The sequence below is a fragment of the Asanoa hainanensis genome (assembly GCF_900188485.1).
Lineage (GTDB): Bacteria > Actinomycetota > Actinomycetes > Mycobacteriales > Micromonosporaceae > Asanoa > Asanoa hainanensis.
The window spans coordinates 284843-337587 of the sequence record NZ_FZPH01000008.1 but is presented as its reverse complement, the minus strand read 5'-3'; the positions used below and the strand labels follow the sequence as shown (position 1 = coordinate 337587).

At 72.7% G+C, this 52745-nt stretch carries 40 protein-coding genes (1 of these 40 cut by a window edge); 19 read left to right on the top strand and 21 right to left on the bottom strand.

Annotated features, from left to right (window positions below; translation table 11 throughout):
* The first annotated feature begins 313 nt into the window (after window positions 1–313).
* A complete protein-coding gene (locus CHC05_RS21595) occupies window positions 314–718 on the top strand; it encodes a hypothetical protein (protein WP_089251626.1) in 405 nt (134 codons plus the stop codon).
* A 9-nt stretch (window positions 719–727) separates the two neighbouring features.
* Here CHC05_RS21595 and CHC05_RS21590 read toward each other — a convergent pair whose 3' ends face one another.
* Window positions 728–1501: an AfsR/SARP family transcriptional regulator gene (locus tag CHC05_RS21590; protein ID WP_179266307.1), complete on the bottom strand. Its 774-nt coding sequence runs from the start codon at window positions 1499–1501 to the stop codon at window positions 728–730.
* A gap of 178 nt (window positions 1502–1679) precedes the next feature.
* Here CHC05_RS21590 and CHC05_RS21585 point away from each other — a divergent pair, with 178 nt between their 5' ends.
* Genes CHC05_RS21585 through CHC05_RS21570 form a run of 4 tightly spaced genes read left to right on the top strand, consistent with a single transcriptional unit; the run spans window position 1680 to window position 7063 of the window.
* Window positions 1680–3359, top strand: a complete 1680-nt coding sequence (locus CHC05_RS21585) for a S8 family peptidase (RefSeq protein WP_179266306.1) — start codon at window positions 1680–1682, stop codon at window positions 3357–3359.
* On the top strand, window positions 3356–3970 hold the full coding sequence (locus tag CHC05_RS21580) for an RNA polymerase sigma factor (protein WP_089251620.1): 615 nt from the start codon (window positions 3356–3358) through the stop codon (window positions 3968–3970). The genes CHC05_RS21585 and CHC05_RS21580 overlap by 4 nt, the downstream gene beginning before the upstream one ends.
* Window positions 3967–4452 (top strand): hypothetical protein, encoded by a 486-nt coding sequence (locus CHC05_RS21575; RefSeq protein ID WP_089251618.1) that lies wholly within the window; start codon window positions 3967–3969, stop codon window positions 4450–4452. The genes CHC05_RS21580 and CHC05_RS21575 overlap by 4 nt, the downstream gene beginning before the upstream one ends.
* A 10-nt stretch (window positions 4453–4462) precedes the next feature.
* Window positions 4463–7063, top strand: a complete 2601-nt coding sequence (locus CHC05_RS21570; protein WP_089251616.1) for a CHAT domain-containing protein — start codon at window positions 4463–4465, stop codon at window positions 7061–7063.
* Here the strand turns inward: CHC05_RS21570 and CHC05_RS21565 are convergent.
* Window positions 7018–7452: a hypothetical protein gene (locus CHC05_RS21565; RefSeq protein ID WP_089251614.1), complete on the bottom strand. Its 435-nt coding sequence runs from the start codon at window positions 7450–7452 to the stop codon at window positions 7018–7020. The two genes, CHC05_RS21570 and CHC05_RS21565, sit on opposite strands and share 46 nt — an antisense overlap.
* Window positions 7453–7675: 223 nt before the next feature.
* Here CHC05_RS21565 and CHC05_RS21560 point away from each other — a divergent pair, with 223 nt between their 5' ends.
* The 3 genes from CHC05_RS21560 to CHC05_RS21550 all read left to right on the top strand — a co-directional run bounded on the left by CHC05_RS21560 (window position 7676) and on the right by CHC05_RS21550 (window position 11411).
* Complete coding sequence (locus tag CHC05_RS21560; protein ID WP_144022703.1) at window positions 7676–8476, top strand: hypothetical protein; 801 nt, start codon at window positions 7676–7678, stop codon at window positions 8474–8476.
* 46 nt (window positions 8477–8522) lie between these two features.
* Entirely contained in the window at window positions 8523–9317 is a 795-nt protein-coding gene (locus CHC05_RS21555; RefSeq protein ID WP_089251610.1) for an MBL fold metallo-hydrolase, read from the top strand.
* A gap of 159 nt (window positions 9318–9476) precedes the next feature.
* Complete coding sequence (locus tag CHC05_RS21550) at window positions 9477–11411, top strand: S8 family peptidase (protein ID WP_089251608.1); 1935 nt, start codon at window positions 9477–9479, stop codon at window positions 11409–11411.
* Between the two features lie 22 nt (window positions 11412–11433).
* Here CHC05_RS21550 and CHC05_RS21545 read toward each other — a convergent pair whose 3' ends face one another.
* The gene (locus tag CHC05_RS21545) at window positions 11434–12372 is read right to left on the bottom strand and encodes a hypothetical protein (RefSeq protein ID WP_089251606.1); all 939 of its coding nucleotides are present in this window, start codon (window positions 12370–12372) and stop codon (window positions 11434–11436) included.
* Window positions 12373–12422: 50 nt separating this feature from the next.
* On the opposite strand from CHC05_RS21545, the gene CHC05_RS21540 reads away from it, so the two are divergent.
* The gene (locus CHC05_RS21540) at window positions 12423–13088 is read left to right on the top strand and encodes a ribonuclease FAU-1 family protein (RefSeq protein ID WP_089251604.1); all 666 of its coding nucleotides are present in this window, start codon (window positions 12423–12425) and stop codon (window positions 13086–13088) included.
* 4 nt (window positions 13089–13092) lie between these two features.
* Here CHC05_RS21540 and CHC05_RS21535 read toward each other — a convergent pair whose 3' ends face one another.
* The 3 genes from CHC05_RS21535 to CHC05_RS21525 all read right to left on the bottom strand — a co-directional run bounded on the left by CHC05_RS21535 (window position 13093) and on the right by CHC05_RS21525 (window position 20336).
* Window positions 13093–13611 carry a hypothetical protein gene (locus CHC05_RS21535; protein WP_089251602.1) on the bottom strand — a complete coding sequence of 173 codons (519 nt, stop codon included), beginning with the start codon at window positions 13609–13611 and terminating at the stop codon, window positions 13093–13095.
* A 17-nt stretch (window positions 13612–13628) separates the two neighbouring features.
* Window positions 13629–19451: a ThuA domain-containing protein gene (locus CHC05_RS21530; RefSeq protein ID WP_089251600.1), complete on the bottom strand. Its 5823-nt coding sequence runs from the start codon at window positions 19449–19451 to the stop codon at window positions 13629–13631.
* A gap of 153 nt (window positions 19452–19604) precedes the next feature.
* Window positions 19605–20336: an SDR family oxidoreductase gene (locus CHC05_RS21525; RefSeq protein WP_218824616.1), complete on the bottom strand. Its 732-nt coding sequence runs from the start codon at window positions 20334–20336 to the stop codon at window positions 19605–19607.
* A gap of 41 nt (window positions 20337–20377) precedes the next feature.
* Between CHC05_RS21525 and CHC05_RS21520 the strand changes: the two genes are divergently transcribed.
* Together CHC05_RS21520 and CHC05_RS21515 are read left to right on the top strand one after the other, a co-directional pair.
* Window positions 20378–21544 carry an epoxide hydrolase family protein gene (locus CHC05_RS21520; RefSeq protein WP_089251598.1) on the top strand — a complete coding sequence of 389 codons (1167 nt, stop codon included), beginning with the start codon at window positions 20378–20380 and terminating at the stop codon, window positions 21542–21544.
* Between the two features lie 12 nt (window positions 21545–21556).
* Window positions 21557–22996 carry a pyridoxal-dependent decarboxylase gene (locus CHC05_RS21515; protein ID WP_245871113.1) on the top strand — a complete coding sequence of 480 codons (1440 nt, stop codon included), beginning with the start codon at window positions 21557–21559 and terminating at the stop codon, window positions 22994–22996.
* A 111-nt stretch (window positions 22997–23107) separates the two neighbouring features.
* Here CHC05_RS21515 and CHC05_RS21510 read toward each other — a convergent pair whose 3' ends face one another.
* From CHC05_RS21510 to gltB, 6 genes are all read right to left on the bottom strand, one after another.
* Window positions 23108–23446: a hypothetical protein gene (locus tag CHC05_RS21510; RefSeq protein ID WP_089251594.1), complete on the bottom strand. Its 339-nt coding sequence runs from the start codon at window positions 23444–23446 to the stop codon at window positions 23108–23110.
* Window positions 23447–23851: 405 nt separating this feature from the next.
* Window positions 23852–24319 (bottom strand): RrF2 family transcriptional regulator, encoded by a 468-nt coding sequence (locus CHC05_RS21505; RefSeq protein WP_089251592.1) that lies wholly within the window; start codon window positions 24317–24319, stop codon window positions 23852–23854.
* 36 nt (window positions 24320–24355) lie between these two features.
* Entirely contained in the window at window positions 24356–25228 is an 873-nt protein-coding gene (locus CHC05_RS21500; RefSeq protein WP_089251687.1) for an acyl-CoA thioesterase, read from the bottom strand.
* An 8-nt stretch (window positions 25229–25236) separates the two neighbouring features.
* Window positions 25237–26688 carry a pyruvate kinase gene (gene pyk / locus CHC05_RS21495; protein WP_089251590.1) on the bottom strand — a complete coding sequence of 484 codons (1452 nt, stop codon included), beginning with the start codon at window positions 26686–26688 and terminating at the stop codon, window positions 25237–25239.
* A 209-nt stretch (window positions 26689–26897) separates the two neighbouring features.
* The gene (locus CHC05_RS21490; protein ID WP_089251588.1) at window positions 26898–28373 is read right to left on the bottom strand and encodes a glutamate synthase subunit beta; all 1476 of its coding nucleotides are present in this window, start codon (window positions 28371–28373) and stop codon (window positions 26898–26900) included.
* Window positions 28366–32922 carry a glutamate synthase large subunit gene (gltB, locus tag CHC05_RS21485; RefSeq protein WP_089251586.1) on the bottom strand — a complete coding sequence of 1519 codons (4557 nt, stop codon included), beginning with the start codon at window positions 32920–32922 and terminating at the stop codon, window positions 28366–28368. Before gltB ends, CHC05_RS21490 begins: the two co-directional genes overlap by 8 nt.
* A 149-nt stretch (window positions 32923–33071) precedes the next feature.
* Here gltB and CHC05_RS21480 point away from each other — a divergent pair, with 149 nt between their 5' ends.
* Window positions 33072–33911 (top strand): GNAT family N-acetyltransferase, encoded by an 840-nt coding sequence (locus CHC05_RS21480; RefSeq protein ID WP_089251584.1) that lies wholly within the window; start codon window positions 33072–33074, stop codon window positions 33909–33911.
* 32 nt (window positions 33912–33943) lie between these two features.
* Window positions 33944–36268, top strand: coding sequence for a hypothetical protein (locus tag CHC05_RS21475; RefSeq protein WP_089251582.1), 2325 nt, complete (start codon window positions 33944–33946; stop codon window positions 36266–36268).
* On the opposite strand, the gene CHC05_RS21470 is transcribed toward CHC05_RS21475, so the two are convergent.
* From CHC05_RS21470 to lgt, 3 genes are all read right to left on the bottom strand, one after another.
* Entirely contained in the window at window positions 36249–39389 is a 3141-nt protein-coding gene (locus CHC05_RS21470; RefSeq protein ID WP_179266304.1) for an AfsR/SARP family transcriptional regulator, read from the bottom strand. The genes CHC05_RS21475 and CHC05_RS21470 overlap by 20 nt on opposite strands.
* Window positions 39390–39493: 104 nt before the next feature.
* Entirely contained in the window at window positions 39494–40690 is a 1197-nt protein-coding gene (locus CHC05_RS21465) for an FAD-dependent monooxygenase (RefSeq protein ID WP_089251685.1), read from the bottom strand.
* A gap of 31 nt (window positions 40691–40721) precedes the next feature.
* On the bottom strand, window positions 40722–41858 hold the full coding sequence (lgt, locus tag CHC05_RS21460) for a prolipoprotein diacylglyceryl transferase (protein ID WP_245871111.1): 1137 nt from the start codon (window positions 41856–41858) through the stop codon (window positions 40722–40724).
* Between the two features lie 138 nt (window positions 41859–41996).
* Here lgt and CHC05_RS21455 point away from each other — a divergent pair, with 138 nt between their 5' ends.
* Window positions 41997–42494, top strand: coding sequence for an NUDIX hydrolase (locus CHC05_RS21455; RefSeq protein WP_089251578.1), 498 nt, complete (start codon window positions 41997–41999; stop codon window positions 42492–42494).
* Here CHC05_RS21455 and trpA read toward each other — a convergent pair.
* Genes trpA through trpC form a run of 3 tightly spaced genes read right to left on the bottom strand, consistent with a single transcriptional unit; the run spans window position 42491 to window position 45356 of the window.
* Complete coding sequence (trpA, locus tag CHC05_RS21450; protein ID WP_425426817.1) at window positions 42491–43294, bottom strand: tryptophan synthase subunit alpha; 804 nt, start codon at window positions 43292–43294, stop codon at window positions 42491–42493. The two genes, CHC05_RS21455 and trpA, sit on opposite strands and share 4 nt — an antisense overlap.
* Window positions 43294–44499, bottom strand: coding sequence for a tryptophan synthase subunit beta (trpB, locus tag CHC05_RS21445; protein ID WP_089251576.1), 1206 nt, complete (start codon window positions 44497–44499; stop codon window positions 43294–43296). Before trpB ends, trpA begins: the two co-directional genes overlap by 1 nt.
* On the bottom strand, window positions 44496–45356 hold the full coding sequence (gene trpC, locus CHC05_RS21440; protein ID WP_245871109.1) for an indole-3-glycerol phosphate synthase TrpC: 861 nt from the start codon (window positions 45354–45356) through the stop codon (window positions 44496–44498). The genes trpB and trpC overlap by 4 nt, the downstream gene beginning before the upstream one ends.
* Window positions 45357–45651: 295 nt before the next feature.
* Between trpC and CHC05_RS21435 the strand changes: the two genes are divergently transcribed.
* Window positions 45652–45897 carry a hypothetical protein gene (locus tag CHC05_RS21435; protein WP_179266309.1) on the top strand — a complete coding sequence of 82 codons (246 nt, stop codon included), beginning with the start codon at window positions 45652–45654 and terminating at the stop codon, window positions 45895–45897.
* Here CHC05_RS21435 and CHC05_RS21430 read toward each other — a convergent pair.
* The 3 genes from CHC05_RS21430 to hisI are packed head-to-tail and all read right to left on the bottom strand — an operon-like array spanning window position 45890 to window position 48248.
* Window positions 45890–46381, bottom strand: coding sequence for a Trp biosynthesis-associated membrane protein (locus CHC05_RS21430; protein ID WP_089251570.1), 492 nt, complete (start codon window positions 46379–46381; stop codon window positions 45890–45892). The two genes, CHC05_RS21435 and CHC05_RS21430, sit on opposite strands and share 8 nt — an antisense overlap.
* Window positions 46378–47895 carry an anthranilate synthase component I gene (locus tag CHC05_RS21425; RefSeq protein ID WP_089251568.1) on the bottom strand — a complete coding sequence of 506 codons (1518 nt, stop codon included), beginning with the start codon at window positions 47893–47895 and terminating at the stop codon, window positions 46378–46380. The genes CHC05_RS21430 and CHC05_RS21425 overlap by 4 nt, the downstream gene beginning before the upstream one ends.
* On the bottom strand, window positions 47892–48248 hold the full coding sequence (gene hisI / locus CHC05_RS21420) for a phosphoribosyl-AMP cyclohydrolase (RefSeq protein WP_089251566.1): 357 nt from the start codon (window positions 48246–48248) through the stop codon (window positions 47892–47894). Before hisI ends, CHC05_RS21425 begins: the two co-directional genes overlap by 4 nt.
* A 300-nt stretch (window positions 48249–48548) precedes the next feature.
* Here hisI and CHC05_RS21415 point away from each other — a divergent pair, with 300 nt between their 5' ends.
* The 4 genes from CHC05_RS21415 to CHC05_RS21400 all read left to right on the top strand — a co-directional run.
* Window positions 48549–51005 carry a midas domain-containing protein gene (locus CHC05_RS21415; protein WP_089251564.1) on the top strand — a complete coding sequence of 819 codons (2457 nt, stop codon included), beginning with the start codon at window positions 48549–48551 and terminating at the stop codon, window positions 51003–51005.
* A gap of 124 nt (window positions 51006–51129) precedes the next feature.
* Entirely contained in the window at window positions 51130–51852 is a 723-nt protein-coding gene (locus CHC05_RS21410; protein WP_089251562.1) for an ABC transporter ATP-binding protein, read from the top strand.
* Window positions 51852–52586, top strand: coding sequence for an ABC transporter permease (locus CHC05_RS21405; protein ID WP_089251560.1), 735 nt, complete (start codon window positions 51852–51854; stop codon window positions 52584–52586). The genes CHC05_RS21410 and CHC05_RS21405 overlap by 1 nt, the downstream gene beginning before the upstream one ends.
* A gap of 60 nt (window positions 52587–52646) precedes the next feature.
* On the top strand, window positions 52647–52745 hold the beginning of the coding sequence (locus tag CHC05_RS21400; protein WP_089251558.1) for a TetR/AcrR family transcriptional regulator. The gene runs 534 nt beyond the window's last position; 99 of the gene's 633 nt are visible here — the first part of the coding sequence; its start codon is at window positions 52647–52649; the stop codon falls past the right edge of the window.

The following is a 52745-nucleotide window of genomic DNA, read 5'->3' as shown; positions in this document are numbered from 1 at the left end:
CCGCCGCGCCGACCGCCCGGCCGCGGAGCTCCGCGACCCGAGCCACACGTTGTCCGCCAGCTGACCGGCCTCCGCACACACACCGACCCGCCGCGCCGACCGCCCGGCGGCGGAGCTCCGCCGCCTGAGCCGCACGTTGTCCGCCGGCTGACCGGCCTTTGCGTAAGCGCCGGTCCGTTCCCTTCGCGCAGGTCCGGACGTCTGCCGGCGAGATCGGCGCGTACGCCCGCGCGCTCGCCGGTAAGTGCTGTTTAAGTGCCCGTTGGTCTCCTGGCCCGGTCAACGTTCACGCGGAAACCGAAGGAGTGCCGCAATGGCAAACGCAAAGGCCAACGGCTGGGACGCCAGCATCAAGCTGCTCTACCCGACCGACGAGGGAACGTTCTTCACCCTGGCCGCCCTGGCCGCGGGCGAGCCCTACGACGTGGTCGCGAACGTCGAGATCGGCGAGAACCTCAACGAGGCGGTCGACGAGCACATCCTGCGGGTGTCGATCGTCAACCTGACCACCGCCACGCAGGTGGCCTTCGTCGAGGTGCAGGAGGACCTCAAGCCCGAGAACAACACGAAGCGGCGGGCCGAGCTCCGGGCGAAGTTCCCTCCGATCCCGAACCTGACCAGCGGCGACGTCCTGCAGGCCGTGGCGTCGTACAAGGTCGTCGCCGGCGTCAACTTCGACCTCTCGACCGCGCAGAGCGAGACCTTCGCGGCGGAGTGAGCACGGGTGCTACGCCGACCGGGACACCGGTTCCGGTCGGCGTAGCCGCTCGTACAGGGCCGTCGTCTCGCTCGACGGGCCGACCCGCAACGAGTCCCACAGGGTTCCGACGAGCTGACGGTGCTGGAGCAGCGCCAGGTGCCGCAGGCCGGAGCCGGCGTAGCAGAGCATCAGTCCACGGTGGACGCCCTCGTTGCACGGATCGTCGGTCAGCACCTGGCGGGCCAGCGTCGCCGCCGGGCCGAAGTCGCCACGCTCGGCGTACAGCGCCACGAGCCGGCTCCGCGCCTCCAGCGCCCGCACGCGCAGCTCGGCCCTTCGGGTCGCGGCCCATTCCGCGTACGGCTCGTCGGCCAGGAAGTCACCCTGGAACAGCAGCGCGGCGGTCGCGTAGTGCCGGGCGGCGGCCTCCGGGTCGTTGGCCTGGTCGGCCTGGCGACCAGCTAGACAGCTGGCCTCGAACTGCTCGACATCGCACCAGACGCTAACCGAGCGCGCGATTCCGTACGCGTCGAACCGGCGCTCGATGATCGGTTCGGGTGACGCCGCACGCAACAGCCGGCGGGCGCCGCTGAGTGCCACGTGCAGGCTGTTGCGCGCCGCCCGAGGCGGGGCGTCGGGCCAGAACGCGTCGATCAGCACCTCGCCGGGCACCAAGGCGTCCCGATGGGCAAGCAGGTAGGCGATCACGTTGCGACTGCGCCGGCTCGTCGTCGTGTCCACGAGCCGCCCGTCCACGATGACGCGAAGCTGGCCGAGCAACTGCGCCCGCACCCGCACCATCTCGCCCCCCTCGCTCGATTGCCCGCTACCGGGAGGCCACGACGAGACGACCTGATACGTCGGGAAACGGATGGTGGTCATGGAATCCGGGCGAGACGCTCATGTATCACCGGGGTGCGCCGGCCCCTCCAGGCAGAGACCAAGCCGACCCCAGCACCGCGTCGTGAGGAGCCGAGCAATGATAAAGATCCGTGTGATCTCCGACGGTTCGAGCGGAAAGGAGCACGAGTCAGGTCTGACCCGCTACGTCCTGCCCGCCGTGCCACAAGCCGTCCTGCAACGTCACGGAGCGCGGGTGCTGCGGCCGGCCGAGGCCGCGGTTGCCAAGGGTTGGCCGAAGCCGAACCCCACCATCTACCGCTACGGCGTGCTGTTGGTTCCCCGCCGTCTGCTGGACTCCGCGACAATCGTGACGCTCAACAGGGTCCTCACCGACGTTGGTATGCGGCTGGTGCGGCCTGACGCGACCGACGATCAGCCGGCAACGTCCGACGACGATCTGGACGCCAAGCTCCCTGTCGCCGTCGAACTGGGTGTGGCGGGTACGTTCAAGCCCCAGGCCGTGGATGCCTGGACTGCCCTCCAGCGGCTCCGGGCCGAGGTGACCGCGTTACGCGAGGCATGCGACAGCGGAGCGTCGACTGACACCGCAGCGCTGGAGTCACTCGCCGGAGTGGTCGACGCGATCTCCCTCGATCACCTTCTCGTCGGTTCCGCGACGGACGGGTCCAGCAGCACCATCGTGACCGGCACCAACACGGCCAGCAACGGCAACCCCGATCTGAACAACCTGTTCGACCGCCCGGCGGCCGGCACCAGCGGCCGCATCCCGGTCACCGTCGCGCTGGCTGATCCGGGCCAGATCTACATGGGCCAGAATGCTAGTCGGCGACCCGTCGTGGCGGTGCTCGACACCGGCATCGCCTGCGACCCGGAACACCCATGGCTGACGCCACGCGTCGAGCGGGGTGCCAACGGGCACGAGGACGCCGTCGTTATCGTCGACACCGAGCTGCAGAAACAACTGGAGGCGGAGCACGTCGGCGAACGGCTGCTGTCCATCGCGAGCTACGCCGACGAACCCTCCATCGAGGAACCACTGCTGGGCGACCTGTCGACGCACGCGGGCCACGGCACCTTCATCGCCGGGCTCATCCGCCAGCTCGCTCCCGGCGCGCAGATCTACGCGGTGCGGGTGATGCAACCCGACGGGTTCGCGCCCGGGAGCGACGTCGTCAACGCGCTCAAGAAGATCGCCTACCGGGTACGACGCGCGCAGTCGGGCCAGGCCGACGGCCAGGCGGTGGACGTGGTGTCGCTTTCGTTGGGTTACTTCGACGAGTCCGCGGACGAGCGGAACGTGACCATCGCGCTCGAGCCGGTCCTCCGGGAGCTGACCGAGCTGGGGGTCACGGTGGTCGCGGCGGCCGGCAACTTCGCGACGAGCCGGAAATTCCTCCCGGCGGCGCTGACCGAGAAGCTGACCGACAAGGCGGCGGCGCCGATGATCAGCGTTGGTTCACTGAACCCCAACGGGTCGACCTCCCGCTTCAGCAACGAGGCGCCGTGGGTCACGTGCTACGCCTCGGGGGCCGCGATCGTGAGCACGTTCCCGGCCTTCGCGGGCGCGCAGAACGCGCCCGCCCGCACCGGCCGGCGGGAGTCTTTCGACCCCGACGACTTCGCGAGCATGTTCGGCGTCTGGAGCGGCACGTCGTTCGCGGCGCCCGTGATCGCAGGTCTCGTCGCCGCGCGGTTGCACGACGAGGCCGGTCGGCACGATCGCGACCAGAACTCCGCCGCCCGGGTGGCAGCCGCCCACGCGGCGTGGGAGAACGTCCTGAAAGACGCGCGATGACCACGTCGGACCATGCTTCGGTGTCCGGGCCCGTGGCCCGGGCGCCGGGGCGGCGCGAGCGGCTCTCCTCGGTCGTCCGGGGCTTCCTCGCCGGCAACCAGGACGACCTCGACGCGCTGGTCACCGAGCTGACCCCGCTGCTCTGGCGGGTCGCGCGGTCGACCGGCCTCGACGCTGCCAGCTGTGAGGACGTCGTCCAGCAGTCGTGGCTCACGTTGCTCAACCATCGTGACCAGATCCGTACGCCGGATGCTCTGGTCGGGTGGCTGGCCACCGTCACGCGCCGCGAGGCCGTGCGGGTGTTCACCGCTCAGGGTCGCGTGCGGCCCGCTCCGGACGACCTGTGGGAGCCGGTGCCCGACTCCGGCCCGGCCATCGAGGACATGCTCGTCTCGGACGAACGGCGGCGGGCGCTCTGGCGGGTCGTCCGCCGGCTGCCGCACCGTTGCGTGCAGCTGTTGCAGGTCATCGCGTTCAGTGAGCGCCCCGACTACGCCGGCATCGCGGCCGCGCTCGGTATGCCCAAGGGCAGCATCGGGCCGACTCGTGGCCGATGCCTGGCGAAGTTGCGGGAGATGCTGCTGGCCGAGTCCGACTGGAGTTGGCGATGAACCCGACAGCCGCGGACGACCCGATGGACGACCTCGACCAGGCGATCATGGACGAGGTGGCCGAGCTCTACCGCACGGTCGATCCCGTTCCCGGCGACCTCGTCGACCGGATCCGGTTCGCCGTCTCGTTCGGCGACCTCGACGCCGAGCTGATGCGGCTCGTGGAGCAGACCGTGTACGCGGGTGTGCGCGGCGCCGAGCACAGCAAGATCTTCACGTTCTCCAGCACCCTCGTCACGTTGACCATCCGCGCCGTCGGGCTCACCGACGACACCGTGCGGGTCGACGGGTGGCTCGCACCGCCCGCGGCGCATCGGGTGAGCGTCCGGTTCGGAGCGGACCGGGTCGAACGGACCGCCGACGAGGACGGGCGCTTCGTCGTCGAGCAGATGCCGGCGGGTGTGGCGCAGCTGATCGTGCGGATGGTCAACGAAACCCGGCCGACGAGAAACGTGTTGGCGACCCCGGCGGTGGTGCTATAGAAAGATGCCCATGGGCGTCGTCGGCCCCGACCCCCCGGCTCCACCGGTCGCCTCGCGGGTTGTCGCCACCGAGGCGACGGCGCGGCGCCTGCACCGGCGGGGCATCGAGGCGACGTCCGACGGACGCCCGGCGGCCGGCGCCCGTCATCTGCGCACCGGCCTGGCGCAGCTCGGCTGGCACGAGCACGACGGCTTCGTTCCACAGCCCGGCTCCACCCGCGATGCCGTGGTGGCCCGGCTGCTGATCAGCCTGGCCTACGCCGAGTCGGAGCTGGGCCGCACCGACTACGGGTTCGACCTCCTGACCGCCGCCGAGCCGCTCGTCGATCCGGACGACAACGGCGTCCTGCTGTCGCAGCGGGCGTTGATGCTCTACCGCACCGGCCGCTACACGGACGCGATGCGCTTCTTCGACGAGGCGATTCCGTGGCTGGGAGCGGAACGCCACGTCGCCGTGCTGTGCTCGACGCTGCTCAACCGGGCGTCCGTACACCTGCATGCGGGGCGGGTCAGCGCGGCCCGCGCCGACCTGCGCCGGTGTGAGCAGCTCGCGCGCCGACACCGACTCGGCATGCTCGCCGCCAAGGCCATCCACAACCGCGGCTACTGCGAGTTGCTCGCGGGCCATCTGCCGGCCTCGCTGGAGGCGTTCGCCGCGGCGGAGTCGCTCTACCGCGAGCACGCGCCGGGCTACCTGCCGGTGCTGCACGCCGCCAGGGCCCGCGCGCTGCTGACGGCCGGCCTGCCCACGGAGGCCGGCCGCACCCTCGACGACGTGATCACGGCGTCCCGGCGGCAACGGCTGACCCAGGAACAGGCCGAGGCGGAGCTGCTCCGGGCGCAGGCCGCCCTCCGCGCCGGTGACCACGCGGTCGCGAGCGCCTGGGCGCGGCGGGCCGAGCGGCGCTTCCGCCGTCGGTCCAACGCCGCCTGGGCCGAGCTCGCCGCGCTGGCCCGGCTGCGGTCGGACCTGCCGCGCGCCCGCCGCCTGTCCGCGCTGGCCGCCCGCGCCCGCACGGTCGCCGTGGGGCTCCGCGCGGTGCAGTTGCTGCCCGACGCGGAGATGGCCGACCTCGTGGGCGTTCGGGCGCTGGTCGCCGCCGGTCGCGCCGACCTGGCCGCCGCACTGGTGGCGACGATCCCGCGGACGCCGCCGCCGACCCCCATCGAGCTGCACCTCATGCGGCGGCTCGCGCGGGCCGAGCTGGCGTGGGCGCGGGGCGACCGCACCCGGACCGCGACCGAGATCCGGGTCGGGCTGTCCACCCTGCAACAGCACCGCAGCCGGCTGGGCAGCGTCGACCTGCAGGCGAGCATCGCGACGCTCGGGCGCGAACTGGCCACCATGGGCCTCGACCGGGCCTTCGACCGCGGGTCGGCCATGGGGATCTTCTCGTGGTCCGAACGCTCACGCGCGCAGGCGTTCCAGATACCGCCGGTCCATCCACCCGCCGACCCGCAGGCCGCCGAGGCGATCGCCGAGCTGCGCCAACTCCGCCACGGCCTGCGGACCGCCGAGCGGGGTCACCCGGACACCGTGCTGGCCCGCGCGCGGTGCGCGGAGCTCGAGCGGTTGATCCGCGAACGCACCTGGCGCGTCGGCGGGCCCAGGCAGAGCCAGCGCGCCGCGCGCCCCGCCGACGTGCTGGCCGAGCTCGCCGCCACCGATCGCACGTTGGTGAGCTTCCTGGCCCGCGCGGGTCGGCTGGAGGCGCTGCTGGTCGACTCGGGGCGCGTTCGGCTGCTGCCCCTGGGCGAGCACGCGGCGGCCCGGGAGGCCACCGCGCGGCTGCTGGCCGACCTCGACGTGCTCGCCGCGGGTGGACTGCCCGGCCCCATCGAGGACGTCATCCACGCTTCGCTGCGGCGCAACCTACGGACGGTCGCCGAGCACGTGATCCGCCCGATGGAGGCGCTGTTGGGCGACCGGGACCTCGTGCTGGTGCCCACGATGGAGCTGTCGTCGATCCCGTGGGGCCTGCTGCCCGCAATGCGCGGCCGGCCGGTGACCGTGGCGGCGTCGGCCTCCGCGTGGCTCGCGGCACAGCGGTCCGCGCGGTCGACGGCCGAGCGCGCACCCGCCGGTCGTCCGTTTCTCGTCGCCGGGCCGGGCCTGCGCTTCGCGGAGGCCGAGATCGACGAGGTCGCCCGCGCGCACCCGGGCAGCCGGACCTTGGCCGGTCCCGACGCCACCGTCGCGAGCACGCTGGGCGGCCTGGACGGCGCGTCGATCGCTCATCTGGCGGCGCACGGCCACCACGAACGGGAGAACGTGCTGTTCTCCTGCCTCGACCTGGTGGATGGGCCGCTCATGGCGTACGACATCGAACAGCTCAAAGCGACACCGCGGCAGGTCAGCCTCTCCGCGTGCGATGTCGGCCGGGCCGTCGTCCGCCCCGGCGACGAGATCCTCGGCTTCACGGCCGCGCTCCTGTACGCCGGCACGGAGAGCGTGGTGTCGAGCGTCGCCACCGTCAGCCACCCCGGCGCGGTGGCGGTCATGACCCGCTATCACCGCGCGCTGGCGGCCGGTGTCGCGCCGTCCCGGGCGCTCGCCGACGCGTCCTACGCCGACCCGATCGCACCGTTCGTCTGCTTCGGCGCGGGCTGACGCGGTTCGCGACCGTCGCGGGCGACCGCCCGGATGAACTCCTCCACGAGCCGCTCCTGCTGGTCGCCGGACGCGTCGCTGAGCCGCAACGTCGCCTCGCCCACGCTCAGCTCCACACTGCGCGGCCCGCTGTCGCGGGACAGCCACGCACGCGTGATCGTGACCAGTCGCAGAATGGCCTCGGCCGAGCCCTGGATGGTCGCGAGCACCAGGCCCAGCGACTCCCAGTCGACGCCACGCGCGCCGACCGCCGTGTCGCCGCGCCGCACGGTCTCCACGCCGGCGACGCCCTCGGCGCGCAGCGCGTCGACGAACGCGTCAGTCAGTCGCTGGACGCACGGCGCGTCGGCGCCGGACTCCGCGACCCGGATCAGGACCTGCGTCGACACGAGGCACCCCCATCCAAGCACTCGACGTACGTCAATGAGCATACGGCGGCCGGGCGCGCGAGCCGGTTGGCGCACGAAGCACGCCAGACGGCCCGGCGCCGCATCCGAAGCGGTGCACCACGGGGCCGTTCGCCCACCCGTCGCGCGGAAGGCTGTCGATCAATCCCGCGGCGTTGCCACACTGGGGTCGGCTTCGGAATCGCCGAGCATGGGAGCGCGAGCGATGATGTGGCAGCCGCCCGGGCACGTGCCTGGGGTTCATGCGCCCGGCACCACCGTGCCCATTCCGTGGATCATCGAGCAGCAGATGCTGGCGGCCCGGGCGCAGCAGGCCGCGGCCGCCGCGGCCCGAGCGGAAGAGTTCCGCGCCGCGGCCGAGGCGATGGCGGCCGAGGGCGTTCTTTGCGGCGAGCCGTCGTGTGGCGCGCGGGCGGTCGGCCGATGTTCCCGCTGCGGGCAGGGGTTCTGCGCGTCCCACAACAGCGTCGACCGCACGACCGGCGACCTGGCGTTCTGGGCGCGACCCGAGCTGTGCGGCTCCTGCCAGGACGGCGACATCGCCGCCGAGGAACAGCGACAGCGCGAGGCGCGTGCGGAGGCGGTGGCCCGGCTGCACCGCGCGCGGCAGGCCGAGCAGGAGCACGCCGACCGGGTGACCCGCAACGAGGCCAGGACCAATCCCGCGTACGTCCGGCGACGCTCGGACTGGCTGGACGCCCGGATCTCGACGTCCTTCCGCGCGCGGACGGTGTCCGACACCAGGGCGGGGGTGGCCGTCGCCAGCCTGGTCGCCGTGCCCGTGCTGGTCCTCGTGCTGGTCGGCTGGCTCGCCTCCGGCGATCAGTTGGCGGCGGTCGCAATCGTGTGCCTGGCCCTGCCGTTGCTGTGGTGGCTCGGCTGGGCGCTGTACACCCTGCACCGCTCGCGGAGACAGCTGCGCCGGGCCGAGTTCGTCGAGGAGCGGAGGCGGCTGAGGCTGCGCCTCGGCTGCGGCGCGGCCGACTGCGAGCGCTGCTACGCATAGGGCTCAGGTCTATAGTGGTTGCAGAACGCAACCACTAGGAGGGGCCGTGCTGACCCAGGTCGCCGGCGATGTGCTGGTCCACCAGAGCGAGTTCATCCAGAGCAACGCCGTCGTCGTACGCGGCCGCGCCGGTGTGTTGCTCGTCGACCCCGGCGTGCAGGACCACGAGCTGGCCTGCCTGGCGAACGACCTCGACGGCCGGACCGTCGTGGCGGGCTTCTCGACGCATCCACATTGGGATCACGTTCTCTGGCACGCCGCACTCGGCGCGCCGCCGCGGTACGGCACGGCCCGCTGCGCGGCCACCGTCCGGGAGGAGCTCGAAGACCCGGAGGCGAAGGCCCGCATCACCGAGCACCTGGAGCCGACGGGCATCGCCGAGCGGGTCCCGCTCGACCTGTACGGCCTCGTCACTCCCCTGCCCGCCGACGCCGACCGGATCCCCTGGGACGGCCCCCGGGTGCGGATCCTCGAGCATCGGGCGCACGCACCGGGTCATGCCGCGTTGTTCGTCGAAGAGCACGGGGTCCTCGTCGCCGGCGACATGCTCTCCGACGTGCTCGTGCCGATGCTCGACCTGCACAGCGGCGCCGCGGACCCGATCGAGGACTACCTCACGGCCCTGCGGCTGCTGGAGAGCGTGCCGGCGACGGTCGTCGTCCCTGGCCACGGGTCGGTCGGCGGCGCCGGAGAACGGATCGAGCGGGACCGGGCGTACGTTATCGCCCTGCGTGAGGGCCGCACTCCCGACGACCCGCGGATCGGACCGGCCGCCAAGCCCGGCTGGGAATGGGTCAACGACGTGCACGACGGTCAGGCGAAACGGCTCGCCCAAGGCTGAGCCCGCGTTCATAAACAGTTTTGAATCGGCGAATCCGCGACGGCTGTTAACGGATCTGCCGGTACGCGGCCGCCGCTCCTAGGTTCGGCGACACCCCTTCGTGGTCGGTGTCGACGGGACCCGGCCGCGAAGCGGGTATCTCTTGGGAGGAGAGAAACCTTGCGGCACAAACTAACCCCCCTCGGCGTCGCGGGCCTCGTCGCGGCCGCCGCCGTGCTGGGTTTCGGCGGACCCGCCAACGCCGATCCCAGCTCACCCCTCCGGTACGCCGACAGCCCGAACGCCGTACCCGGTCGCTATATCGTCGTCCTGAAGGACGGCGCCGACGTCGGTGGCCGGGCCCGCGACCTCACCGCCCGATTCGGCGGGCAGACCCGGCACCTCTACACGGCCGGGTTCCGCGGCTTCGCCACGGCGATGTCCGAGCAGCAGGCGGTCAAGCTGGCCGCCGACCCGGCCGTCGCCTCGGTCGAGGCCGTGCAGCGCATCGGTGTGCTGGACACGCAGAACAACCCGCCCAACTGGGGTGACGACCGCATCGACCAGGCGAACCTGCCGCTCAACCAGGCGTACACCTATCCGGCCAACCCGGGCCAGGGCGCCACCGTCTACGTGCTCGACACCGGCCTCAACGCCAACCACGTCGACTTCACCGGGCGGGTCAGGCAGGGCACCGACATGGTCGACAACGACAGCAACCCCGCCGACTGCCATGGCCACGGTACGCACGTCGCCGGCACCGCCGTCGGCACCAGCTACGGCGTGGCCAAGAAGGCGAGCGTCGTGGCCGTACGCGTGCTGAACTGCCAGGGCAGCGGCACCAACGACGACCTGATCGCCGGGATCAACTGGGTGCGCACCAACGCGCAGAAGCCGGCGGTCGTCAACTACAGCATCGGCTGCCAGAGCCGGTGCACCAGCCAGGCGATGGACAGCGCGGTGTCGAGCCTGATCTCGTCCGGCGTGCAGTTCGTCCAGGCGGCGGGCAACTCGTCCGACGACGCCTGCTACTACAGCCCGCAGGCGGTCGCGGCGGCCGTGACGGTCGGCAACACCACGAGCTCCGACGCCCGCAACAGCAGCAGCAACTACGGCTCGTGCCTGGACATCTTCGCGCCGGGTACGAGCATCGTGTCGGCCTCGTACTCCAGCAACACGGGCAGCGCCACGATGACCGGCACCTCGATGGCCTCGCCGCACACGGCCGGGGCGGCGGCTGTCTACCTAGGACTCAACCCGTCGGCGACGCCCGCGCAGGTGCGGGACGCGCTCGTCAACAACGCCACCACCGGCAAGGTGACGAGCCCGGGGACCGGGTCGCCGAACCGGCTGCTCTACACGGGTTTCATGAACGGTGGGACCAACCCGAACAACCCGTCGGTCACGAACCCGGGCAACCAGAGTACGGCCGTGGGCGCGTCCGTGAACCTCCAGCTGCAGGCGTCCGGCGGCACCACGCCGTACACGTGGAGTACTTCCGGTCTGCCCGCCGGTCTGTCGATCGGGTCGTCGACCGGGTTGATCACCGGTAGCCCGACCACCGCCGGCACCTCGAACGTGACGGTGACCGTGCGGGACAACGTTTCCCGGACCGGGACGGCGACGTTCACGTGGACGGTCTCCACCGGGGGCGGTTGCACGGCGGCTCAGGTCGTCGGCAACTCGAGCCTGGAGAGCGGCACGACGCCGTGGTCGGCCAACTCGGGCGTGATCGGGGCCTGGGCCTCGTACGGCTACCCGGGCCGGACCGGCACCCGCAGCGCCTGGCTCGGTGGTCAGGGCCAGACGCACACCGACTACATCTCGCAGTCGGTGACGATCCCGGCGTCCTGCACGTCCGCCGTGCTGCGCTACTGGACGCGGATAACGACGGCCGAGAACGACGGTCGGGTCTGGGACCGGTTGACGGTGACGCTGGGCAGCACGACGGTGGGCTCGGCGACCAACCTGAACGCCAACTCGTCCTATGTGGAGACCGTGGTCGACGTCAGCTCGTTCCGCGGGCAGACGGTGACGCTGCGGTTCAACGGGGTCGAGGACCAGTCGCTGCAGACGAGCTTCGTCATCGACGACGTGACGCTGCAGGTGTCCTGAGGTCGAATGCGCTGGGGGTGGGTCACTCCCACTCCCAGCGCATGCCGACGATGCCGGGCGGGACGTCCGCGGCCACGAGATGCGCGCCGTGGGTCGACCCGATCCAGACTTCGCGTACGCCCTGGTCGGGCGCGTGCAGCCCACGGCGCTCGAACCGGTGGCAGCGGGCCGGGACGGCGTCGTGGTCGAACTGCACCTGCAGCACGTACTCGCCGACCGGCACCGAGAAGCCGTGGTAGTAGTTGTCCGTCGCGACCGTCGAGCCGCTCCCGAACTCGTACTCGATGAAGGCCGTGTCGCCCTGGGCCAGCATCCGGTCGAAGATGATCTCGGCAGCGAGAAGCCCGGTGCCGGGGTCGGACCTTACGCGACCGACGCGACAGTTCCGCCTCGGATGCACGCTGACCTCCGCGGTCGGGTCGTCGGTGTGGAAGATGCCGACCGTGCGGGAGACGCGGTCGACGTTGGCCCGCAACACCTGCCGGCAGACGAGGCCTCGCTCTTGCCGGTCGGGCCCGACCAGGTAGAGGTCGTGCATGCTGACCCGGCTGAGCTCGTGGTACATCCAGCGGTCGAGCTCACTCATGATCTTCGAGACGCTGGCGCCGTTCTCGAAGAGCCGGTCGATGTCGATGGTGCCGGGTGCTTGGTTGAGCCAGCGCCCGCGGGGGCGGCGCGGGCCGAGCTGGGCGATCAACGACTCGGCCGGCAGGTTCAGGATCTCCTCCATGAGCCGCACGGCCCGCATGGACTCGGGCCGCTCGGGCCGGCTGCGCCCGCGGCGCCAATAGCTCAGGGTCGCGAGGCTGACGCGGACGCCGGCGGCGGACAGCCGCGCCTGGATCTCCTCGGGCCGAATGCCCCGGTCCTCGATGGCCAGATGCAGAGCGGCGGAGAACGGCCCGGTCCGCAGCGCGTGCGCCAGATCGCGGCCGAGAGTCCCGGATCGAACCTTTTCCATGGCTGAGTATCACCACCCGCTGGCTTGTACGCCAGCGGTACCGTGCCCGAATGATCTTCGAACCGGGACGGACGATCGTCCGCAGGAACCTGTACCCGGACGGCAGGATCGGCTCGGTGCTGTGCGGCCGGGTGGTCAGCGACGACGAGCGCGGGCTCGCGATGTGGGTCGACGCGGGCTCGCAGAAGCTGGGCCGGGTCGACGGCGCGGGCCGGCCGACCCGGCCGCTGTCGCTGCTCACGTCGCTCCGGATGACCACGACGCTGCGACTGACCACCTGGGAGCCGATCCGCACGCTGATGGTGATGCCGCCGGGCGCGGCGCACTCGGTGTGGTGGAGCTGGCTGCCGGGGCAGGGTTTCGACGGCTGGTACGTGAACCTGGAGCGCCCGGTCACCCGCTGGGCGGGCGGGGTCGACGTCTACGACCAGGAGCTCGACCTGCTCGTGCGCCCGGACGGCAGGTGGTCGTGGAAGGACGAGGACGCGTTCGCGGAGTACACGGGCCACCCGGCGTTCTGGGACGAGGCGGAGGCCGCCGACGTACGAGCCGAAGGCGAGCGCCTGCTGGCGCTGGCCCGCACACGAGCCGCGCCCTTCGACGGCCGTTGGCTCGACTTCCACCCGGACCCGACGTGGCAACCTACGCGAATGCCGCACTGGTGGGAACTGCCGGCCGACTCGACCTGCTGGGGTCCCGAGTACTTCCGGGCATGAGCGTTCAGGTGGGGTTCTTCGCGCGTACGGCCCGGTTCTGGGCGATCGCGCCCAGCGCGAGGATGACCAGCACCCCGCCGCCGAGCCACCAGAGCCAGCCGAAGCGGTCTGCCTCGGCTGCGCGGGCGTCCGCTGCTGCCGGAGGTCGCTGCTGTGCGACCTTGGCCTGCACCGTGACCTCGGCCTTGCCGGCGTGCGGGGCCGGCGACGTCACCGAGACCGTCCACTCCCCCGGCGTCAGGACCGTGCCGCTCGAATAGAAGCCGCGGCCCTCGGCCGACGGGTTGAGCTGGATCGGGCCCACGGTCCGGCCGCCCTCGCCCGTCGCGTTCAGCACCAGGCCTACCGCCTGCTCGACCGGGTGCTTGTCCTTGGTGTAGACAGCCCGGACCGTCACGCCCCCTGCGCCGTCGCCGGCGACGTCGAGCGTGACGGGTCCGTCGTGTGCGTAGGCGGGCAGGCCCGGGACGAGCGCCAGCAGCGCCGCGGCGAACAACGCCGCCACCAGCCGAATGACGCTCATCCCGGATGCCCCTTCCGCTACTTCAGCGGTCCGCCGGCGACCTGCCGCCCCGGGTCGCCGGCCACCCGGCCGGTGCCCTTCAGCGGCTTGTCCTTGTTGGCCTTCTTCGCCTGCGCGCTGGCTTCGCCGCCGAGGCGGACGATCATCGCGTTGGCGTCGCGGACCAGGACGTCCCTGACCTCGGCGTTCGGCACCAGCGTGGTGTCGGAGGCCAGGGTGACGAACTCGCGCAGCTGCTTGATCGCCTTGGTGTCGTTGCCCTTCGCCTCGGCGTCACGCGCGGCCTGGAGCTTGGCCCCGAGCTGCTTGTGTGCCTTCTGCGTCAGCCAACTGGTCGCCTTGAAGCGGTCGAGCAGGAACTGCATGTCGCGGAACGACGTGGTGACGTAGAACCGGACCGAGGTCGCGGTGACGTTGCCGGCCTTGTCGGTCGCGGTCACGGTCAGCTCGTGCAGGCCGAGCGGGAGCTCGAACATGGCCTGCAGCTTGTTGGCCGGGTACGCCGCGCCGTCGAGGGTGCCGACGACGGTCTTGATGCCGGAGGTGGGGTCGACCGCCTGGTACGTCACGCGGACGTCCTGGCTGTCACCGTAGAGCTGCCCGTCGGCCAGCCCGCCGATGATCACCGTCGGCTTCGTACCGTCGATCTTGATGATCGCCGACTTGAGCGTCTCCACGTTGCCGGCCGTGTCGGTCGCGCGGTAGAGCAGCTCGTGCTGGCCGTTGCCGGTGACGTCGACCGGCACCGTGTACGGGGTCCAGGCGCCGCCGTCGAGCGCGTACTCCACCTTGGACACCCCCGAACCCGCGTCGGTCGCCGTCAGGGTGACCGGGACGGCACCGTTGTGCCAGCCGTCGTCGGTCGCCGGCGCGAAGGTGGCCGCGGTGACCGGCGCCGTGGAGTCGATCTTCACCGCGACCGACTTGGTCGCCTCCACGTTGCCGGCCTCGTCGGTCGAGCGGAACCGCACCTCGTGCGACCCGTCACCCGAAACCACAACCGGCGCCGTGTACGCGGTCCAGGTGGTCGCACCGTCGACCTGGTACTCGGTGCTCGCCACCCCGCTGCCGCCGGCCTCGTCCGAAGCCGTCAGCGTGACCGTCGCCGGGCCGGTGTACCAGCCGTTGACGGCGGTGCCCGAGACCACGGAGGTGGTCACCGGCGCCGTGGTGTCGTCCGGCTCCGAGGGACCGGAAGACAGGCGGAAGTAGTCGAACGAGATCGGCTTCGACGCCTGCTGGGCCGCGCCGAGGCTGAACAGGCCGACCTTGGTGTCGGTCGCCACCGCGGCGTTGGTCAGCGTCTCCGGGAACGTGGTCCAGGTGGTGCCGTCCGCGGAGTACGACGCCGTGTAGGTGTCGCCCACCTTGGCCAGCCGCAGGTGCCACACCGCGTTGGTCAGGTTCGTGACCTGCGGTTGCGGGTTCTGCACCACGCTCGCGATCTCGCTGCGGAACTCCAGCCGCCGCGCGACCGGCTGGCCCGCCGTGTTGTCCGCGATGAAGTCCAACTTGAGGTAGTTGTCGTCATCGAGGTACACCATCAGGCCACCCTGCTGGTACTGCTCGTTGAGCTGGCTGCCGTCGACCTTGGTCTCGATCGTCCAGTCGCCCGCCGGAGCGTTCTGCAGGATGAAGTTGGTCGGCCCGGTGTTGTTGCCGGTGTAGATGTCGCCGTTCGGCACGTCGACGGTCAACGAGCCGTTGCCGACCCGGTACGCCGTCGCGTCCTCGCGGACGACCGCGTCCCACCGGCACTTGTCCAGCGCCGCCCCGTTGAACTCGTCCGACGGGTCGACCTCGCCACTGGCCTCGTCCGGCGTGATCTGGAACCAGTCGAACTCGGCGTTGACCACCGGCGACGACTGGCCGCCGTTGACCGCGTACAAGCCGATCTTCGGGTTGTTGATCCCCGCCAGCGTGGCCGAGCGACCGGCCGGCGTGAACGTCACACCGTCGGTCGAGAAGGCCGCGGTGAGGTTCGTGCCGTCGGACGTGAGCCGCAGGAACGCGGTGTCGGTGTCCGCCCGCACGCTGTCGGCCGCCTCGTTGCGCGGCACGCTCGCCGTCTGGCGGATGAACTCCACCCGCTTGTAGTCGGCGAACAGCAGGTCGAGCTTGGCCCAGTTGGCGTCGTCGCCGTAGAGGAGCAGGCCGGCCTGCTGGTAGTTGCCGGTCAGCGGCACGGTCACCTTGGTGGTGGCCTGCCAGGCACCGGCCGGTGTCGGCTGGAGCACGAGGTTGCCGGCATCGGCACGGGTGCCGTAGAGGTCAGCCGCCTGGGTCGGCAGGCGAAGAGCGCCACCCGCCACCGAGTACGTCTGGTTCTCGCGGACGATCGTGCTCCACCGGTCACGGTCGAGCGCCGCGCCGTCGAAGTTGTCCGAGCGCGCCCCGAAGCAGGACGTGTTCGGCGCCTCGACCCGGATCGGGACGGTGGCGTACGCCGCCGCACCCCGGGCGTCGGTGGCGGTCAGGGTCGCCGTGAACGTTCCCGGCGTGGTGTAGGTGTGCGACGCGTTGGCCGTGTTGGCCGTGCCGCCGTCACCGAAGTCCCACGCGTAGGTGATCGCGTCGCCCTCCTCGTCGGTCGCCGTGCCGCTGAACTCGACGACGAGCGGCGTGGTGCCGGTCGTCGGGTTGCCGGACGCGGTGACCACCGGCGGCGCGTTGTCGGTCACGCCGCGGCCGAGGAAGTCGACCCAGTTGACGTTGAACACCGAGCCCTGGCCGGTGGTGCCGGCCGGGTTGCGGGCGATGAAGAACAGCGGCCCGCTGGTGGTCGGTGGGTTGCTCAACGGCAGCGTGACGTCCACGTAGGACTGCCAGCCGCCGGTGCCGGGCACGTCGACCGTGCCGAGCACGGCGCCGTCGACCGCACCGGACCGGACCTCGATCCGGCCGCCGTTGACCGCCGAGGCCGTCCGGAACCGCAGGCTGGTGATGCCGGTCAGGTTGGCCGGGTCGAACGTCCAGTAGTCACCGTCCTCGATGAAGCCGATGTTCTGGAAGCCGCCCTGGGTGTCACCGGTGGTCTCCCGCTGCACGCCCGGGTCGCCGCCGCCGACGCCGTCGGGTGCCCGGCCGGTCGCCGCGAAGTACTCCGCCTGCTTGCGCTTCGGCTGGAGCTGCTCGATGTCGCGACCGGTCAGCGGGTTGGACCCGCCGGCACCGCCGCCGTCGGTGTAGGTCGCCTCGAACACGCCGAACACGTTGGCGTCAGCGCCGTGCCCGGAGGCGAGCGACGTCTGGATGCTGCCCGTGCAGCCCTGCTGGCTCTGCAGCGGGTGGGCGTGCTCGTCGTGGCCCAGGTAGTACTGCAGCTTGACCCGGGAACAGTCGATGGCGCCGTCCTCCGGGTCGGTCACGGTCACCGTGTACTCGACCTGGTCGCCCCAGTTGAAGAAGCCACCGTCCGGCGGGAACGAGATCGACACGGTCGGCTCGGTGTTGCCCACCGTGATCGGCACGTTGGCCACCGCGGTGCGTCCGCCCGGGTCGCTCACGGTGAGCTGGGCGGTGTAGTTGCCCGCGGCCGCGTACGTGTGGCTCGGGTTGGCCTCGGTCGAGGTGCCGCCGTCGCCGAACGTCCACGCGAAGGTGATCTCCTCCTCGTCCGGGTCACGCGAGCCGGCGCTGGAGAACTGGACGGTCAGCGGTGACGGACCGCTCGTCGGGGTGCCGGACGCGACCGCGATGGGGGCCCGGTCGCCCGCCACGTAGTCGATCCGGTAGATCCCGGAGTTGTCGTTGTTGCCGCCGAAGCCACTGCCCCACTCGATCAGGTAGAGCGCGCCGTCGGTCCCGAACTCGAAGTCCATGGGCCGCAGGAAGCTCATCCCGGTCAGCAGCTGGTTGATGTCGACCAGGCTGTGCGCGTCCGCGCTGAGCTGGAACGCGTACATCTTGTTCTGGTTCCACTCACCGAAGATGGCCTTGCCGTCGTAGTAGGCGGGCCACTTGCGGTCGGACGTGCTGGCCGCGTCGTAGCGGTAGACCGGGCCGCCCATCGGCGCACCGCCGCCACCGATCTCCGGGAACAGCGGGTTGCCGCTGTAGTCGTAGTCGATGGTGGGCGCGATCGCCGGCGGCAGGTTCTGCAGGCCGGTGTTGTTCGGCGAGTCGTTGACGATCGCGGCGCAGTTGAACTTCGCCCCGCTCGGACCGCTCGGGAACGTGTAGTCGTTGTAGGCGTAGTTGTTGCCGTGGCAGTACGGCCAGCCGTAGAAGCCGGGCTGGTTCACGATGTTCCACTCGACCGTCCCCTCCGGACCCCGGTTGGGGTCGGCGGCGCCGGCGTCCGGACCGTAGTCACCGACGACCAGGGTGTCGGTCTTCGGGTCGATGCCGATCCGGAACGGGTTGCGGAAGCCCATCGCGAAGATCTCGGGACGGGTCAGCGCGGTGCCCGGCGCGAACAGGTTGCCGGACGGGATCGTGTACGAGCCGTCGTCCTCGGGGTGGACCCGCAGGATCTTGCCGCGCAGGTCGTTGGTGTTGCCCGACGACCGCTGGGCGTCGAAGTCCTGGCGACCCGGCCGCTCGTCGATCGGGTTGAACGAGTTGGACTCGAACGGGTTCGTGTTGTCACCCGTGGCCAGGTAGATGTTGCCGGCGCTGTCGAACACCATGCTGCCGCCCGCGTGGCAGCAGGTGTTGCGCTGGGTGTCGACCTGCAGGATCACCTCTTCGGTGGCGAGGTCGACGGTGTCGCCGCTGACGGTGAACCGCGACAGGTAGTTGCGCGGTGCCCCGCCGTCGGGCGCGTAGTACAGGTAGATCCAGTTGTTGGTGGCGAAGTCCGGGTCCAGGCGTACGCCGATCAGGCCGTCCTCGTTGCCGGTGAACACGTCCAGCGTCGCCGCGGTGGTGGTCAGGCCCGTCGTCGGCGAGATGACCTGGAGCCGCCCGTCGCGCTCGGCGTAGAACACCCGACCGTCGGGCGCCACGTCGAGCTCCATCGGGTTCTGCGTGTTGCTGTCGAGCGTCACCTTCTCGAAGCTGCTCGTCTTGCTGGCCGAGCAGTCGGCGTCGACCACGCCCGCGGTGGTCTCGATGCCGCCGAGCAGGTGGTTGAGGAAGTTCGGCTCCGCGTACGACTCCTGCGTGTGCCCGCTGCCGGTGTACCAGGAGCGGCCGCCGTCGAAGTCCTGGCACCACGCGGTCGGGTGGTCGGCGCCCATCGCGCCGGAGCCCGGTGCGTAGCTGGTCTCGTCGAGGCTGGCCAGCACGTGCACGGTGCCGCGCGGGTTGGTGCGGAAGTTGTACCACTCGTCGAAGCGGTTCCACTCCGCCGGCAGGCCCGCCGTGGACGGGTGCGCCGGGTCCTCGACCTTGATCGTCGCGTTCTGGTTGCTCGGGTGCGCCGAGAAGTACGCGCCGACGAGCTGGCCGTACCAGGCCCAGTCGTACTCGGTGTCGGAGGCCGCGTGCACACCCACGTAGCCGCCGCCGGCCTTGACGTACCGCTCGAAGGCGGCCTGCTGGTCGGTGTTGAGCACGTCACCGGTGGTCGACAGCCAGACAATGGTGGCGAAGTTGGCCAGGTTGGCGTCGGTGAACGCGGCCGCGTCCTCGGTGGCAGTGACCGAGAAGCCGTGGTCGGCGCCCAGCTGCTGGATCGCGGCGATGCCCGCCGGGATCGAGTCGTGCCGGAAGCCGGCGGTCTTGGAGAAGACCAGCACGTTGTACGGGTCGGCCGCGGCCGCCGCCGGGGCGGCGCCGGCGGGCGTGGGGCCCGCGACGAGCACGCCGAGCACGAGGGCGAGGCTGGAGGCGAGGGTGACGAGAGGTCTGAAGCTTGTCTTGAAACGGGTCTTGAAACGGCGATGGACGGACACGAAGGCGCTCCTCCGCAAGCGGTGATGGCCCGGGTGCTCAGCTCGCCGAAGACTGAGTGCCCAGGTTGGATGATCGCTGCCTGACGATTAACTCTTGTGGATCAAGGCAAAGACAAGTCTTGCGCGATGTATTTGCATATAACGTTTGAGTAACTAGCGGCCTCCGGCGACCCTGATCGTGGCACCGGTGACATAGGACGCGTCGTCGCTGAGCAGCCACGCGATGGCTGCGGCGACCTCGTCGGGCTGGCCCGACCGACCCAGCGGAGAGCTCGGCCCGAGCCGGTCCGGGCGGCCGGCCTCGCCGCTCTGAGTGCCGTGGAAATCCGTGTAGATAATGCCGGGCTGGACCGTGTTGACACGAATTCCGGAAATCCCGAGCTCTTTGGACAGTCCGAGCGTCAACGCGTCGAGAGCGGCCTTGCTGGCCGCGTAGTGGGGGTACTCGAACGGCGCGCCCAGGGTCGCGGCGGCCGAGGAGATGTTGACGATCGCGCCGCCCCCGGTCATCCGGCGGGCGGCCTCGCGGGCGCAGAAGATCGCTCCGACCACGTTGACCTCGATGACCCGGCGCAGGTCGTCGTCGTCGAGGTCGACGAAGGCGCCGATCCGGCTGCCGACGCCGGCATTGTTGACCAGGCCGGTGACCGGGCCGAGCACGTCGGCCGCCGCTTCGAAGAGCGCCGCGACCTGGGCGGGGTCGGCGGTCTCGACGGCACTCGCATGTGCGGTGCCGCCGGCCGCGGTGATCTCGTCGACGACTGTCTTCGCGGCCGCGGCGTCGCTGCGATAGCCGACCATGACGGCATGACCGGCGGCGGCGAGGCGGCGGCAGGTGGCGGCACCGATTCCACGGGAACCGCCGGTGACGATGGTGACCTTCACGCGCCCCACCTTGTCATACCCCGGAAGTAGCGTCCCAGGGCATGAGCCGACCGTTCCTCGTCGATGTCCCCGACTCCCTCCTCGCCGACCTGCGCGCGAGAATCCGCGCCACGCGCTGGCCGCCACCCGCGCCCGGGCCGGCGTGGGAGCAGGGCACCGACCTCGCCTATCTGCGCTCGTTGGTCGAGTTCTGGGCCGACGGGTTCGACTGGCGGGCGGCGGAGCGGCGGCTCAACGCGTACCCCCAGTTCGTGGAGGTGGTCGACGGGGTGCCGATCCATTTCGTGCACGCTCCGGCCGTCGGTGGCGGCGGGGTGCCGTTGGTGCTGACGCACGGGTGGCCGAGCGCCTGGGTCGAGCTCCTGCCGCTGGTGTCCCGGCTGACCGATCCCGCGGCGCACGGCCTCGACGGGCCGGCGTTCGACGTGGTGGCGCCGTCCCTGCCCGGCTACGGCTTCACCCCGCGTCCCGCGCACACCGGCGTCACCACCCGTTACGTCGCAGGCCTCTGGCACGGGCTGATGGGTGCGCTGGGCTATCGCCGCTACGGGGTCGGCGGCGGTGACTTCGGTGCCGGGGTGGCCACCTGGATGGCGCTGACGGCCCCGGAGCGGGTCACCGGCGTCCACCTGACCACGCCGGAGGTGTCGCCCTACCTCGGGCCGAGTTCGGCGCCGCTGACGCCCGAGGAGCAGGCCTACGTCGATCATCTGGCGCGCTGGGACGGCACGGAGCGGGGCTACTCGGCGATCCAGAGCACCCGGCCGCAGACGCTGGGCTACGGGCTGACCGACTCCCCCGCCGGGATGGCCGCCTGGATCCTGGAGAAGTGGCGGGCCTGGGGCGACACGGGCGGCGACGTCGACGGCCGGTTCGGCCGTGACTTCCTGTGCACGCTCCTGACCGTCTACTGGGCGACCGGGTCTCTTGCCACATCGATCCGGGACTACTACGACAATCGCTGGCACGGGTCGCCGCCCGGCCCCGCTGACCGGGTCACCGTGCCGACCGCGACGGCGGTGTTCGCCAACGAGTTCGTGCCCGAGGGGGTGCCGCCGGCCTCGTGGGCGGAGCGGCTCTACGACGTCCGGCGGCGCACGGTGTTCCCGCGCGGCGGGCACTTCGCGGCGGTCGAGGAGCCCGACCTGGTGGCGAGCGACATAGCGGCGTTCTTCGCGACCGTGTTGCGCTCGGAGGGTGGTGGTTGATCGACTCAGGGCATGGCAGGGCACATGACCGCCGACGAGTTCCGCCGGCACGGGCACGATCTGGTCGACTGGGTGGCCGACTACTGGGAGTCGGTCGGTTCGCTCCCGGTGCGGCCTTCGGACCCACCCGGCGCGGTGGCGGCGCGCCTCCCGGCGGGTCCGCCGTCCGAGGGCGACGGCTTCGCGGGGCTGCGGGCCGACCTGGACGAGGTCGTGCTGCCCGGCATGACGCACTGGCAGCACCCGGGGTTCTTCGCCTACTTCCCGGCCAACACCTCGGGTCCGAGCGTGCTCGGCGACCTGGTCGGTGCCGGGCTCGGGGTGCAGGGCATGCTCTGGGCCACCGGGCCGGCGGCGACCGAGGTCGAGACCGTCATGCTCGACTGGCTGGCGGAGCTGCTGGACCTGCCGGCGCGGTTCCGGTCCACCTCGACCGGCGGCGGCGTGATCCAGGACTCGGCCTCGTCGGCGGCGCTGGTGGCCACGCTGGCGGGCCTGCACCGAGCGGGCGGCGGTGCCTGGCGCTCCTCCGGGATCGGCGGGACCCGCTACACGGTCTTCACGTCGACCCAGGGTCACTCGTCGATCGAGAAGGCGGCCCGGATCGCTGGCATCGGCGACGCCGGGGTCCGGCAGGTCGAGGTCGACCCGGCGACGCTGGCGATGCGCCCGTCGGCCTTGCGGGCCGCGTTGGCCGCCGACGTCGCGGCCGGGGCACGGCCCGCGGTCGTCGTGGCCACGATCGGCACCACGTCGACAACGGCCGTCGACCCGCTTTCGGAGATCGGGCGGATCTGCCAGGAGTTCGGGGTGTGGCTGCACGTCGACGCGGCGTACGCGGGTGCGGCGGCGGTCTGCCCGGAGCTGCGCTGGAGTCACGCGGGGCTGGAGCACGCCGACTCGTACTGTTTCGACCCGCACAAGTGGCTGCTGACCGGCTTCGACTGCGACGCGTTCTGGGTGGCCGACCGCGAGGCGCTGGTCGCCGCCCTGACCGTCATGCCGGAGTACCTCCGCAACGTGGCCACCGAGTCGGGCGCGGTGATCGACTACCGCGACTGGGGCGTGCCGCTCGGCCGCCGCTTCCGGTCGCTCAAGCTGTGGTTCGTGCTGCGCTGGTACGGGGCAGCGGGGCTGCGCGCGCACATCCGGTCCGGGGTGTCGCTGGCCCAACGCTTCGCGGCGCACGTGGCCGCCGACGACCGTTTCGAGATCGCCGCACCGCACCCGTTCTCCCTGGTCTGCTTCCGCCTGAAGGCGGGCGACGCCGCGTCGGAGGCGCTGCTGGACCGGGTCAACGCGACGGGCCGCTTCTACCTGACCCACACGCGGGTCAACGGCGCGTACGTCCTGCGGCTCGCGGTCGGCGCACCCCAGACAGCGGAGTCCCATGTGGACGAAGCCTGGTCCGCACTCGCGACGGCGGCCACCGAGATCCTCGCGGAGGGCTAGGGCCCGGCTCGTGGATCAGGGTGGTGCCCCGGCGAGGTCCAGACGGCCTCCGCGTGCGGTCGGACGCCGCCGGTGCCCGGCGGGGTGCCGGCATGATCCACGAGACAGGCGCTAACCCACACCGAGGCAGGCGATGACCGACGTCGCGTCCGGGGCCAGGAAGATCACGAAGCTGCGCGGTGAGTCCTCCTGCGCCACGCTGCCGAGGACCAGCGGCTGTTCCCCGAGCGCGCTCAGCGTCTCGACCGCCTCGGCGAACCCGATCGTCGGGATGCCCAGCTTCGTGGTGTGTGCCTGCCGCCGGCGATAGCTGGACGCGAGGTTGCTGGCGGGAACCCCTTCGTCCGCCGCGTAGACATGGAAGGTCGCCCCCTGCTCCAGGGCGGCCCGGCACGCCTGCTCAGCCGGAGTCGCACCAGCGAGAAGTGAGATCAGTTCGGCGCGTTCCACGCGGTGCACGCTACTGCGGAAACGCGACGGCACCCGCGCCGACCCGCCCGCGCCGAAACGCGACAGTTTCGCGAGGCTTTGCTCTGCACCCATATACGCACCACCTCCGACCTGGGGTGGTGCGTATGTGGGTGCAGAGCAAACGGACTCCGAGGACGTCCGGCGCAGAGTGGGCGATCGGGTGCAGGCGGCCGTTCCGGATCGGAGCGCGGCCGAAGATGGTTCGATGTCCGTACCCGCGGCGGTCCGAGATGCGACCTCCGGACCGTCGTGGGCCTTACTGCCTCCGGCAAACTGGGCGCCTGCGTCGTCCCCGGCGCGGCTCCAGGAAACGCGAGGCACCCCGCCCACGCCGCGCCACACGCGCGCCCCCGGCCGCCATCGCGGACCTTGACGCGCGAGGCGTCAGGCCCAGGCGGCCGGGTCCGCGGTGAGGTCGCGGACGCGGTCCGGGAGCTTGCCCGTGGCCACGTCGTGGATGGAGACCAGGTCGAGGATCTCGCGCTCGCTGGCCCGCAGCGCGATCCAGACGTCCTGCAGCGCCGCCGCCGCGCCTTGATAGCCCAGGTCCTCCGGACGCTGCCCGCGGACGTTGGCCAGCGGGCCGTCGATCGCCCTTATCACCTGCCCCAGCGTGATCTCGCGGGCCGGGCGGGCCAGCCAGTAACCACCCTCGGGGCCGCGCTGGGCGTGCACCAGGCCGGCCCGGCGGGTCTGGAGCAGGATGCTCTCCAGGAACTTCGGCGGGATGTCCTGCGCCTTGGCCACCTGTTCGGCGGTCATCGGCACTGGGCCGTCGCTGTGCTGGTCGGCGGCCGCGGCTAGCTCAGCCATCGCGCGTAGTGCGTAGTCGACCCGTGCGGACAGTCGCATGCCACTAAGCCTATCGGGTACGTAGACGCGAAAGGATCATGCACCCACGCGGCGGAGGAGGCCCTCCTGGACCGCGGTGGCGATGTTGGCGCCGTCGACCGTGAACATGCGGCCCGTGGCCAGGCCGCGGCCGCCGGAGGCGGTCGGGCTCCAGCAGTCGTAGAGGAACCACTCGTCGGCCCGGAACGGCCGGTGGAACCAGAGCGCGTGGTCGAGGCTGGCCCCGATCACCCCGCCCGGGCCCCAGACCTCGCCGTGCACAGACAGCACGGAGTCGAGGAGGGTCATGTCCGAGGCATACGTGAGAGCGCAGGCGTGCAGCAGCGGGTCGTCCGGCAGCTTGCCGTCGATCCGCATCCACACCCGCTGGTGCGGGTCCGCGCGCCGGTCGCCGGGTGGGACCCAGCCGGGCTCGCCGACGTAGCGGACGTCGAGCGACCACGGTACGGACTTCCAGATGCCGAGGCGCTCCGGATAGGCCGACAACCGCTCGCGCATCGTCGGCACCTCGTCGGGGCCGGGCACGTCGGGCGGCAGCGGCGCCTGGTGGTCGAGGCCGTCCTCCTGCCGGTGGAACGACGCCGACATGAAGAAGATGGTCTTCTCGTTCTGTACGGCCACCGAGCGGCGCACCGAGAAGGACCGACCGTCGCGGATGTTCTCGACGTGGTACTCGATCGGCGCACCGGACTCGCCCGGGCGCACGAAGTAGCCGTGCAGCGAGTGCACCGTGCGCGACGGGTCGACGGTGCGGCCGGCGGCCACCAGCGCCTGGGCGGCGACGTGCCCGCCGTAGACGCGCTGGAGGCCGACCACCGGGGTGGTGCCGACGAACGTGCTCTCGTCGCGCCGCTCGAGGTCGAGCATCTGGACGAGATAGTCGACCGCCGACTGCCCACCCTCGGGCATGGCTGCCGTCACGGGGTCTGGCGCGGCACGCTGGCCGGGTCGACCAGCGAACCGATCAGGTGCACCCGCAGCGTGTTGGTCGAGCCGGGCGTGCCGGGCGGGCTGCCCGCGACGACGACCACGTAGTCACCGGGCTCCGCGCGGCCGAGACCGAGCAGCGCCTGGTCGACCTGGCGGAACATGTCGTCGGTGTGCTGCACGAACGGCATGTGGAAGGTCTCCACACCCCAGCTCAGCGCGAGCTGGGCACGCACCTCGGAGACCGGGGTGAAGGCCAGCAGCGGAAGCTCGCAGTGCAGGCGGGCGAGCCGGCGCACGGTGTCGCCGGTCTGGGAGAACGCGACCAGCGCCTTGGCGCCGACGGCGCGGGCCACGTTGGACGCGGCGATGGTGAGCGCGCCGCCGTGGGTGCGCGGGTCGTGCTGCAGCCGCGGGATCGGCAGGCCGCCGGCCTCGGTCGTCGCGATGATCTTCGCCATCGTGCTGACCGTGAGCACCGGGTACTTACCCACGCTGGTCTCGCCGGAGAGCATCAGCGCGTCGGCGCCGTCGAGCACCGCGTTGGCCACGTCGGAGGCCTCGGCGCGGGTCGGGCGCGCGTTCTCGATCATCGAGTCGAGCATCTGGGTGGCGACGATGACCGGCTTGGCGTCTTCGCGGCACATCTGCACGGCGCGCTTCTGCCACAGCGGAACCTGGTCGAGCGGAAGCTCCACGCCGAGGTCGCCGCGGGCGACCATGATGCCGTCGAACGCGTCGACGATCTCCTCGAGCCGCTCGACGGCCTCGGGCTTCTCCACCTTGGCCAGCACCGGGCGGTGCACGCCGACCTCTTGCATGATCCCGTGGACCAGCTTGACGTCGTCGGGCGAGCGGACGAACGACAGCGCCACCAGGTCGACGCCTAGGCGCAGCGCGAAGCGCAGGTCCTCGGTGTCCTTCTCGGACATGGCCGGGACGCTCACCGCGACGTTGGGCAGCGAGACGCCCTTGTTGTTGGAGACCGGGCCGCCCTCGATGACCAGGACCCGGATGTCGTTGCCGGTGACCTCGGTGACCTCGACCGCGACCTTGCCGTCGTCGATCAGCAGCCGGTCGCCGGGCTTGACCTCCTGCGGCAGCTTCTTGTAGGTGCAGGAGACCCGGTCGACGGTGCCGACGATGTCGTCGCTGGTGATCACGACGGAGTCACCGGTGCGCCACTCGTGCGGGCCGTCCGCGAACCGGCCGAGCCGGATCTTGGGGCCCTGCAGGTCGGCCAGGATCGCCACCGCCCGGCCGGCCGCGTCGGCGGCCTCGCGGACCAACTTGTAGACCGCTTCGTGGTCAGCGTGGTCACCGTGGCTGAAGTTGAGCCGTGCCACGTCCATCCCGGCGTCTACGAGGCCGCTGATGCGCTCCGGCGAGGAGGTGGCAGGGCCCAAAGTGCAGACAATCTTCGCGCGGCGTGTCACGCCCATGAGGCTAGTCTCTTTCCCGGATCGTCCTCGTAACCGGCTTCTGTCGGGAATCCGAACAGTTGCCGCCCACCAGCCTTGTCACCCGCCAGTGAGCCGTCAGCGAGCCTACTCGCGCCCGCCCGGAACCCGAAGCAAGGGCCCCTTGTTAACGGATTTCGCATAGGAAGGGCCCCTTGTCAACACCCGCCCGTTGATCACCGTTAATGCGCTCAGGCCGCCAGCGGGACGGCGGCCGGGTCGACCGGCGTCGGGAGCTCGCCCTCTCCGCCGAGGTAGGAGTGGATCGCGGAGGCCGCCGCGCGGCCTTCGGCGATCGCCCACACGATCAGCGACGCCCCACGGTGCATGTCGCCGGCGACGAAGACGCCATCCGTGCCGGTCTGCCAGTCCGGGCGGGCGTCGACCGCGCCCCGCGCGTTGCGCGCGATCCCGAGCTGGTCCAGCAGCGGCTGCGGCTCGGTGCCGTCGAAGCCGATCGCCAGCAGCACCAGGTCGGCCGGCAGCTCCCGCTCGGTGCCCGGCTTCGGGTGGATCCGGCGCTGCCCGTCGACCTTGGTCACCTCGACCTCGGCGATCCGGACGGCCCGCACGGCGCCGGTGCCGTCGTGGACGAACTCCTGCACGCCGACGGCGAAGTCGCGGGCGCCGCCCTCCTCGTGTGCCGGGTAGTTGCGCAGGATCCACGGCCACGTCGGCCACGGGTCGCGCGCCTCGTCGCGGACCGCGGGCGGTTCCGGGTAGAGGTCGAGCTGGTAGACCGCTGCCGCGCCCTGCCGGTGCGCGACGCCGAGGCTGTCGGCCGCGGTGTCGCCGCCACCGATGATCACGACGTGCTTGCCGGCGGCGTCGACCGGCGTCGTGGCCTGCAGCCCGGCGGCGACCCGGTTGGCCGGCACGAGGTGCTCCATGGCCAGGTGTACGCCACGCAGCCCGCGCCCCGGTGTCGCCGGGGTGTCGCGGCTCAGCAGGGCGCCGGCGGCCAGCAGCACCGCGTCGTACTCGGCACGGAGTTGGTCGGCGGTCACGTCGACACCGACGTTGACGCCGGTCTCGAAGACCACGCCCTCGGCCTCGAGCTGCGCGAGCCGCCGGTCGATGTGGGACTTCTCGAGCTTGAAGTCGGGGATGCCGAACCGCATCAGCCCGCCGATCTGGTCGTCGCGCTCGAACACGGTGACCGCGTGCCCGGCGCGGGCGAGCTGCTGCGCCGCGGCCAGGCCCGCGGGGCCGGAGCCGACCACCGCGACCCGCTTGCCGGACGCGTGCCCGGCCGGCTGCGGCGTGACCAGGCCGAGGTCGAACGCCCGGTTGGCGATCTCCACCTCGACCTGCTTGATGGTCACCGACGCGCCACCGGCGATGCTGAGCACGCAGGACGCCTCGCAGGGCGCCGGGCACAGCCGCCCGGTGAACTCCGGGAAGTTGTTGGTGGCGTGCAGCGACTCCGCGGCCGAGGCCCACTGGCCGGTGCGGACCAGGTCGTTCCAGTCCGGGATCCGGTTGCCGAGCGGGCAGCCCTGGTGGCAGAACGGAATGCCGCAGTCCATGCAGCGGCTGGCCTGCTCGCGGATCAGCCCGTCGTCGGCGGACGGGTAGACCTCGCGCCAGTCCTGGATGCGCACGGGCACCGGGCGCCGCTCCGGCAGCCGGCGTTCGTGGTGCAGGAAACCCTGTGGATCAGGCACGTGCGACCTCCATGACCGCCTCGTCGACGTCATGGCCGGCAGCCTCGGCGGCCCGGATGGCCAGCATGACGCGCTTGTAGTCGCGCGGCACGACGGCGGTGAACTCGCGGGCCGCTTCCGGCCAGCGCTTGAGCAGGTCTTCGGCGACGGCCGAGTCGGTCTCCGCGAAGTGCCGCTGCACCAGGGCCTGCACGGTGACCTGCTCGTCGTCGGTGAGCGGGGTCAGCTCGACCAGCTCGGGATTGACGCGGGCGGGGTCGGCCTTCCAGAGGTAGGCCGTGCCACCGGACATGCCCGCGGCGAAGTTGCGGCCGGTGGAGCCGAGCACGACGACGGTGCCGCCGGTCATGTATTCGCAGCCGTGGTCGCCGACGCCCTCCACCACCGTGGTGGCACCGGAGTTGCGCACGGCGAACCGCTCGCCGACCCGGCCGCGCAGGAACAGCTCGCCGCCGGTCGCGCCGTAGAGGATCGTGTTGCCGGCGATGATCTGCTGCTCGGCCACGAACGGCGCGTCGACGTGCGGGCGCACGACGACGCGGCCGCCGGACAGTCCCTTGGCGACGTAGTCGTTGGCGTCGCCGTGCAGGCGGATCGTCACGCCGCGCGGCAGGAACGCGCCGAACGACTGGCCACCGGTGCCGACCAGGTCGAGCTCGATGGTGTCGTCGGGCAGCCCTTCGCCGCCGAACCGCCGGGTGACCGCACCGCCGAGCATCGCGCCCACGCTGCGCTGGTCGTTGCGGGCCGCGACGGTGGCGCGCACCGGCGTGCCGTCGTGCAGCGCCGGCTCGGCCAGCTTCAGCAGCTCGTTGTCGAGCGCCTTCTCGAGGCCGTGGTCCTGGGCGACGGTCTTGCGCCGGGAGGCGCCGGACGGCAGGTCCGGCACGTGCAGCACGGGCGAGAGGTCGAGCCCGTTGGCCTTCCAGTGGTCGATCGCCGGCGCCAGGTCGAGCAGCTCGGCGTGGCCGATCGCCTCGTCGATGCTGCGGAAGCCCAGCTCGGCCAGGTAGCCGCGGACCTCCTCGGCCAGGAACTCGAAGAACGTCTCGACGAACTCGGGCTTGCCGGTGAACTTCTCCCGGAGCTTCGGGTTCTGCGTCGCGATGCCGACCGGGCAGGTGTCGAGGTGACAGACCCGCATCATCACGCAGCCCGAGACGATCAGCGGCGCGGTGGCGAAGCCGAACTCCTCGGCGCCGAGGAGCGCGGCCACCACCACGTCGCGGCCGGTCTTGAGCTGCCCGTCGACCTGCACGGTGACCCGGTCACGCAGCCCGTTGAGCAGCAGCGTCTGCTGGGTCTCGGCCAGCCCGAGCTCCCACGGGGTGCCGGCGTGCTTGAGCGAGTTCAGCGGGCTGGCGCCCGTACCCCCGTCGTGTCCGGAGATCAGGATGACGTCGGCCTTGAGCTTGGCGACGCCCGCCGCCACCGTGCCGACGCCCACCTCGGAGACCAGCTTGACGTGCACCCGGGCGGCGGGATTGACCATCTTGAGATCGTGTACGAGCTGCGCCAGGTCTTCGATCGAGTAGATGTCGTGGTGCGGCGGCGGCGAGATCAGCCCGACACCCGGGGTGGCGTGCCGGGTCTTCGCGATCCACGGCCACACCTTGTTGCCGGGCAGCTGGCCACCCTCGCCGGGCTTGGCACCCTGCGCCATCTTGATCTGGATGTCGTCGGCGTTGACGAGGTATTCGGTGGTGACGCCGAACCGCCCGCTGGCCACCTGCTTGACGGCCGACCGGCGCTCCGGGTCGTAGAGCCGCTCGACGTCCTCGCCGCCCTCACCGGTGTTGGACTTGCCGCCCAGCCGGTTCATCGCGACGGCCAGGGTCTCGTGCGCCTCGGCGGAGATCGAGCCGTAGGACATCGCGCCGGTGGCGAACCGCCGGACGATCGCGCTGACCGGCTCGACCTCGTCCAGCGGCACGGCCGGCCGGTCGCCGGTGCGGAGCTGGAACAGCCCCCGCAGCGAGCCGGCCTCGGCGGCCAGCTTGTCCACGGTGGACGTGTAGCGGGCGAAGATGTCCTCCCGCCGGCTGCGGGTGGCGTGCTGGAGCAGGAACACCGTCTCGGGGTTGAACAGGTGCAGCTCGCCCTCGCGGCGCCACTGGTATTCGCCGCCCACGTCGAGCTTGCGGTGGCTGCGCTCGGCCTCGTTGGCCGGGTACGCGCGGGCGTGCCGGGCGGCGACCTCCGTGTGGATGTCGGCCAGCCGGGCACCACCGATCTTGGCCGGCGTGCCGGCGAAGTAGCGCTGCACCACGCGGGCGTCCAGGCCGACCGCTTCGAAGACCTGGGCTCCGCAGTACGACGAGACGGTGGAGATGCCCATCTTGGACATGATCTTCAGGACGCCCTTGCTGAGCGCCTTGACGTAGTTGCGGATCGCGTCGGCCGGGGCCACACCGGTCAGAGCACCGGTCGCGATCAGGTCCTCGGCGGACTCGAAGGCCAGATAGGGGTTGACCGCCGCGGCGCCGTAGCCGATCAGCAGGGCCGCGTGGTGCACCTCGCGGCAGTCGCCCGACTCGACCACCAGCGCGACCTGGGTGCGGGTCTGCTCGCGCACCAGGTGCTGGTGCACGGCCGCGGTGAGCAGCAGCGACGGGATCGGCGCCAGGTCGGCCGTCGAGTCCCGGTCGGAGAGCACCAGGATCCGCACGCCGTCTTCGATCGCCTCGGAGACGTGCCGGCAGATCTCGGTGAGCCGGGCCTTGATGCCGGCCGCGCCGTTGCGCAGCGGGTAGAGGCCGGAGACCCGGACGGCCTTGAAGCCGGGCAGGTCGCCGTCGTCGTCGATGGACAGCAGCTTGGCCAGCTCGTCGTTGTCGAGCACCGGCCGGGGCAGCACGATCTGCCGGCAGCTGGCCGCGTTCGGGTCGAGCAGGTTGCCCTCGGGCCCGATGGTCGACGACAGGCTGGTCACCAGCTCCTCGCGGATCGCGTCCAGCGGCGGGTTGGTCACCTGGGCGAAAAGCTGGTGGAAGTAGTCGTAGAGCAGCCGCGGCCGGGTGGACAGCGGCGCGATCGGGGTGTCGGTGCCCATCGAGCCCAGCGGCTCGGCGCCGCTGCGGGCCATCGGCCCGACCAGGATCTTGAGCTCTTCCTCGGTGTAGCCGAAGGTCTGCTGCCGGCGCTGCACCGAGTCGTGCGTGAACACGATGTGCTCGCGGGCGGGCAGGTCCTCGAGGTCGATCAGGCCGGCGTGCAGCCAGTCGTCGTAGGGATGGGCGGCGGCCAGCTCGGCCTTGATCTCGTCGTCCTCGACGATCCGGCCCTCGGCGGTGTCGACCAGGAACATCCGGCCCGGCTGCAGTCGGCCCTTGGCGACCACGGTGGTCGGGTCGAGGTCGAGCACGCCGGCCTCGCTGCCGAGCACGACCAGCCCGTCTTCGGTGCGCCACCAGCGGCCCGGGCGCAGGCCGTTGCGGTCGAGCACGGCGCCGACCAGCGTGCCGTCGGTGAACGCGACGCTGGCGGGACCGTCCCAGGGCTCGAGCAGGCTCGCGTGGAAGCGGTAGAACGCCCGGCGAGCCGGGTCCATCGCGGTGTCGTTCTCCCACGCCTCCGGGATCATCATCAACACCGCGTGCGGCAGCTCCCGGCCGGCCAGGTGCAGCAGCTCCAGCACCTCGTCGAAGTTGGCCGAGTCGGAGGCGGCGGGCGTGCAGACCGGGAACAGCCGGCGGATGTTGCCCGGCAGCTTCGGCGAGGACAGCAGCGCCTCGCGCGCGTTCATCCAGTTCTTGTTGCCCCGGATGGTGTTGATCTCGCCGTTGTGGGCGATGAAGCGGTACGGGTGGGCCAGTGGCCACGACGGGAACGTGTTCGTCGAGAACCGCGAGTGGACCAGGGCGATCGCGCTGCGTACCCGGCGGTTGGTCAGGTCCGGGAAGAACGCGGGCAGCTGGTCGGGCGTGAGCATGCCCTTGTAGACCATGGTGCGGGCGGACAGGCTCGGGAAGTAGGCCGGTATGCCCCGCTCGGCGGTCTCGCGTTCGGCCTGCTTGCGCACGCAGAAGGCGACCCGGTCGAGGTCGAGGTCGCTGATCGGGGTGCCGGCCGGGCCGTCGGGGCCGTCGTGCAGCCGGTGCGCGGCCAGGAACACCTGGCGGATCCGGGGCCGGACGAGCTCGGCGGTCGCGCCCAGGCCCTCGGGCTCGACGGGCACGTCCCGCCACCCGAGCACCTCGGCGCCCTCGACGATGGCGTACTTCTCGATCACCGTGACCGCCTGGGCGGCCTCAGCGTCCTCGGTGGGCAGGAACACCAGGCCGGTGGCGTAGAAGCCGGCCGGCGGCAGGGTGAAGTCGACGTCTGCCCGCAGGAACTCGTCGGGCACCTGGATCATGATGCCGGCGCCGTCACCGGTGTTGGGCTCCGCGCCCCGCGCGCCCCGGTGGTCGAGCCGGACCAGCGCCGAGAGCCCCTTCGCCACGACGTCGTGGGAGCGGCGGCCGGCGAGATCGGCGACAAACGCGACGCCACAGGAGTCGCGCTCGTTCTCCGGGTCGTACAAACCCTGGGGATGCGGGAACGCCACGGGGCCTCCACGGTCGTCTAGTCACACAAGTTTCAGGTTCGGGACGACGTCGGCCCTGCTGGGTCTTCCGAGTTTACGTGAACAGCGGCCCTCATCCGCCAGGACGTATTGATCACACGCCCAGGATTTGAGATGTGTACTCTCGCGCGATGACCACCCCCGATCCTGCCCTCCTGCGCCGCCTCGAGACGTTCTACGATGCCTTGCCCCGGTTCTCGGCACGAGCGGAGGACTTCGGCGGGCTCGTCCTGTTCGTCCGCGAGGGTGCGGGCTGGCCGTTCTACGCCCGTCCCCGCCTCGACGGCGGTGAGCCGCCGTCGGCGGCCGACGTGATGGCCGCCCGCGAGCGGCAGCGTGACCTGGGCCTGCCCGAGGCGTTCGAGTGGGTCCACGAGACCACGCCGGACCTGCTGGCGGTCGCGCGCTCGGCCGGGCTGGCGGTGCTGGAGGCGCCGCTGATGGTGCTCGACCCGGCCGCGCTGCCCGCGCTGCCGGCGACCGGGGTGCGCCTGCTGGATCCGGCGGCGGAGTCCTTCCAGGCCGACCTCGAGCTGTCCCGCGCGGTCGCGCACGTGGGCTTCGGCACACCGGGCACCGGTGCGGGAGCCGGCGGCCCCGCCGAGCGCGATGCCGCCCGGGTCGAGGCCGACGCCGGCTCGGTCGAGGGCGAGCGCCAGGCGATCCGCGACGGCCGCCGGTTCACCGCTGTCGCCGAGGTCGCCGACGCCGGGCCGGTGGCCAGCGGCATCGGCATGCGCGCGGGCGACGTCGTGGAGGTCGCCGGCGTGGCGACCCTGCCCGCGTTCCGCCGCCGCGGCCTCGGCGCGGCGCTGACCCTGACGCTGGCCCGGCACGCGGTCGACGCGGGCGCCGGCCTGGTCTTCCTGTCGGCCAGCAGCGACGACGTGGCCCGCGTCTACCTGAGCGTCGGCTTCCGCCGGATCGCCACCGCCTGCATCGCCGAGCCGGCCCCGGTCCCGGCTCTCTAGAGCGCATCGACAGCGCTGCCTATCGTGGCGGCATGTCGCTGCGTGCGCGCCTGACCGACCCGGACGACGCGGTCCGGCTCGCCGCCGTCCGCCGGGCCTCGACCTCGGGCGAGGTCGGGCTGTTCGAGGACCTGCTGGACCTCGCGCTGCACGACACCAGCGAGGTGCGCACCGAGGGCGGCCTGGCCGAGGTGTACGAGCACGTCGGCGACGCGGCGGCCGAGGCGCTCGGCCGGATCCTGCGCCGCCGCAGCGAGGTCGATCCGCGCGTCCGGGCCGCCGCTCTCGACCTCGGCAACGACGACGAGCGGGTCGCCACGCTGCTCTACTACCTCGGCGGGCCGTACGAGCCGCTGCGCCAGGAGCTCGCCGCGAGCGCCGAGGGCCGGCTGCGGCTGAGGGCCGCCCGCGCGATGCTGTCCGGCCACCGGCCGCCCGAGCTGACCTCCGCGCTGCTGGCCGACCCGGACCCGGCAGTGCGGGTCGAGGGCCTGCGCGGGACGCGGCCCGACCAGGACCTGGTCCTGCGGCTGCTCCGCGAGGACCCCGCGGCGGAGGTCCGGCTGGCGGCGGCACGCGAGCTGCGGTTCGCGCCGCGGGTCGGCAGCGAGCCGTTCATCGCGGCGGCCCGGGTGGAACAGGACCCGCGGACCCGGGCGATGTTGCTGTCGTGCCTGGCCCGACGCCGGCACGACCGGGACAACCGGGTCGCGATCCTCGGCTTCCTCGGTGAGCCCGCCGGCCACCTGCGCCGGGACGCCGCACAGGCGCTCACCGACGTGGACGATCCCGAGGTGGCCGCCGCCATCGGGCTGCGCGCCCTGGTCGATCCCGACGCCGCGGCGCTGTCCGCGCTGCTGGCGCACAAGAAGCTGCTCACCCACGTGCCGGAGCTGCGCGAGCCGCTGGCGCGCTGGCGGCGCCAGCCCGTGAACGACGGCGACCGCTGGACGCTGGACCGGGCGCTGGCCGCGCCGGAAGCGCCGGTCCCGGCCCCCCGGCCCGATCCGCCCGACACCGACCGGTTGCTCCGCGAGGTGCTCCGCTGGGCCGTGGCCGCGCTGGAGCCGGTGGTCGCGGAGGCGTACGACAACGGCGAGGCGGACGCGCTCGCCCTGGTCCGGACCTGGCTGGCCGGCGGGGACGACGACCTGCTCCGGATGGCCCTCGCCGGCGAGGAGAACCTCTGGCACACCGACCCGCACGCCATCAAGATCGGGGCCGCCTGGGACTGCGCCGGCGCCGCGCTGGCCCGCGACCTCGCCTGGGCCCGCCGGGTGGGCCTGTCCGCCGCCGCGGAGCAGGGCCGCTGGGACCCGGCGGCGGTCGCCCTCGACCCGGAACGCGGCCCGATCGTCGCCGCCCGCCGGGCCGTCGCGCTCACCGAGGTCGTCCACCGCCTGCTCGCCGACCTGGTCCGGGCCGGCGTCGACGCTCCCCCGCCGGGTCCGCTGCGCTACCTGGTCCGGACCGGCGAGGACCTGGTCGAGGAGGTCCGGGCGAGCCTTCCTCCGGACGCCGGGCCCGGGCTGCTGCGGTTGGCGATGCGGCCGGCCGAGGAGGCGACCTATCGCGCGGCGCTGGCGGCGGCGGTGCCCGGCAACGCCCTCGCGGAGGATCCCGACCTGCCGGAGACGGTCGAGCGCCGCCTGGTCGACCGGGCCCGCCGGGCCGTCCGGGCGTGGCTGCGCGCGCTCGCCGACGACGACCGGGCACCGCTGTCGTTCGCGCCGGGGCCCGACGGTGCGCTACCCCGCTTCGTGCCCAGCCGCCTCTGGGGCTACGTCCTGGACCGCGCGGTGGTCTGGCTGCGCGACGGTCGCACGAGCGGCCCGGTCCGCCACGGCCCGGCCGACGACCTGCTGCGCCGGCTGGCCGCCCTGGAGTTCGGTCAGGCCGCCGACCTCGAGCGGGTGTTCGGGCTGATCGCCGCGACCCGGGCCGCCCACTGGCATCGCGAGGTCGCCCGGGCCATCCTGGCCGGCGAGCCACCGGCGCGGACGGACCCGCTCGGCCCGGACCTCGCCGACCCGGGCCGCCCGCTCGACCGGCCCTGGCCGGCCGACCTCGTCGTGCGCCTGTCCGACGGCACCGTGGTCGCACCGCCAACGCCGCTGACCACGCGCGCGTGGCCGGAGCGGGCCGGACGCGTATCCCGCTGCGGCTCGTGCGGCGGCGACGTGGCGGTCGAGGGTGCGGTCGGCTGGAGCCACGTCGACGACGACTCCTACGGCGTCGTCGACCACTGGTTCGCGGGCACACTCGCCGGCGCCTGCCCGGCGTGTGGAACGAACGCGGCGGTGACGGCCCGGCTGGTGCGCTCCGCCGACGGCGAGCTCAGCTGGGCTCGGCCGTAGCGGCGCTCGGCAGGGCCGGCACCGACGCCTCGACCGGCGCGCTGACCAGCGTGTCCAGGCTCGCGATCCGACCCTCGGCGTGGGCTTGCGCGTAGGCGTCCGCGCCGAGCAGGGTGCGCAGCCCGGAGGCGGTGGCGGCCAGGTCGTACAGCTCGCAGGCCGGCACCGGGGTGCCGAGCTCGGTGCGGATCGTCGCCGCCGCGCCGAGCAGGGCGGCACCACGTTCGGCCGCGCCGACGACGCGGGCCGCCTCGGCCAACGCCTCCAGCACGCTGGCCGTGCGCCAGCGGTCGCCCACCTGGCGGTGCGTCGCCAGGCTGCGGACCAGGTGGGACACGGCCCGGCTGGTCCGGCCCGCGCGCAGCTCGACCAGGCCGCGCAGGTTGTGCGCCCAGCCGAGGCCCTCGGGAAAGCCCAACGCCGTGAACCGGTCGAGCGCGGTGTCGAGCAGCGAGGCCGCCCGGTCGCCGTCGCCTCGGTACAGGGCCACCGCGCCGAGGTTCATCAGCGCGGTGGCCGCGGCCTCGGGATCGCCGAGGCGCTCGAAGCCGTCGAGGGCCAGGCGCAGCTTCGCCTCGGCCCGGTCCAGGTCGGTGGCCAGCCAGGCGGTGAAGCCCCGCAACAGGGCCGACTGGGCGATGCCCCAGGCGTCGCCGTGCACGTCGTACAGCCGGGCGGCGGCGTCGAGGTGCGCCGCGGATGCCTTGTATTCCGCTCGCTCCCGTGCCACTGAGCCCAGCGTCAGCTCGACCCTGGCCTCGCCGAGCGGATCGCCGGACGCCCGGCAGGCGCTGCGGGCCGCCGCCGCGTCGCCGGCCGCGGCCGGGTAGTCGCAGAGCAGCATGGCCAGCATCGCGGCACCGGCCAGGGCACGGGCGCGCAGCACAGCGGGCGCGTCCGGGTGCCGGGCGAGCGCGTCGACCAGCCACCTGCGGCCGTCCCGGTAGTAGCCCTCCAGCCGGCAGTAGTTGGCCAGCGCTCCGGCGAGGCGCAGGTCGCCGTGCGGGTCGGCGGCCGCACCCGGCCCGGCCAGCCAGCTCATCGCGGCACGCAGGTTGGCGGCCTCGCGGCGGAGCCGACCAAGCCACCAACCCTGCGCCGAGCCGCGTAGCCCGCCGTCGGCCCGCTCGGCCAGCGCCAGGAAGTGCTGGGCGTGGGCCCGGCGGGCGTCGCTCTCGCCACCCGCGCCGCGCAACCGGGCCAGCGCGTGCCGGTGGATGGGCACCAGCATCCGGTAGCGGGCGTCCCCACCCGGCCGCTGCCGCTCGACCAGCGAGGCCTCGACCAGCGCGGCCAGCAGGTCCGGGGCCGTCGGGCCGGCGACGGCGGTGGCCGCCTCGGTGTCGAAACCGCCGGCGAACACCGCGAGCCGGTCGAACAGCCGCCGCGCGCCCGGGTCGAGCTGGTCCACACTGGACTCGACGGCGGCCGCGACCGTGCGGTGCCGGGCCGGCGCCGTCGGGTCGGGGCTGCGCAGCACGCTGTGGTCGGCCCGCAGCCGGGCCACGATCTCCGGCACCGACAGCACGGGGGTACGCGCCGCCGCGAGCTCGATGGCCAATGGCAGCCCGTCGAGCTCGGCGCAGAGCTCGGCCACCGCGCCGGCGTCGGACTCCGCCACGGGACGGCCGGACCGGGCCCGCGCGCGCTCCAGGAACAGGTGGCTGGCCGGATGGGCGGCCAGCCCGGCGATCGTGTGCTCGCCACCGGGCGCGGGACCGGGCAGTGGCGGCACCGGGACGGTCACCTCGGCGGGCAGCCGCAGCGCGACCCGGCTCGTCGTCAGGAGCCGCACCGCCGGGCAGCGGTCGAGCAGGACGGTGACCAGCTCGGCGGCGCCGCCGAGCACGTGCTCGCAGTTGTCGAGCAGCAGGAGCCCGTCGCCGGCACCGAGGGCGTCGGCCAGGGTGTCGGCGATCGCCCGCCCGGGCTCGTCGCGGACGCCGAGCGCGCCGGCGACCGCCGTGGCCACCCGCGCGGGGTCGTCGACGACGCTCAGGTCGACGAACCAGACCGGGGTGCGGCCGGCGGCCACCGCGACGGCGAGCCGGGTCTTGCCGCTGCCGCCCGGCCCGGTCAGCGTCACGAGCCGGTGGTCGGCGACCTGCGCGGCGACGCGGGCGGCCAGCCGGTCGCGGCCGATCAGCGGGGTCAGGGGCACGGGCAACCCGGTGCGCGCCGGCGTCGTCGCCGGCTGCGGATGCGGGCACGGTTCGGGCTGCTCCCACCAGGTGGCCAGGCCGCCGGAGCGGACCAGGGCGGCGATCTCGCCGAGCCGGCGGCCGGGCTCGACGCCGAGGTTGTCGGCGATGGCCAGCACCGCCCGGTCGTAGACCCGCGCGGCCGCACCCCGGCCGCCGGCGAACGCGGTGGCGGTGAGCAGCAGCTCCCAGAGGCGCTCGCGGAGCGGGTGGCGCCCCACGGCGCGTTCCAGCTCGGCGACCGCCTCGCCCGCGGCGGCCAGCGCGGCCGTGCCCGCGCCGACCGCGTCCTGGTCGGCGGCCGGTGCGCCGGCCGCGGTCAGCGCGGCGGCGACCCGGCGCAGCAGGCACTCCCAGCGGTCCTCGGTCGCGGCGGCGCGCATCTGCACAAGTCGGGTGCGCTCCGCCTGCGCCCAGCCCAGCGGGTTGAGCGTGCTGCCGGCCAACGGGTCGCCGGCGAAGTCGACCTGCCAGAGCCGCAACCCGGTGGCGAACCGGGCGGACGCGCCGGCCAGGTCGCCGTCGGTCATCAGCTCGCGGGCCCGGCGCAACAGGTGGCCGAAGCGGCTCGCGTCGACGGCCCGGCCCGGGAGCCGCAGCACCAGGCCGTCCGGCGTCCGGCCGAGGGTCTCCGGGCAGCCCGCGGCGGTCAGCGCCGCGTCGAGGGCCTCGGCGGCCTCGGCGAGCCGGTCGCCCGCGCCACCGCCGCGCTGCCGCGGCACCGTCCACAGTGCCGTGCCGAGCTGGTCGGTCGGGACCGTCTCACCTGGACGGAGGGCGAGCACGCCGAGCAGGTCGCGGGCCGCGGGCGGCAGCGGCACCGGGGCGCCGTCGGCGAGCAGTCGCACCGGCCCGAGCAGGCAGGCCTCGGCGCGTACCGGGCGTTGCCCGTCGCTGGCCGTCGACCCGTCGTCGCCCACCCAAGACCCCCTGTTCGGCACCCGGTAGTCTGCCCGTCCGTCCGCCCGATGGTCATGGCACGTTCGGCCCCCTCGATCGGGTTGCTCGGCTCGTTACCACTCGGTCACGCGGGGGGTCGCCACTGTGCGGCGGTGCTCGCGGCGCTGCCGAGCAACCGCGGCGTGATCTGGCCGAGCGCCGCGTCGCGGGCGCGCAGCGCGAGCCGGCCGCGGGTCTGGAGGACGGCGGACATCCGCCGGGTCTGCCGGACCATCGTCGCCGCGCGCGGCCGGCGCTCCCGGTCGTAGCCCTCGATGGCGCGGCGCAGCGGCAGCCCGGTCGACGCGTCGCGGACGGCGGCGGCGAGCGTGGCCGCGTCCTCGAACGCGAGGCAGGCGCCCTGGCCGAGATGGTGGGGCATGGCGTGCGCGGCGTCGCCGAGCAGCACGACGCCGCCCGGCCCGGACGCGAACGCGTACGCCTTCGGCAGCGGCCGCAGCTCGCGGACCTCCTGCTGGACCAGGTCGTCGGGCTCGGTGGCGTCGAGCAGGTCGGCGATCGGCGCGGGCCAGCCCGCGTACCACCGGCGGAGCAGGGCGAGCTGGGTGGCCGGGGGCTCCGGCCGGGGCGCGCCGGCCGCGGTCGCGACCCAGTAGACGCCGCCCCGGGTGGACCCGCCGGACGAGCCGCGTTCGCCGAGCGAGGCGGCGACGAAGCGGTAGCCGGCGCCGAGCGTCTCGCCGCCGACCCGGGCCGCCAGGTCCTGCGGTGCGCGGTACCACGGGATGACCGCACGCCAGGCGGTGCAGCCGGAGCTGACCACGGCCGACTCCGGCGCCAGCCGGGCGCGGACGGCGCTGTCGGTGCCGTCGGCCGCGACCACCAGGTCGGCGGCGAAGGACTGCCGGCCGGCCGTCACGGCCGGGCGCTCGGTGCCGTCGGTGCGCACGTCGTCGACCCGGATGCCGGTGCGGATGTCGACCTGGTCGCCGAGCCCGGCGATCAGGGCGTCGTGCAGGTCTTCGCGGTGCACGACGACCGGACCGCGGTGCGCCGCCACCGGGCGGGGCTGCACCAGCCAGTGCCCGTCGGGCCGGCGGACGCCGGTCTCGCCGAGCGGGGTGCCGATCGCGTCGAGGCCGTCACCGAGGCCGAGGGCACGCAGCGCGCGGATGCCGTTGGGCCACAGCACCAGGGCCGTGCGGCCGGGCCGGACCCGATCGGCCCGCTCCAGCAGGGTGACCTGCCAGCCGGCGCGGGCCAGCGCGCCGGCCGCCGCCAGGCCGCCGATGCCGGCGCCCACCACAACGGCCGTACGCATCGGCTCCGCCTCTCCGGGGTGTTCGGTCGGATCAGCGGTCGTCGGCGCGGCCGGCCGCACCGGCCGCCGTGGTGTCGCTGTCGTGTCCATCATCATCCGTGCCGTCGGGGGCGGCGACGTCGGACTCGTCGTCCGTCTCCGCGTCGACCGCCTCCGGGGTGGTGACGGATTCGTCCGTGTCGGGGACGGCGCCGGTCTCCTGGTACGCCCTGAACTGCTCTTCGGTGACGACCCGGTAGGAGCTGGGGATGGCGGCCGCGGCCGGCTTCTTCGCGGAGACGTCGACGGTGGAGATGTCGCCTTCGCGCGGCGCCGGGACCGGCGCGTCGAGGCCGACCGGGACCAGGTATTCGCGGGGACCGCTGACCCGCAGGAAGTAGACGAGGGCGCCGACGAACACCAGCGCGGCGACGAACACGTTGATCCGCACGCCGGCAATGTGCGTGGCCGTGTCGTCGCGGAGCATCTCGACGAAGAAGCGGCCGAGGGTGTAGCCCATCACGTACACCGCGAAGGCGCGGCCCTTGCCGAACTTGAACTTGCGGTCGAGCCACACCACGATGCCGGCGACCAGCACGTTCCAGATCAGCTCGTAGAGGAAGGTCGGCTGGTAGAGGCCGGGCCGCAGCACCGGCTCGCCGTCGACCAGCGTCGGCCGGCCCGCCGAGTCCATCTCGTGCACCTCGAGACCCCACGGCAGCGTGGTCTGCCGGCCGTAGAGCTCGTTGTTGAACCAGTTGCCGAGCCGGCCGACGGCCTGCGCCAGCGGCAGGCCGGGTGCCAGCGCGTCGGCGACGACGGTCAGCGGCATGCCGAGCTGCCGGGCGGCGAGCAGCGCGCCCACGGCGCCACCGGCCACCGCGCCCCAGATGCCGAGGCCGCCGTGCCAGACCTTGAAGATCTCGAGCCAGTCGCCTCCCTCACCGAAGTAGGCGCCCGGCGAGGTGATCACGTGGTAGATCCGGGCGCCGATGATGCCGGACGGCACCGCCCAGACCGCGACGTCGATGATCGCCCACTTGTGCGCCCCGCGCGCCCGGAGCCGGTACTCGGTCACGGCGGCGGCGAGGAAGATGCCCAGGATGATGCACAGGGCGTAGGCCCGGAGCGGGAACGGGCCGAGCTGCCACACGGCGTCAGTGGGGCTCGGAATCGCGGCGAGGGTCACGGGACAACACGGTACCGTCGCGGATGGTGCTCACGGCACCCCGGGTTAGGTGCAGATCTATCCGGACACCGCACGCATCCCACCCGACGACCGCACGATGGCTGACGTTAACCCGCCGGCGGCGTACCTTGATGGGGTATGAACTCCCTCACATCCGCGGTCGGAGCGATCGTCACGGACGACGCCGGCCGCGTGCTGCTCTGCCAGCAGAGCCAGGGACACCGCCGGTGGGGGCTGCCGGGCGGGAAGGTCCGTGAGAACGAGAGCCCCATCCATGCCGCGGTACGCGACATTCGCGAAGAGACCGGCATGGATGTGGAGATCGTCGATCTGGTCGGTCTCTACGAGCTGTGCGGCCAGGGTCTGCCCGACCTCGTGGTGCACGTGTTCCGCTGCCACGCCCGCGGCGAGGCCCTGAACAACGCGCCCGGCCGGATCTGCCGCCTCAGCTATCACGACCCCGGCGACCTGCCCGGGCCGATGACGCCGACCACGCGCATGGCGATCGCCGACGCGCTGGCCGGCCGCTCCGGCGTGCTCAGCCGGGTCGACCGCGACGCGGAACCGGACTATCCGGACGCCGCGGACACGGTCGACGTACGCGGCCAGGACGTCGTCGTCGGTCTCGCGGGCTAGCGACGCACCGCCCGCACGCCGGCAGCCAGTTCCGCTGACAGTGACCGCAGTGCGGTCAGCCCCGACGCCTCGTCGGGCGCGTCCAGCACGCACCGGATCAACGCGCTGCCGACGATCACGCCGTCGGCGAACGAGCCGACCTCGGCGGCCTGTGCGCCGTCGCGTACGCCCAGACCCACCCCGACCGGCAGGTCCGGGTTGACCGCGCGCACGCGCGCGACCAGGGTCGGCGCCGCCGTCGAGGTCTGCTCGCGGGCGCCGGTGACGCCCATCAGCGCGGTGGCGTAGACGAAGCCGCGGCAGTGCGCCACGGTCATCGCCAGCCGGGCGTCGGTCGACGAGGGCGAGACCAGGAACGTGCGGTCGAGCGCGTGGGCGTCGGACGCGGCCAGCCAGTCGTGCGCCTCGTCCGGGATCAGGTCGGGCGTGATCAGCCCGGTGCCACCCGCCGCCGCGTAGTCACGGGCGAACCGGTCGACGCCGTACTGCTCGATGGGGTTCCAGTAGGTCATCGTGACCACCGGGGCACCCGTGGCCGCGACGGCCTCGACGATCCGCATCGTGTCTGCCACCCGGACCCCGTTGGCCAGCGCGATGTCGCTGGCCTTCTGGATCACCGGACCGTCCATCACCGGGTCGCTGTACGGGATCTCCAGCTCGATGACGTCGACGCCGGCCTCGACCATCGCCTTCATCGCCGCGATGCTGCCGTCGACGGTCGGGAACCCGGCCGGCATGCAGCCGACCAGCACCGCCCGGCCCTCGGCCCTGGCCTTCTCAAACGCGACGCTGATGCTCATCAGAGGATCCCGAAGTATTCGCCGGCGGTGTGCGCGTCCTTGTCGCCCCGGCCGGACAGGTTGACCACGATGACCGGCTCCCGGCCGAGTTCTTCGCGCAGCGCGGGGATGATCCGCAGGGCACCGGCCAGCGCGTGGGCGCTCTCGATCGCCGGGATGATCCCCTCGGTGCGGCAGAGCAGCTGGAAGGCGGCCATCGCCTCCGAGTCGTCGACCGGCTCGTAGACCGCCCGGCCGGTGTCGTGGAGCCAGGCGTGCTCGGGCCCGACGGCCGGGTAGTCCAGCCCGGCCGAGATCGAGTGCGACTCCAGCGTCTGGCCGTCGGCGTCCTGCAGCACGTACGTCCGGGCGCCGTGCAGCACGCCCTTCGAGCCGGCCGTGATCGACGCCGCGGTCCGGCCGGTCTTGACGCCGTCGCCGCCCGCCTCGAAGCCGTACAGCCGGACGCCCTCGTCGGGGACGAACGCGTGGAAGATGCCGATCGCGTTGGACCCGCCGCCGACGCACGCGGCCACCGCGTCGGGCAGCCCGCCGAGCTTCTCCAGCGACTGGGCGCGGGCCTCGCGGCCGATGCCACCCACGAAGTCGCGGACCAGCTCCGGGAACGGGTGCGGGCCGGCCGCCGTGCCCAGCAGGTAGTGGGTCTCGTCGACCGAGGCGACCCAGTCGCGCAGGGCCTCGTTGAGCGCGTCCTTCAGCGTCCGCGAGCCGTTGGCCACCGGGATGACCGTGGCGCCCAGCATCCGCATGCGGGCGACGTTGAGCGCCTGGCGCTCCGTGTCGAGCTCGCCCATGTAGACCACGCACTCGAGGTCCAGATACGCGGCCGCGGTCGCCGCCGCCACGCCGTGCTGGCCGGCGCCGGTCTCGGCGATCACCCGGCGCTTGCCCATCCGCTTGGTGAGCAGCGCCTGGCCGAGCACGTTGCGCACCTTGTGCGCGCCGGTGTGCAGCAGGTCCTCGCGCTTGAGCAGGATCCGGGCGCCGGCCTGGGCGCTCAGCCGGCGGGCCTCGTAGAGCATCGAGGGCGCACCCGCGTAGTCACGCAGCATCGCCTCGAACTCGGCCACGAACGCCGGGTCGGCCTTGGCGGCCCGGTAGGCGGCGTCGAGCTCGTCGAGCGCGGCGACCAGCGCCTCCGGGATGAACCGGCCCCCGAAGGGCCCGAAGTGCCCGGTGGCGTCGGGCAGCAGAACGTCGGTCATCGCACAGGCCTCGGGGTCGCGGGGTGGTTGCCGGCGTTGACCAGCTCGGCGACGGCGTCCCGTGGGCTCTTCTGGGTCACCAGTCCCTCGCCGACCAGCACCGCGTCGGCACCGGCGGAGGCGTAGCGGATGAGGTCGTGGGGCCCGCGTACACCCGACTCCGCGATCTTGACCACGTTGTTGGGCAGCCCGGGCGCGATCCGCTCGAACACCGATCGGTCCACCTCGAGCGTACGCAGGTTGCGGGCGTTGACCCCGATCACCCGCGCGCCGGCCTCCATGGCCCGGTCGGCCTCTTCCTCGTCGTGCACCTCGACGAGCGCGGTCATGCCGAGCGACTCGATCCGCTCCAGCAGGCCGGTCAGCACGTTCTGCTCGAGCGCGGCGACGATCAGCAGCACCATGTCGGCACCGTGCGCCCGCGCCTCGTGCACCTGGTAGCTGGAGACCACGAAGTCCTTGCGGAGCACCGGGATGTCGACCGCGGCCCGCACGGCGGCCAGGTCCTCCAGCGAGCCGCCGAACCAGCGGCCCTCGGTGAGGACGCTGATGCAGCGGGCACCACCGCCCGCGTACTCACTGGCCAGGTCGGCAGGGTCGGGGATGTCGGCGAGCTGGCCGCGGGACGGCGAGGCGCGCTTGACCTCCGCGATCACAGCGACACCGGGCCGGCGCAGCGCCGCGTGGGCGTCGCGGGGCGGTGGCGCGGCGGCCGCGAGCCGTTTGACCTCTTCCAGTGGCACCTGCTGCTGCCGACTTTCGACGTCTTCGCGTACGCCCGCGATGATCTCGTCGAGGACACTTACCGGCGCCGCCGGGTTGGCGCCGTCGTCACCCTGCGGTTGATCAGCATTCACCAACGGACTCCCCTTTCCGGGTGTCATGCGCCCGATGCTATGGCCAGCCGGACGGCGGACAGCGTCCGGGGTATGGGCCGTCTCACCCCGCGTGGTCGGGCATAATGCCCGGCCCGTCCCACGCTGGGTGTGCCCGCCGTTACTAAGGGGGTGACGGGGACCGCATCCGCCACGGGTCGGACACTCTGGCGAAACAGCCCTCGGGGAGGATGTCGTCGGGCAAACTGGTCGACGGTGGCCACTTGTGCACCGACCACAGGGGACTTGTTCATCGGGGCGGGCTATGGACAACACACTGGCACGGCAGCAGGGCGGGATAGCGGACCTTCCACGGGCGGTCCTGTCCGCCGCGTACGGGGTCATCGACAGCGCGTCGCGGGTGGTCGCCGGAGACCGCGTCCGCACGGCGCGCGGCAACGCCTGGGAGGCCATCTGTGCCGACCGGGCCCGCGCGGACCAGCGCGACGAGGTGCGGCGTCACGTGGCGATGATCGTCACCATGCCGCGGGTGGCGAAGGCCAAGGCCCGCTCGCTCACCTGACCGTCGGGTCCTCGCCGCGGTCCAGGGCGTTCCAGGTGTCGGTGGTGCCCCCCACCGACTTCGGCGACCGCTCGTAGCGCGCGCCCATGCCCGGCCAGCGGTGGCCGGCTGTTACGGCCGCCAGCCCCGCCAGCACCACCAGCAGTCCGCCGACCGCGGTGAGGGCCGGCCACGCGGTGCTGGCGTCGAAGGCCCGACCCACCGACAGGGCCACCAGACCGACACCCAGCAGCAGCACGAGTACGCCGACCGCACGGCGTCCCCAGCCCCGGGTGGCCAGCAGCGCCCCGGCGCCGGCCAGCCCGACGAGCGCGAGCGCGGCCAGGCCCGGCACGAGGTCGCCGCCGGTCTGGTCGAAGCTCGACGGCGACGCGATCCCGTGGGTGTAGCCGCTCTCCCACGTGCGGCCGGCGCCGATGAACGCCAGGCCGGCACCGACGACGCAGAGCAGGACGGTCAGGGTGAGGCCCTTTCTCCCCGTCATCGCGCTGCCCTCAGCGTCTCCGCCGCGCTGATCGCGGCCAGGACCGCGGCGGCCTTGTTCTGGGTCTCCCGCTCCTCGGCGGCCGGGTCGGAGTCGGCGACGATGCCGGCGCCCGCCTGCACGTAGGCGACGCCGTCGCGGATCAGCGCGGTGCGGATCGCGATCGCCATGTCGAGGTCGCCGGCGAAGCCGAGGTAGCCGACGGTGCCCCCGTAGACTCCCCGCCGGGTCGGCTCCAGCTCCTCGATGATCTCCATCGCCCGAACCTTGGGCGCACCGGACAGCGTGCCGGCCGGGAACGTGGCCGCCAGCGCGTCGAACGCGGTGCGGTCCGGGTGGAGCTGACCGACCACGGTCGAGACGATGTGCATGACGTGGCTGTAGCGCTCGATGGTGGCGAACTCCGGCACCTCGACCGTGCCCGGCAGGCACACCCGGCCCAGGTCGTTGCGGCCCAGGTCGACCAGCATCACGTGCTCGGCCCGCTCCTTGGGGTCGGCCAGGAGCTCGGTGGCGAGCTCGTTGTCGTCGCGCTGGGTCCGGCCGCGCGGCCGGGTGCCGGCGATCGGGTGCAGCAGGGCCCGCCCGTCGGTGACCTTGAGGTGGGCCTCCGGCGACGAGCCCACGATGTCGAAGTCGTCGAACCGCAGCAGATACATGTACGGGCTGGGGTTGGTGGTCCGCAGCACCCGGTAGACGTCGAGCGGGTCAGCCGTGGTCCGGCGTTCGAACCGCTGCGAGACGACGATCTGGAAGCACTCGCCGGCCCGGATCGCCTCCTTGGCCAGCTCGACCGCCTTGGGGTAGCCACCCTCCGGCGTCCGGCTCTCCAGCGTCGGCTCGGCCGGCGGCAGGTCGATCGTGGAGATCATCGGCGGGGTCGGCCTCGACAACGAGGTGGTCATCGCGTCCAGCCGGCCGACCGCGTGGTGGTAGGCGGCGGCTACGTTCTCCTCCGTCGCGTTCGGCGGCAGGATCGCGTTGGCGACCAGGATCGCCGAGCCCGCGTAGTGGTCGAGCACCACCAGGTCGGTCGCCAGCATCATGCCGAGCTCCGGCACGCCGAGGTCGTCGTCCGCCAGCTCGGGGAGGCGTTCGAACCTTCTCACCAGGTCGTACGCCAGGTAGCCGACCATGCCTCCGGTCAGCGGCGGACCGTCGGGGTCGTGCCGGCGGCCGGTCAGCGCTTCGACGGTCGCGCGCAGCACGTCGACCGGGTCGCCGTCGGTCGGCACGCCCTCCGGAGGGGTGCCCAGCCATGCCGCCCGGCCGCCGCGCTCCACCAGCGTCGCGGCGCTGCGGACGCCGACGAAGGAGTAGCGCGACCAGGCCGTCCCGGCTCCTTGTTCCGCCGACTCCAGCAGGAAGGTGCCCGGGCCGCCGGCCAGCTTGCGGTAGACGCCGACCGGGGTCTCGCCGTCGGCGAGCAGCCGCCGGGTGACCGGCACGACCCGGCCGGTGCGCGCCTGCTCGGCGAACCCGTCCAGGGTGGGCGTGACCGCTCCGGTGGTCATGCGCGCACCGGGAGCTCGTCTTCGAAGCACGTCGGCGTGCCCGTGTGGCAGGCCGGCCCGACCTGTTCGACGGTCAGCAGGATGGTGTCGCCGTCGCAGTCGAGGGCGGCGGACTTCACGTACTGGTGGTGGCCCGAGGTCTCGCCCTTGACCCAGAGCTCCCGGCGGCTGCGCGACCAGTAGGTGGCCCGGCCGGTGGTCAGCGTGCGATGCAGCGCCTCGTCGTTCATCCAGGCGAGCATCAGCACCTCGCCGTCGTCGTGCCGGCGGACGACAGCGGGCACCAGCCCGTCGTCGGTGCGCTTCAGACGGGCAGCGATCGCCGGGTCGAGACCCGATTCTGGTACGGCCACCCGACCAATTGTTCCGTACCGGCGGCGGGAGCGGATCCTTGGGATATCTAGGCGAAATCGGGGGCTGTGCTCGGGCTCACGTCACGGTAGTTTGAGCGTGCGCCGCCCGGGTTTCTCCATCTCACCGGCGGGGCGCTCCCCTGCCCTTTCCGCGTGTCCACCCGTGCCTGTCGCACGGGCCCGACGCGTTCCGTTCCGGCAGTCGCGTCCCGTCTCCCCCCACCTGTCCGGCGCGCCCCCATCCTGGCATCGCCCGGCCGGGTCGCCGTTGACGGAGCGGACGGAAGGAAACAACCCGACATGCAGCCCCAACCCCAGCCCGATCAGGGCGAGCCCACCATCTCCCTGCCCGGCCAGCGCCCGCCCGGCGACGACGGCCCGGTGTCGGCGCTCGACGCCCTCGCCGCCGCCCAGGCGGCCGAGACCACCGAGCCGGCCGGCCCGGTGTCTGCCGGCCCGGTGTCGGCGGCCCTGACCGAGACCACGATCGAGACCCCTGTCATCCGTCCGAGTGAACCGGCCACGCCGGCGCTTCCTCCGATGACGAGCCAGTTCGCTTCCCCGTGGGCGACCGCTCCCGCATCCACGGAGTCCGAAACGGACAGCGCCGCGCCGGACGCCGAGGCCGCCCTGGACGCGGCGGACGCGTCGGCGGTGGCCGAGGCCGAGGCGGCCGCGGCGGAGGTCGGCGAGACCGAGCCGGCCGCCGCCGAGGAGGCCGCGGCCGCCGCGGCCGAGGCCGACCCGGAGTTCGAGCGCGAGTGGCAGGCGCTGCTGGCCGAGGAGGCCGCGTCGACCACCGACACGCCCGCCGAGGGCGCGGAACCGGCGGCGGTCACCACTGTGGACACCGACGCGGCCGAGACCACCGACACCGCGACCGACCCGGCCCCCGAGGCCGAGACCGATACGGTCGAAGCTGAGGCTGACGCCGAGACCGACACGGTCGAGGCAGAGGCTTACGCGGAGGCCGACACGGTCGAGGCCGAGGCCGACGCTGTCGAGGCGGAGGCCCAAGCGGACGCCGTCGAGGCGGAGGCCGACGCGCCCGAGGCGGAGGCCGACGCGGTTGGGGCGGAGCCCGACGCGGTCGAGGCAGAGCCCGACGCGGTCGAGGCAGAGCCCGACGCGGTCGAGGCAGAGCCCGACGCGGTCGAGGCAGACGTGATCGACGCGGAGGCCCAGTCGGACGCGGACGCGCTCGACGCGGACGCAGTCGAAGCCGAAGCGGACGCTGACGCTGACGCGGTCGAGACTGACGCTGAAGCAGCCGAGGCTGAGGCCGTCGAGGCCGAGCCCGAGGCGGTCACGGAGACCGACGACGAGGACATCGCGGACGCGGAAGCCGAAGCCGTCACGGATGCCGGCGACGAAGCGGCACCGGAGGCCACCACCGACGAGGACGCCGAGCCGGAAGCCGTTGCGGAGGAGGACGCCGAAGCGGCGTCCGAGGCCGACGAGGAGGACAGCGCGGACGCGGAGCCCGAGGCCGTCACCGAGACCGACGACGAGGACGCCACGGACGCCGAGCCCGAGGCCGTCACCGAGGACGACGGCGAAGCAGCGGCCGAGGCCGTCGCCGAGACCGAGGACGACGCTGCGGACGCGGAGCCGGAGGCGGTGGCCGAGGCCGACGACGAGGCTGCGACTGACGACGCCACCGACGAGGACGTCGCCGACGTCGAGCCCGAAGCCGTGACCGATGTCGAGGCCGACAGCGACAGCGACGCCGAGGTCGACGCCGACGCGGACGACGAGCCGGAAGCCGTCGCCGAGGTTGCGGCGGAGTCCGACGCCGAGGCCGAGGCCGACGACGAGGCGCACGACGACAAAGAGCCGGAAGCTGTCGCCGAGATCGAGAGCGACGACGAAGAAGCCGCGGACGCGGAAACCGAGGCGGTTGCCGAGGCCGACGACGCCGAGCCCGAAGCGGTCGCCGAGGCCGAGGACGAGGACGTGGCAGCGTCCGACGAAGCCGTTGCCGACGTTGAGCCCGAAGCCGCGACTGATGTCGAGGCCGACGCCGACGCGGACGAAGAGCCGGAAGCCGTCGCCGAGACCGAGCCCGAGGCCGCTGCCGACGATGACTCGGAGCCGGAAGCTGTCGCTGACGTCGAGACTGACGACGAAGACGCTGCGGACGCGGAGCCCGAGGCGGTGACCGAGGTCGCGGCCGAGCCCGAAGCCGCGGAGGCTGACGGCGAGCCCGAGGCCGACGAGGTCGCGGCCGAGGCGGACGAGGAGCTGGTCGAGACCGCCGCTGTCGAGGCGCCGGCGGAGGAGACGGCGGCCGACGAGGAGGGGCTGGCGGAGACCGCCGAGGCGCCTCAGCCCGTCGACGACGTGGCCGAGGGCGACGAGCCGGACGACGACGCGGCAGAGGTGGTTCCCGTGGTCGCCGCGCCGACGTTGGCCGATCTCGGGTCGCCGGCCGCGGACGTGCGGCCGGTCAGTGGGCCGCCGCTGCGTCCGGGTGACGTGCCGGAGACGCGGATCGCCGTGTGGAGCGCCGACGCGGCCGACGCGCTGCGGTCCGAGTGGCACGAAGTCAAGGCCCAGTTCGTCGACGAGCCGACCGAGGCCCTCGGGCACGCTCAGGCCCTGGTGGCCCGGGCGGTGCAGCAGCTCGCCGAGACGCTGCTCGCCGAGCAGGTCGAGCTCGACCCGCGGCGCGACAACGACGCGCCGGACACCGAGGCGATGCGGGTGGCGATGCGCCGCTACCGCGACTTCCTCGACCGGGTGCTCGCGCTCTAGCAAGACAAACCGACGCCCCGGTCCCCCCGAACGTGTAGGGGGCCGGGGCGTTCGCTTGCGTACACCCATCTATTTCATCTACCGTTGAGTTCAACAGGCGTTGAATTTCAGAGACGGAGGAACGATGGAGACCGCGATCGAGGTCACCGACCTCGTGATCAACCGCGGAAAGCGCGAGGTGCTGCACGGGTTCAGCTGCGCCATCCCGCGCGGCAGCATCACCGGGCTGCTCGGGCCCAGCGGCAGCGGCAAGACCACCTTGATGCGCGCCGTCGTCGGCGTGCAGCTCGTCGCCTCGGGGCGGGTCACCGTCCTCGGCGAGCCGGCCGGCTCCGCGCCGCTCCGGCGCAAGATCGGCTACCTGACGCAGGCCCCCAGCGTCTACGACGACCTCACGGTCCGCGAGAACGCCCGCTACTTCGCCTCGCTCTACGGGCTCGGCGCGGCCGATGCCGAGGCCGCCCTCGACGGGGTCGGGCTCTCCGGCGCCGCGCACCAGCTCGTCGGCAACCTGTCCGGCGGGCAGCGCAGCCGGGCCTCGCTGGCCTGCGCGATCGTCGGCCGCCCGGAGGTCCTCGTCCTCGACGAGCCGACCGTCGGCCAGGACCCGTTGCTCCGCGACGAGCTCTGGGCCCGGTTCCGCGCCCTGGCCGCCGACGGCGCCACGATCCTGGTCTCCAGCCACGTCATGGACGAGGCCAACCGCTGCGACCGGCTGCTGCTGATCCGCGACGGCCACCTGATCGGCGACGACACCCCGGCGGCGATCAAAGCCACCGCCGGCACCGACGACCTCGACGAGGCGTTCCTGCGCATCATCCGTCAACAGGAGAAGGCGGCCGCGTGATGTCTCCCCACATCCTCGCCAGCACGATCGGCCGGATCGTCCGGCAGCTCCGGCACGACCGCCGCACGGTCGGGCTCGTCATCGTCGTACCCCTGCTGCTGTTGACCCTGCTCTATTTCATGTTCGACGGCGGGCTGATGTTCGACCGGGTCGCGCTGGTCATGCTCGGCATCTTCCCCTTCATCATCATGTTCCTGATCACCAGCATCGCGATGCTGCGCGAACGCACGAGCGGCACGCTGGAGCGCCTCTTCACCACCCCGGTCGGCAAGCTCGACCTGCTCTTCGGCTACGGCATCGCGTTCGGGCTCGTGGCCGCCGCGCAGGCGACCGTCGCGGCGGGCCTGGCCTACTGGCTGTTCGACCTGCACACCGCCGGCAGCCTCTGGCTGGTCATCGTGATCGCGGTGGCCAACGCGGTGCTCGGCGTCGCGCTCGGCCTGCTGTGCAGCGCGTTCGCCCGCACCGAGTTCCAGGCCGTGCAGTTCATGCCGGTGGTGGCGATCCCGCAGATCCTGCTCTGCGGGCTGTTCGTCGCCCGCGACTCGATGGCCGGCTGGTTGCAGGTGATCAGCGACGTGCTGCCACTGTCCTATTCGGTGGAGGCACTCACCGAGGTCGGCGCGCACGCCGACCCGACCGGCACGATGTGGCGGGACCTTGGCATCGTGATCGGCGCGATCATCCTCGCGCTCGTCCTCGGCGCCACGACGCTGCGCCGCCGGACGGCCTGACCGGAAACGGGGTCGGGCGTCGCCACGACAAGCGATGCCCGACCCGAAGAAAGGCTAGTGATGGTACGACGGACCGGCCGCCGGCCCGGCAACCCCGACACCCGCGACGCGATCCTCGCGACCGCCCGCACCGCCTTCGCGGAGAAGGGGTACGACGGT

What these genes read in the sequence shown, in the direction of transcription:
- CHC05_RS21570 (WP_089251616.1), top strand. Translation starts at nt 4,463, where the DNA reads ATGGGCGTCGTCGGCCCCGACCCCCCGGCTCCACCGGTCGCCTCGCGG.
- CHC05_RS21535 (WP_089251602.1), bottom strand. Translation starts at nt 13,611, where the DNA reads ATGAGCGTCATTCGGCTGGTGGCGGCGTTGTTCGCCGCGGCGCTGCTG.
- CHC05_RS21595 (WP_089251626.1), top strand. Translation starts at nt 314, where the DNA reads ATGGCAAACGCAAAGGCCAACGGCTGGGACGCCAGCATCAAGCTGCTC.
- trpB (WP_089251576.1), bottom strand. Translation starts at nt 44,499, where the DNA reads ATGACCGACGTTCTGCTGCCCGACGCCACCGGGCACTTCGGGCCCTTC.
- CHC05_RS21455 (WP_089251578.1), top strand. Translation starts at nt 41,997, where the DNA reads ATGAACTCCCTCACATCCGCGGTCGGAGCGATCGTCACGGACGACGCC.
- CHC05_RS21560 (WP_144022703.1), top strand. Translation starts at nt 7,676, where the DNA reads ATGATGTGGCAGCCGCCCGGGCACGTGCCTGGGGTTCATGCGCCCGGC.
- CHC05_RS21475 (WP_089251582.1), top strand. Translation starts at nt 33,944, where the DNA reads ATGTCGCTGCGTGCGCGCCTGACCGACCCGGACGACGCGGTCCGGCTC.
- pyk (WP_089251590.1), bottom strand. Translation starts at nt 26,688, where the DNA reads ATGGGCGTGACACGCCGCGCGAAGATTGTCTGCACTTTGGGCCCTGCC.
- CHC05_RS21505 (WP_089251592.1), bottom strand. Translation starts at nt 24,319, where the DNA reads ATGCGACTGTCCGCACGGGTCGACTACGCACTACGCGCGATGGCTGAG.
- CHC05_RS21465 (WP_089251685.1), bottom strand. Translation starts at nt 40,690, where the DNA reads ATGCGTACGGCCGTTGTGGTGGGCGCCGGCATCGGCGGCCTGGCGGCG.
- CHC05_RS21480 (WP_089251584.1), top strand. Translation starts at nt 33,072, where the DNA reads ATGACCACCCCCGATCCTGCCCTCCTGCGCCGCCTCGAGACGTTCTAC.
- trpA (WP_425426817.1), bottom strand. Translation starts at nt 43,294, where the DNA reads ATGAGCATCAGCGTCGCGTTTGAGAAGGCCAGGGCCGAGGGCCGGGCG.
- CHC05_RS21575 (WP_089251618.1), top strand. Translation starts at nt 3,967, where the DNA reads ATGAACCCGACAGCCGCGGACGACCCGATGGACGACCTCGACCAGGCG.
- CHC05_RS21430 (WP_089251570.1), bottom strand. Translation starts at nt 46,381, where the DNA reads ATGACGGGGAGAAAGGGCCTCACCCTGACCGTCCTGCTCTGCGTCGTC.
- CHC05_RS21545 (WP_089251606.1), bottom strand. Translation starts at nt 12,372, where the DNA reads ATGGAAAAGGTTCGATCCGGGACTCTCGGCCGCGATCTGGCGCACGCG.
- CHC05_RS21540 (WP_089251604.1), top strand. Translation starts at nt 12,423, where the DNA reads ATGATCTTCGAACCGGGACGGACGATCGTCCGCAGGAACCTGTACCCG.
- CHC05_RS21585 (WP_179266306.1), top strand. Translation starts at nt 1,680, where the DNA reads ATGATAAAGATCCGTGTGATCTCCGACGGTTCGAGCGGAAAGGAGCAC.
- CHC05_RS21425 (WP_089251568.1), bottom strand. Translation starts at nt 47,895, where the DNA reads ATGACCACCGGAGCGGTCACGCCCACCCTGGACGGGTTCGCCGAGCAG.
- CHC05_RS21580 (WP_089251620.1), top strand. Translation starts at nt 3,356, where the DNA reads ATGACCACGTCGGACCATGCTTCGGTGTCCGGGCCCGTGGCCCGGGCG.
- CHC05_RS21515 (WP_245871113.1), top strand. Translation starts at nt 21,557, where the DNA reads ATGGCAGGGCACATGACCGCCGACGAGTTCCGCCGGCACGGGCACGAT.
- CHC05_RS21405 (WP_089251560.1), top strand. Translation starts at nt 51,852, where the DNA reads ATGTCTCCCCACATCCTCGCCAGCACGATCGGCCGGATCGTCCGGCAG.
- CHC05_RS21590 (WP_179266307.1), bottom strand. Translation starts at nt 1,501, where the DNA reads ATGGTGCGGGTGCGGGCGCAGTTGCTCGGCCAGCTTCGCGTCATCGTG.
- CHC05_RS21415 (WP_089251564.1), top strand. Translation starts at nt 48,549, where the DNA reads ATGCAGCCCCAACCCCAGCCCGATCAGGGCGAGCCCACCATCTCCCTG.
- CHC05_RS21410 (WP_089251562.1), top strand. Translation starts at nt 51,130, where the DNA reads ATGGAGACCGCGATCGAGGTCACCGACCTCGTGATCAACCGCGGAAAG.
- CHC05_RS21500 (WP_089251687.1), bottom strand. Translation starts at nt 25,228, where the DNA reads ATGCCCGAGGGTGGGCAGTCGGCGGTCGACTATCTCGTCCAGATGCTC.
- CHC05_RS21520 (WP_089251598.1), top strand. Translation starts at nt 20,378, where the DNA reads ATGAGCCGACCGTTCCTCGTCGATGTCCCCGACTCCCTCCTCGCCGAC.